This window comes from Mesorhizobium sp. U510, assembly GCF_059180695.1.
The window spans coordinates 4136400-4189345 of sequence record NZ_CP180532.1 but is presented as its reverse complement, the minus strand read 5'-3'; the positions used below and the strand labels follow the sequence as shown (position 1 = coordinate 4189345).

General features: G+C 62.9%; 65 protein-coding genes (2 of these 65 cut by a window edge). 34 read left to right on the top strand and 31 right to left on the bottom strand.

Annotation, left to right across the window (positions count from 1 at the left end; translation table 11 throughout):
- Both ACLGL5_RS21860 and ACLGL5_RS21855 read left to right on the top strand, forming a co-directional pair.
- A protein-coding gene (locus ACLGL5_RS21860; protein ID WP_494372765.1) for a DUF1402 family protein crosses the window boundary here: on the top strand, positions 1-341 show its 3' portion. It extends 643 nt beyond the left edge of the window; 341 of the gene's 984 nt are visible here — the last part of the coding sequence; its start codon lies beyond the left edge, outside the window; it ends in the stop codon at positions 339-341.
- Between the two features lie 25 nt (positions 342-366).
- The gene (locus ACLGL5_RS21855; RefSeq protein ID WP_019857828.1) at positions 367-996 is read left to right on the top strand and encodes a DedA family protein; all 630 of its coding nucleotides are present in this window, start codon (positions 367-369) and stop codon (positions 994-996) included.
- Here ACLGL5_RS21855 and ACLGL5_RS21850 read toward each other — a convergent pair.
- From ACLGL5_RS21850 to ACLGL5_RS21840, 3 genes are all read right to left on the bottom strand, one after another.
- Positions 993-1784, bottom strand: coding sequence for a phosphodiester glycosidase family protein (locus tag ACLGL5_RS21850; protein ID WP_069092008.1), 792 nt, complete (start codon positions 1782-1784; stop codon positions 993-995). The two genes, ACLGL5_RS21855 and ACLGL5_RS21850, sit on opposite strands and share 4 nt — an antisense overlap.
- Positions 1785-1905: 121 nt before the next feature.
- A complete protein-coding gene (locus tag ACLGL5_RS21845) occupies positions 1906-2526 on the bottom strand; it encodes a transglutaminase-like cysteine peptidase (protein ID WP_064982787.1) in 621 nt (206 codons plus the stop codon).
- Positions 2527-2661: 135 nt separating this feature from the next.
- The gene (locus tag ACLGL5_RS21840; RefSeq protein WP_019857825.1) at positions 2662-3534 is read right to left on the bottom strand and encodes an undecaprenyl-diphosphate phosphatase; all 873 of its coding nucleotides are present in this window, start codon (positions 3532-3534) and stop codon (positions 2662-2664) included.
- A gap of 165 nt (positions 3535-3699) precedes the next feature.
- On the opposite strand from ACLGL5_RS21840, the gene ACLGL5_RS21835 reads away from it, so the two are divergent.
- Positions 3700-4605, top strand: coding sequence for a hypothetical protein (locus ACLGL5_RS21835; RefSeq protein WP_069092007.1), 906 nt, complete (start codon positions 3700-3702; stop codon positions 4603-4605).
- A gap of 6 nt (positions 4606-4611) precedes the next feature.
- On the opposite strand, the gene ACLGL5_RS21830 is transcribed toward ACLGL5_RS21835, so the two are convergent.
- Positions 4612-4824, bottom strand: coding sequence for a hypothetical protein (locus ACLGL5_RS21830; protein ID WP_027046779.1), 213 nt, complete (start codon positions 4822-4824; stop codon positions 4612-4614).
- Between the two features lie 149 nt (positions 4825-4973).
- A complete protein-coding gene (locus ACLGL5_RS21825) occupies positions 4974-5372 on the bottom strand; it encodes a GFA family protein (RefSeq protein ID WP_069092006.1) in 399 nt (132 codons plus the stop codon).
- Positions 5373-5481: 109 nt separating this feature from the next.
- Here ACLGL5_RS21825 and ACLGL5_RS21820 point away from each other — a divergent pair, with 109 nt between their 5' ends.
- Complete coding sequence (locus ACLGL5_RS21820; protein WP_069092005.1) at positions 5482-6510, top strand: isopenicillin N synthase family dioxygenase; 1029 nt, start codon at positions 5482-5484, stop codon at positions 6508-6510.
- Between the two features lie 50 nt (positions 6511-6560).
- Here the strand turns inward: ACLGL5_RS21820 and ACLGL5_RS21815 are convergent, their stop codons facing one another.
- The 3 genes from ACLGL5_RS21815 to ACLGL5_RS21805 form a co-directional block, all read right to left on the bottom strand.
- Entirely contained in the window at positions 6561-7514 is a 954-nt protein-coding gene (locus ACLGL5_RS21815; RefSeq protein ID WP_069092004.1) for an alpha/beta fold hydrolase, read from the bottom strand.
- Positions 7515-7538: 24 nt separating this feature from the next.
- Positions 7539-8024, bottom strand: a complete 486-nt coding sequence (locus tag ACLGL5_RS21810; protein ID WP_038646475.1) for an SRPBCC family protein — start codon at positions 8022-8024, stop codon at positions 7539-7541.
- Between the two features lie 118 nt (positions 8025-8142).
- On the bottom strand, positions 8143-8391 hold the full coding sequence (locus tag ACLGL5_RS21805; protein WP_008875526.1) for a ParB N-terminal domain-containing protein: 249 nt from the start codon (positions 8389-8391) through the stop codon (positions 8143-8145).
- Between the two features lie 155 nt (positions 8392-8546).
- Between ACLGL5_RS21805 and ACLGL5_RS21800 the strand changes: the two genes are divergently transcribed.
- The 5 genes from ACLGL5_RS21800 (at position 8547) to ACLGL5_RS21780 (ending at position 14248) form a co-directional block, all read left to right on the top strand.
- Complete coding sequence (locus ACLGL5_RS21800; protein ID WP_038646470.1) at positions 8547-10187, top strand: N,N-dimethylformamidase beta subunit family domain-containing protein; 1641 nt, start codon at positions 8547-8549, stop codon at positions 10185-10187.
- Between the two features lies 1 nt (position 10188).
- The gene (locus ACLGL5_RS21795; RefSeq protein WP_038646468.1) at positions 10189-11574 is read left to right on the top strand and encodes an aminotransferase family protein; all 1386 of its coding nucleotides are present in this window, start codon (positions 10189-10191) and stop codon (positions 11572-11574) included.
- Positions 11575-11578: 4 nt separating this feature from the next.
- Positions 11579-12508, top strand: a complete 930-nt coding sequence (gene kce, locus ACLGL5_RS21790; RefSeq protein WP_064982779.1) for a 3,5-dioxohexanoate:acetyl-CoA acetone transferase — start codon at positions 11579-11581, stop codon at positions 12506-12508.
- 211 nt (positions 12509-12719) lie between these two features.
- Positions 12720-13223, top strand: a complete 504-nt coding sequence (locus ACLGL5_RS21785) for a GNAT family N-acetyltransferase (protein WP_019857815.1) — start codon at positions 12720-12722, stop codon at positions 13221-13223.
- Complete coding sequence (locus ACLGL5_RS21780) at positions 13220-14248, top strand: histone deacetylase family protein (protein ID WP_069092003.1); 1029 nt, start codon at positions 13220-13222, stop codon at positions 14246-14248. The genes ACLGL5_RS21785 and ACLGL5_RS21780 overlap by 4 nt, the downstream gene beginning before the upstream one ends.
- Positions 14249-14263: 15 nt before the next feature.
- Here the strand turns inward: ACLGL5_RS21780 and ACLGL5_RS21775 are convergent, their stop codons facing one another.
- The 3 genes from ACLGL5_RS21775 to ACLGL5_RS21765 all read right to left on the bottom strand — a co-directional run bounded on the left by ACLGL5_RS21775 (position 14264) and on the right by ACLGL5_RS21765 (position 17220).
- A complete protein-coding gene (locus ACLGL5_RS21775; RefSeq protein WP_069092002.1) occupies positions 14264-15532 on the bottom strand; it encodes a cysteine desulfurase-like protein in 1269 nt (422 codons plus the stop codon).
- 44 nt (positions 15533-15576) lie between these two features.
- Positions 15577-16644, bottom strand: a complete 1068-nt coding sequence (locus ACLGL5_RS21770; protein ID WP_019857812.1) for an aldo/keto reductase — start codon at positions 16642-16644, stop codon at positions 15577-15579.
- Between the two features lie 114 nt (positions 16645-16758).
- Positions 16759-17220, bottom strand: coding sequence for a hypothetical protein (locus ACLGL5_RS21765; protein WP_081296003.1), 462 nt, complete (start codon positions 17218-17220; stop codon positions 16759-16761).
- Between the two features lie 385 nt (positions 17221-17605).
- On the opposite strand from ACLGL5_RS21765, the gene ACLGL5_RS21760 reads away from it, so the two are divergent.
- The gene (locus ACLGL5_RS21760; RefSeq protein WP_019857809.1) at positions 17606-17770 is read left to right on the top strand and encodes a hypothetical protein; all 165 of its coding nucleotides are present in this window, start codon (positions 17606-17608) and stop codon (positions 17768-17770) included.
- Between the two features lie 55 nt (positions 17771-17825).
- Here the strand turns inward: ACLGL5_RS21760 and ACLGL5_RS21755 are convergent, their stop codons facing one another.
- Positions 17826-18332 carry a DUF1993 domain-containing protein gene (locus ACLGL5_RS21755; protein WP_027046775.1) on the bottom strand — a complete coding sequence of 169 codons (507 nt, stop codon included), beginning with the start codon at positions 18330-18332 and terminating at the stop codon, positions 17826-17828.
- 140 nt (positions 18333-18472) lie between these two features.
- On the opposite strand from ACLGL5_RS21755, the gene ACLGL5_RS21750 reads away from it, so the two are divergent.
- The gene (locus tag ACLGL5_RS21750) at positions 18473-19525 is read left to right on the top strand and encodes a DUF1176 domain-containing protein (protein ID WP_069092001.1); all 1053 of its coding nucleotides are present in this window, start codon (positions 18473-18475) and stop codon (positions 19523-19525) included.
- A 26-nt stretch (positions 19526-19551) separates the two neighbouring features.
- Here the strand turns inward: ACLGL5_RS21750 and ACLGL5_RS21745 are convergent, their stop codons facing one another.
- From ACLGL5_RS21745 to ACLGL5_RS21715, 7 genes are read right to left on the bottom strand one after another with little or no spacing between them, the layout of a single operon-like run.
- A complete protein-coding gene (locus ACLGL5_RS21745) occupies positions 19552-20451 on the bottom strand; it encodes an alpha/beta hydrolase family protein (protein WP_069092000.1) in 900 nt (299 codons plus the stop codon).
- Between the two features lie 32 nt (positions 20452-20483).
- Positions 20484-22094: an NTP transferase domain-containing protein gene (locus ACLGL5_RS21740; RefSeq protein ID WP_069091999.1), complete on the bottom strand. Its 1611-nt coding sequence runs from the start codon at positions 22092-22094 to the stop codon at positions 20484-20486.
- Positions 22091-22795: an XdhC family protein gene (locus ACLGL5_RS21735; protein ID WP_069091998.1), complete on the bottom strand. Its 705-nt coding sequence runs from the start codon at positions 22793-22795 to the stop codon at positions 22091-22093. The genes ACLGL5_RS21740 and ACLGL5_RS21735 overlap by 4 nt, the downstream gene beginning before the upstream one ends.
- 6 nt (positions 22796-22801) lie before the next feature.
- Positions 22802-23140: an XdhC family protein gene (locus ACLGL5_RS21730; RefSeq protein ID WP_027046774.1), complete on the bottom strand. Its 339-nt coding sequence runs from the start codon at positions 23138-23140 to the stop codon at positions 22802-22804.
- A 50-nt stretch (positions 23141-23190) separates the two neighbouring features.
- A complete protein-coding gene (locus tag ACLGL5_RS21725) occupies positions 23191-24441 on the bottom strand; it encodes a vWA domain-containing protein (protein WP_064982767.1) in 1251 nt (416 codons plus the stop codon).
- Positions 24442-24445: 4 nt separating this feature from the next.
- A complete protein-coding gene (locus ACLGL5_RS21720; RefSeq protein WP_069091997.1) occupies positions 24446-25375 on the bottom strand; it encodes an AAA family ATPase in 930 nt (309 codons plus the stop codon).
- The gene (locus ACLGL5_RS21715) at positions 25372-25899 is read right to left on the bottom strand and encodes a flavin reductase (protein ID WP_019857800.1); all 528 of its coding nucleotides are present in this window, start codon (positions 25897-25899) and stop codon (positions 25372-25374) included. Before ACLGL5_RS21715 ends, ACLGL5_RS21720 begins: the two co-directional genes overlap by 4 nt.
- Before the next feature lie 180 nt (positions 25900-26079).
- Here ACLGL5_RS21715 and ACLGL5_RS21710 point away from each other — a divergent pair, with 180 nt between their 5' ends.
- Positions 26080-27147, top strand: coding sequence for a branched-chain amino acid ABC transporter substrate-binding protein (locus ACLGL5_RS21710; RefSeq protein WP_069091996.1), 1068 nt, complete (start codon positions 26080-26082; stop codon positions 27145-27147).
- Entirely contained in the window at positions 27147-28172 is a 1026-nt protein-coding gene (locus tag ACLGL5_RS21705; RefSeq protein WP_069091995.1) for a P1 family peptidase, read from the top strand. The genes ACLGL5_RS21710 and ACLGL5_RS21705 overlap by 1 nt, the downstream gene beginning before the upstream one ends.
- Before the next feature lie 9 nt (positions 28173-28181).
- Here ACLGL5_RS21705 and ACLGL5_RS21700 read toward each other — a convergent pair whose 3' ends face one another.
- The gene (locus ACLGL5_RS21700; protein ID WP_010909112.1) at positions 28182-28436 is read right to left on the bottom strand and encodes a DUF2171 domain-containing protein; all 255 of its coding nucleotides are present in this window, start codon (positions 28434-28436) and stop codon (positions 28182-28184) included.
- Between the two features lie 131 nt (positions 28437-28567).
- Here ACLGL5_RS21700 and ACLGL5_RS21695 point away from each other — a divergent pair, with 131 nt between their 5' ends.
- The 3 genes from ACLGL5_RS21695 to purB all read left to right on the top strand — a co-directional run bounded on the left by ACLGL5_RS21695 (position 28568) and on the right by purB (position 31268).
- The gene (locus ACLGL5_RS21695; protein WP_069091994.1) at positions 28568-29293 is read left to right on the top strand and encodes a DUF2259 domain-containing protein; all 726 of its coding nucleotides are present in this window, start codon (positions 28568-28570) and stop codon (positions 29291-29293) included.
- Positions 29290-29802, top strand: coding sequence for a hypothetical protein (locus tag ACLGL5_RS21690; RefSeq protein ID WP_038646439.1), 513 nt, complete (start codon positions 29290-29292; stop codon positions 29800-29802). The genes ACLGL5_RS21695 and ACLGL5_RS21690 overlap by 4 nt, the downstream gene beginning before the upstream one ends.
- A gap of 158 nt (positions 29803-29960) precedes the next feature.
- On the top strand, positions 29961-31268 hold the full coding sequence (gene purB / locus ACLGL5_RS21685; protein WP_019857795.1) for an adenylosuccinate lyase: 1308 nt from the start codon (positions 29961-29963) through the stop codon (positions 31266-31268).
- Positions 31269-31347: 79 nt separating this feature from the next.
- On the opposite strand, the gene ACLGL5_RS21680 is transcribed toward purB, so the two are convergent.
- Positions 31348-32160: a VOC family protein gene (locus ACLGL5_RS21680; RefSeq protein ID WP_027046773.1), complete on the bottom strand. Its 813-nt coding sequence runs from the start codon at positions 32158-32160 to the stop codon at positions 31348-31350.
- A 245-nt stretch (positions 32161-32405) separates the two neighbouring features.
- Here ACLGL5_RS21680 and ACLGL5_RS21675 point away from each other — a divergent pair, with 245 nt between their 5' ends.
- Together ACLGL5_RS21675 and ACLGL5_RS21670 are read left to right on the top strand one after the other, a co-directional pair.
- Positions 32406-32954 (top strand): RBBP9/YdeN family alpha/beta hydrolase, encoded by a 549-nt coding sequence (locus tag ACLGL5_RS21675; RefSeq protein ID WP_494372764.1) that lies wholly within the window; start codon positions 32406-32408, stop codon positions 32952-32954.
- Positions 32955-33120: 166 nt separating this feature from the next.
- The gene (locus tag ACLGL5_RS21670; RefSeq protein WP_069091993.1) at positions 33121-34299 is read left to right on the top strand and encodes an acyltransferase family protein; all 1179 of its coding nucleotides are present in this window, start codon (positions 33121-33123) and stop codon (positions 34297-34299) included.
- A gap of 38 nt (positions 34300-34337) precedes the next feature.
- On the opposite strand, the gene ACLGL5_RS21665 is transcribed toward ACLGL5_RS21670, so the two are convergent.
- Both ACLGL5_RS21665 and ACLGL5_RS21660 read right to left on the bottom strand, forming a co-directional pair.
- Positions 34338-35111 (bottom strand): HpcH/HpaI aldolase family protein, encoded by a 774-nt coding sequence (locus ACLGL5_RS21665; protein WP_019857791.1) that lies wholly within the window; start codon positions 35109-35111, stop codon positions 34338-34340.
- A 164-nt stretch (positions 35112-35275) separates the two neighbouring features.
- Positions 35276-35596: a DUF1476 domain-containing protein gene (locus ACLGL5_RS21660; RefSeq protein ID WP_010909104.1), complete on the bottom strand. Its 321-nt coding sequence runs from the start codon at positions 35594-35596 to the stop codon at positions 35276-35278.
- A gap of 275 nt (positions 35597-35871) precedes the next feature.
- Between ACLGL5_RS21660 and purC the strand changes: the two genes are divergently transcribed.
- The 7 genes from purC to ACLGL5_RS21625 all read left to right on the top strand — a co-directional run bounded on the left by purC (position 35872) and on the right by ACLGL5_RS21625 (position 39674).
- Complete coding sequence (gene purC / locus ACLGL5_RS21655; protein ID WP_494372763.1) at positions 35872-36666, top strand: phosphoribosylaminoimidazolesuccinocarboxamide synthase; 795 nt, start codon at positions 35872-35874, stop codon at positions 36664-36666.
- Between the two features lie 43 nt (positions 36667-36709).
- Positions 36710-36952 carry a phosphoribosylformylglycinamidine synthase subunit PurS gene (purS, locus tag ACLGL5_RS21650; RefSeq protein WP_023759521.1) on the top strand — a complete coding sequence of 81 codons (243 nt, stop codon included), beginning with the start codon at positions 36710-36712 and terminating at the stop codon, positions 36950-36952.
- Between the two features lie 18 nt (positions 36953-36970).
- Positions 36971-37225 (top strand): hypothetical protein, encoded by a 255-nt coding sequence (locus ACLGL5_RS21645; RefSeq protein ID WP_038646196.1) that lies wholly within the window; start codon positions 36971-36973, stop codon positions 37223-37225.
- Positions 37222-37890 carry a phosphoribosylformylglycinamidine synthase subunit PurQ gene (gene purQ, locus ACLGL5_RS21640; RefSeq protein ID WP_019857788.1) on the top strand — a complete coding sequence of 223 codons (669 nt, stop codon included), beginning with the start codon at positions 37222-37224 and terminating at the stop codon, positions 37888-37890. Before ACLGL5_RS21645 ends, purQ begins: the two co-directional genes overlap by 4 nt.
- A gap of 70 nt (positions 37891-37960) precedes the next feature.
- Positions 37961-38626: a glutathione S-transferase family protein gene (locus tag ACLGL5_RS21635; RefSeq protein WP_027046772.1), complete on the top strand. Its 666-nt coding sequence runs from the start codon at positions 37961-37963 to the stop codon at positions 38624-38626.
- Positions 38623-39030: a hypothetical protein gene (locus ACLGL5_RS21630; protein WP_019857786.1), complete on the top strand. Its 408-nt coding sequence runs from the start codon at positions 38623-38625 to the stop codon at positions 39028-39030. The genes ACLGL5_RS21635 and ACLGL5_RS21630 overlap by 4 nt, the downstream gene beginning before the upstream one ends.
- A gap of 2 nt (positions 39031-39032) precedes the next feature.
- The gene (locus ACLGL5_RS21625) at positions 39033-39674 is read left to right on the top strand and encodes a Pr6Pr family membrane protein (RefSeq protein ID WP_069091992.1); all 642 of its coding nucleotides are present in this window, start codon (positions 39033-39035) and stop codon (positions 39672-39674) included.
- A 9-nt stretch (positions 39675-39683) separates the two neighbouring features.
- Here the strand turns inward: ACLGL5_RS21625 and ACLGL5_RS21620 are convergent, their stop codons facing one another.
- Positions 39684-39935: a DUF1127 domain-containing protein gene (locus ACLGL5_RS21620; RefSeq protein ID WP_038646199.1), complete on the bottom strand. Its 252-nt coding sequence runs from the start codon at positions 39933-39935 to the stop codon at positions 39684-39686.
- Positions 39936-40030: 95 nt separating this feature from the next.
- On the opposite strand from ACLGL5_RS21620, the gene ACLGL5_RS21615 reads away from it, so the two are divergent.
- Positions 40031-41443, top strand: a complete 1413-nt coding sequence (locus ACLGL5_RS21615) for an aminotransferase-like domain-containing protein (RefSeq protein ID WP_069091991.1) — start codon at positions 40031-40033, stop codon at positions 41441-41443.
- Between the two features lie 15 nt (positions 41444-41458).
- Here the strand turns inward: ACLGL5_RS21615 and ACLGL5_RS21610 are convergent, their stop codons facing one another.
- Positions 41459-41623, bottom strand: a complete 165-nt coding sequence (locus ACLGL5_RS21610; RefSeq protein ID WP_164987053.1) for a hypothetical protein — start codon at positions 41621-41623, stop codon at positions 41459-41461.
- Positions 41624-41878: 255 nt separating this feature from the next.
- On the opposite strand from ACLGL5_RS21610, the gene purL reads away from it, so the two are divergent.
- From purL to ACLGL5_RS21585, 5 genes are all read left to right on the top strand, one after another.
- On the top strand, positions 41879-44110 hold the full coding sequence (purL, locus tag ACLGL5_RS21605) for a phosphoribosylformylglycinamidine synthase subunit PurL (protein WP_069091990.1): 2232 nt from the start codon (positions 41879-41881) through the stop codon (positions 44108-44110).
- Positions 44107-44631, top strand: a complete 525-nt coding sequence (locus tag ACLGL5_RS21600) for a hypothetical protein (RefSeq protein WP_069091989.1) — start codon at positions 44107-44109, stop codon at positions 44629-44631. Before purL ends, ACLGL5_RS21600 begins: the two co-directional genes overlap by 4 nt.
- A 122-nt stretch (positions 44632-44753) precedes the next feature.
- Entirely contained in the window at positions 44754-44987 is a 234-nt protein-coding gene (locus ACLGL5_RS21595; protein WP_010909092.1) for a BolA/IbaG family iron-sulfur metabolism protein, read from the top strand.
- A 153-nt stretch (positions 44988-45140) separates the two neighbouring features.
- Entirely contained in the window at positions 45141-45476 is a 336-nt protein-coding gene (gene grxD / locus ACLGL5_RS21590) for a Grx4 family monothiol glutaredoxin (RefSeq protein WP_019857779.1), read from the top strand.
- Positions 45477-45613: 137 nt separating this feature from the next.
- On the top strand, positions 45614-46882 hold the full coding sequence (locus tag ACLGL5_RS21585; protein WP_494372762.1) for a multidrug effflux MFS transporter: 1269 nt from the start codon (positions 45614-45616) through the stop codon (positions 46880-46882).
- Between the two features lie 10 nt (positions 46883-46892).
- Here ACLGL5_RS21585 and ACLGL5_RS21580 read toward each other — a convergent pair whose 3' ends face one another.
- The 4 genes from ACLGL5_RS21580 to rpsD all read right to left on the bottom strand — a co-directional run bounded on the left by ACLGL5_RS21580 (position 46893) and on the right by rpsD (position 49826).
- Entirely contained in the window at positions 46893-47300 is a 408-nt protein-coding gene (locus tag ACLGL5_RS21580; RefSeq protein WP_069091987.1) for a UCP034077 family protein, read from the bottom strand.
- Between the two features lie 69 nt (positions 47301-47369).
- On the bottom strand, positions 47370-48197 hold the full coding sequence (locus tag ACLGL5_RS21575) for an inositol monophosphatase family protein (protein WP_069091986.1): 828 nt from the start codon (positions 48195-48197) through the stop codon (positions 47370-47372).
- Complete coding sequence (gene ttcA / locus ACLGL5_RS21570; protein ID WP_038652570.1) at positions 48187-49074, bottom strand: tRNA 2-thiocytidine(32) synthetase TtcA; 888 nt, start codon at positions 49072-49074, stop codon at positions 48187-48189. The genes ACLGL5_RS21575 and ttcA overlap by 11 nt, the downstream gene beginning before the upstream one ends.
- 134 nt (positions 49075-49208) lie before the next feature.
- Positions 49209-49826, bottom strand: a complete 618-nt coding sequence (gene rpsD, locus ACLGL5_RS21565; RefSeq protein WP_013895883.1) for a 30S ribosomal protein S4 — start codon at positions 49824-49826, stop codon at positions 49209-49211.
- Positions 49827-50196: 370 nt separating this feature from the next.
- On the opposite strand from rpsD, the gene ACLGL5_RS21560 reads away from it, so the two are divergent.
- The gene (locus tag ACLGL5_RS21560) at positions 50197-50394 is read left to right on the top strand and encodes a hypothetical protein (RefSeq protein WP_027042433.1); all 198 of its coding nucleotides are present in this window, start codon (positions 50197-50199) and stop codon (positions 50392-50394) included.
- 95 nt (positions 50395-50489) lie between these two features.
- Here ACLGL5_RS21560 and ACLGL5_RS21555 read toward each other — a convergent pair whose 3' ends face one another.
- Positions 50490-50678, bottom strand: a complete 189-nt coding sequence (locus ACLGL5_RS21555) for a DUF3008 family protein (RefSeq protein WP_010909084.1) — start codon at positions 50676-50678, stop codon at positions 50490-50492.
- Here ACLGL5_RS21555 and ACLGL5_RS21550 point away from each other — a divergent pair.
- On the top strand, positions 50677-50832 hold the full coding sequence (locus tag ACLGL5_RS21550; RefSeq protein ID WP_171903283.1) for a hypothetical protein: 156 nt from the start codon (positions 50677-50679) through the stop codon (positions 50830-50832). The two genes, ACLGL5_RS21555 and ACLGL5_RS21550, sit on opposite strands and share 2 nt — an antisense overlap.
- Before the next feature lie 9 nt (positions 50833-50841).
- Positions 50842-52224: an RNB domain-containing ribonuclease gene (locus tag ACLGL5_RS21545; protein ID WP_069091985.1), complete on the top strand. Its 1383-nt coding sequence runs from the start codon at positions 50842-50844 to the stop codon at positions 52222-52224.
- A gap of 81 nt (positions 52225-52305) precedes the next feature.
- Here ACLGL5_RS21545 and murI read toward each other — a convergent pair whose 3' ends face one another.
- A protein-coding gene (murI, locus tag ACLGL5_RS21540; protein ID WP_038652567.1) for a glutamate racemase crosses the window boundary here: on the bottom strand, positions 52306-52946 show its 3' portion. 148 nt of this gene lie beyond the right edge of the window; the window shows 641 of its 789 coding nt (coding positions 149-789); its start codon lies off the right edge, out of view; the stop codon is at positions 52306-52308.

Here is a 52946-nt window from a genome sequence, read left to right as displayed (position 1 = left end):
CCGATCTGGTCAACAAGGTGAGCGGCTATGACAGGCTGACGCCGGATCATCCGCAGGCGATCTATCGCGATGTCATGGATCCCGATCGCAGCATCGTCTACATCGCCGCGATCGTGCGCGACGCCATCGACGCCTACAAGGAACAGGGCTTCGACATCTCGGGCAATCCAGGCATCACCGCCACGCTCTACAATGTCGGCCAGCCCCGGCAGCGGGCGGCCGACCTGCACGCGGCGCTTGCCGGCGGCAAGGGCCGCAAATTGCCGGTCGAGAACTATTACGGCTGGCTCGTCAATGACAAGCTCGACGAACTCAGAAGCCTGCTCGACAGTGGCAGCTGAGAAACGCTTTTAAACAGGAGCTTGCGTGCAGGCGTTCATCGACCAGAGCGTTTGTTTCATCGAGAACCATCAGGCATGGGCCGGCCTCGTGGTCGGGCTGCTGGCCTTCGGCGAGTCGCTCGTGCTGGTCGGCATCCTCCTGCCCGGCACTACGGTGCTCATCATCGTCGGCGGCCTGGTCGGGGCCGGCATCGTCCAGCCTTTGCCGGTCCTTCTTGCCGCGATGATCGGGGCGGCGCTGGGCGATACCATTTCCTACTTTCTCGGCAGATGGCTGGGGCGCGGCGTCGTCCACAAATGGCCGCTCAACCGTTACCGCCGCGAGGTCGCCAGGGCGCGGCTGTTCTTCCATCGTTATGGCTTTGCAGCGGTTTTCGTCGGCCGTTTCTTCGGCCCGGTCCGCGCCACCGTACCGCTGGTCGCCGGCATGATGGGCATGCACCGGCGTCGCTTCCAGATCGCCAACATCCTGTCGGCGATCATCTGGGCGCCGATCGTGCTGTCGCCGGGTTGGCTCGTTGCCAAGGGCGCCGGCAGCATCCCCGAACTCGACGTGACGAGCCTGTTCGGGCTGGCGGCGATCGGCGTGGTCGCCCTGATCATCATAGCAGTGATCGCGCTTAAGCTCCGGAGCAGACGAACCGCCCGCGCCTAGCCGCGCTTCCTGAACACACCAATCATCGGCCCCAGATTCCAGTAGTCGTCGTTGCGGCCGATGGCAGGCGCGAACAGGCTCGATATCGTGCCGTCGAGAAACAGCGCATTGTCGCAGTCGAGCGCATCGCGGAACAGCCGGGCGAATGCATGGAAATTCACACTGCCGTTCGAAATTGCAAAGACCGCGACGCCGTCCTTGCGCACCCCGACGCCGTCGCGGGTCTTGCGCGAGGTGCCGTCGGACTGGAATTTCGGATGGAGTTGGCCGTCGACCACCAGCATCGGTCCCGATTGCGTGGCATAGTCGGTGGACGGCCGGTTCCTGACGAAGTCCCTGGTCGCCCGGACCGCTGCCTTGCCGCCGCTGACGTAGAAGATGCCATTCGGCTGCAGCGAAAAATTGCCGCTTCCCGATCCCGTCTTCACGCCGGCCATTTCCTGGCCACGCTCGACATAGAGGCCAACCGGCCTGAGGTCCGGATGATACATGCCGGCGTTGACGGCGAACAGCATGATGCGGCCGGCCGCGCGCTGGGCAGCGTCGAGATTGTGCAGCGACTGAAATGGCTTGCCGGCCGGATCCTTCCAGAACAGCTCGATCGAATACAGCTTCGGATCGACCTCGCAGACGAGATAGCTGGTCGCCTCGAAGGCGAAGTCGCGGCACGGCGGCAGCGACACGAACCATTGGCTGAATGCCATCGTGCCGGCGACGGCCTGCGGCAGCACGGCTTTGACCAGGCCTGCAAGCAGGGGCGCCGAGTTCAGAAGTGTCAGAAAATCCATGCGCCTGCGGATGCCAGCTTCAATCAGCTGTCGTGGTTATCACCACTTGCCGGCACGATGGAAGACCGGCACCAAAGGATCGGATCGAGGTTCAAGCTCGGACGCGGCGGAGCCGGCGAGACTATTTGACGGCGCTGACCAGTTGTTCGTCGCCACCCAGAATGGAGACCCAGTGCCCGGTGTTGTCGCTCGCCTGCCGCTTCAGGTAGCGATAGCTCGTCTGGTTCCAAAGGCGGACCTTGTCGGTCAGATTGTCGAGGATGAAGTCGCCCTTGTCGGTACGCACCGTCAGCACGGCGTGACCCTCGCCATCAGGCTTGCGAACCACCGTCATCAAAAGATTGGCTATGGCAATGCCCAGGCTGTTGAGCTCACGCCGCTTTTCCAGCGCGTAATCCTCGCAGTCGCCAAAACCGTTGTCCGGATAGGCCCACCACTCGTCCTTGCCGTAATTGTCCATGTCGCTCATCGGCTTGACGCGCGTGTTGACCGAGAGGTTCACCGCCGAGATATCGTGCAGCAGTTTGCTGGTCAGGCGTTCCGGCACGCTGTCTGGCGAGCGGATCGAGCATTCGGTGACATGGATCTTGCAAAAATCATAGTGGCCGATCGGCTGGGAGGTCGAGCCGCCGACAACCATGGAGGCAGGCGCGGCATAGGCCGAACCCGCCACCGAACAAAAAACGGCCGCGGCAACCGCCAGCCCCTTCGCCTTGCGGCGCCAACCCTTCGAGGATGCCATCCGGCCCCACCCATCTGTTTTGTTAACAGAATGTTAAGGGCGGTTACATTCCGAAGTCAATCAACCCTAGCGATCACATCTGCGAGGGATCGACTCATGCGCTAAAGTGGTTGCCGGCACGCAACACTAGGCCCGCTAAGCCAGCCATCCCATCGCAAGGCCGAGCAACAGGACGACGCCGAGCAGGCCGCGATAGATGACGAAAGGCCAGGCGGAGAAGCGTTCCAGCACCCGCATCAGGCCCCAGATGGCAAAGAAGGCGGAGATCGAGGCGACGACCAACCCGGTGGCAAGAACCGACCAGCCATGGGCGTCGAGATGAACCTTGTGCAGCTCCCACAGTTCCTTGAGACCCGCAAGCGCGATCGCCGGCAGCCCGAGCAGGAACGAGAAGCGCGCCGCCTCGGCCCGCTTGAAGCCGAGCCCCAGCGCCGCCGTCAGGGTCGAGCCCGAGCGCGAGACGCCGGGGATCAGCGCGCCGATCTGGGCGACGCCGACAAGCAGCGCATCGGCGAGCGACGCTTCTGCGATAGTGCGCTTGTGGCGGGCGAAAATCTCGGCCAGAGCCAGCAGGATCGCCATGGCGATGCACGACCAGCCGATCACGCCCAGGCTGCGCAGCGGCGAATTGCAAGCATTGAGAACACCCGATAGCGCGACGCCGGCAATGACGATCGGGATCGTCGCCAGCACGATCCAGGACGCCAGCCGGAAATGCCGGTCGGAAAAATCGCGCCGCGTGAGCGCGTCGAGCGAGCCGAACAGGAGATCCCTGACATCGCCCCAGAAATAACTGATCACGGCGGCAAGGGCGGCAAGCTGCATGGCGGCGGAGAAGGCGGAGCCCGGGTCCTGCCAGCCAAGTACCGCCGGGACTATGCGCATATGGGCGGTCGAGGAAATCGGCAGCAATTCGGTGATGCCTTGCACCAGGCCGAGAAAGGCGACCTTGGCATATCCCAGGCCGACAAAGCCCGTATCCAGGCCCTGGGTGCAGATGTCAGCCATGTCGAGCCTTTCCGTCGGAGAATCTTGAAGAGCGATCCGCGCGAGCAATAAACTCGCGATGCGCGGAATCCTATTTACGGATTTGTAAGGCGCCGCTTGACAAGCCGCCCGTTCATATTATTCTCCGCTAATCTTACACTGTAAGTTAAATGACGGAGGAGAGCCATGCTGACCGCCCTGTCAGAATTACAGCCCTTGCCCGAACCGCACTCGCCAGCCATCGCGATCGAGGATGTCTCGCGCGACCTCAGCCGTATTATCGAGCGCGCCGAGGTGAACGCCTGGCTCGACCTCTATGCCGCCGCGCCGGCCGATTTCGCCGCAAGGCAGAGCCTTTCGATAGCGGGAGAAGGCGACCTCGCCTGGACCACCTGCACGACGATCCCGTTCGTCCATTTCAACTGCGTGAAGAATTTCGGCGTCGACAGCCCGGCCTCCGAAAGCCAGCTCGACGCGCTGCTGGCGCACTACCGCGCCGCCGGCATTTCGCGGCCCTGGTTCTATGTCAATCCACACAGCGAACCCTCACGCCTCAGATGCTGGCTCGAGGCACGCGGCCTGCAGCGCCAGGGCGGCTGGGAGCGGATCTACCGCGAGGCCGAACCGCTGTCGTCCGAGCCGCTCTTCACGGTTGATCGGGTTTCGGTCGAACGCGTGACGAAGGCATCGGCAAGCGAATGGGCCGGCTTCATCGACAAAAGCTACCGGCTGCCCACCTCACCCTGGCTGCTGGCTCTGGTCGGCCGACAGGGCTGGCATCACTACATGGCCAAAAGGGATGGCGCAGTGGCGGCGGTGCGCTCGCTGTTCATCGGCGCCGACGGCGCGGCCTGGAGCGGCATCGAAGCGCCGGTGCCGGGCATCATGGCGCCGAGCTTCGATCTCGACGCGGTGCTTGGAGAAGCGCTGGTGCGCGACGGCATTGCGGCCGGCGCGAAACTGTTCGTCGCCGACATCGAGGCACCGCACGAGGAACGCGACGGTCCGGCCTATCGCAACTACGCACGCCTGGGCTTCAGGATTGCCTATTTCCGCAGCCATTACAGCTATTTGCCGCCTAGCTCCAACTGACCGCGCCTAACTGCGCAGCCATTGCTGGAAGCAACTTCTGGCCACTATATGGGCTGGCGGAACGACCGGCTGATCGGAGCGTGCGTCATCGGGCGCCCGGCTGCGAACCCGTTCAAGCAGCATGCGCACTTGTTCCGGGCGCACACGGTCGCGCTCCATGACAAGCAGGACCATCGGATCGCTCAAAAGCTCGTCCAGGGTGCTGATGCTGTCGTTCATCCGTCGTCTCCTCGATGCCGGCCCGCGCAGCATAGATAAGAAGACAATGATGGCCCGCCAATGACGTTTTGCCGGCTATCGCGTGATGATTTGGATCAATTTTTGGTCATGGTCTCACCTTCCCTTTCACCTTGCGGGAGAAGGAAGACCTAGCCTGGCGGCGGAGCGCCTTCATATTGCAGCAGGCCGTCGTCGAGCACCACCCAGGGCTGTTTCGAGGCGGTGAAAATATGCATCTGCGGCCTGAAGAAAGTGGGGTCGTCGAGCGAGCCGGTGGTGATGCCGATGATGCCGGCGGAATCGCGGCGCGAAAACATCGTCGTGCCGCAGCTCGGGCAAAAACCGCGCTTGAGATCGGGCGAGGTGTTCACTGTCGCCAGCGGCCCCTCGATGGTCACATCATCGATGCGAAACAGAACGCGGGCGTTGAAGGCGGCGCCGATCGCCTTCTGGCAAAGCCGGCAATGGCAGATGCGTTCGTTGATAGGCGCCGCGTCGGTACTGTAGCGCACCGCTCCGCACAGGCACCCGCCCTGATGTTTAGCCATCACCGTGATCCATGACGAGAGTGTACGGCCGAGGTAAATGGCGGGACGGATTGGGTCAATTGAAAAGCTTTGATACAATTTCATCGATTACCGTGATGCGGGTGGAGCCGTGACGCAAGACATCGAAACCATCGGCATTGCGGATCTGTTCGGGCCGCCCTCGCCCGGCCGCGACCGCGCCGACATCAGCATCATGGCCGCCGCGTCCGGAATAGGCTTCATGGCGGTTCGGGATTTTCCCGGAGACGCCTGGCTGATGCCCGAACGCCGGGCGCAATTGCTGCGCATCTTCGCTCTTCCCGACACCGAGAAGCAGAAATTGCTGCGCTGGAATTTCGACCGCACCAGCAAGAATGTCTATCGCGGCTGGTTTCCGCTGCAGCCGACAGCCGTCTCCTACAAGGAAGGCATCGACATGGGGCCGGATATCGCCGATGCAGCCGGCGTTTCGGCCTCCGACGATCCGCTGTGCGAGCCGACGCCGGTGCCAGCTGAAGATATCTTGCCTGGTTGGCGCGCGGCAGCGGCGGACTATTACCGCGCGATGGGGACGGTCGGCAACGCGCTGATGCGGTCGATCGCGCGCGGGCTTGGCCTGCCGGAAACGATCTTCGATCCGTATTTCGAGCATGGCATCTCGACGCTGCGCCTGATCCGCTACCCGCTGCGTGATGGCAATGCCGGCATCGATATCAGCGGGCCTGACTTCTCGGTGATCCACAAAGGGGAGACCCGCACCATCATCGGCCGCGAGCATGCCGATTCCGGTTTCGTCACCTTGCTGGCGCAGGACGGCGTCGAGGGCTTGCAGGCCAAAAACCTCGCCGGCGAATGGATCGACGTGCCGCCCGCCAACGGCACGCTGGCGGTCAATTTCGGCCAGTTGCTGGAGTGCTGGACCGGCGGGCGTGTGCGGGCGACGCGGCACCGGGTGATCGCACCGAAGACGGCGCGGTTCTCGATCCCGTTTTTCTATGAACCGCGTGTCGACGCCGAGATCGCGCCGCTGCCGCTGAGCGGCGCCGCGCCCTTCGAGCCGTTTCTCTACGGCGACTATCTCTGGGAGGCGGCCACGAATTTCGTCGAGATGAGCGGCATCAAGCATCTCAGGCAGCCGCGTCGGGCAAAAGCTTCTTAGACAATCCGCCGGCCATCCCTCTCGAGACAGCCGGCGGGAATGGCATGCTGTCATTCCGTTTCGCTAACCACCTCGTCCCAGCTCTTCACCTTGGTCTCGCCGTTGAGGAACGGCAAAGCGGCGGCTGTCAGTTCGGGAGCAAAGAAGACGTCGTAGTGCGTGCGGTTGGGCAGGATTGCCAGGCGATTCTGCGACAGGTTCTCGCGCATCCAGCCGGCGTCCTTCAGCCCGCCGCCGAGCATCTGGTAGAACTTGATCTCGTGCTCGGGCTTGTACATGTCGCTGTCGCCATAGGCCAGCATGACCGGCATCTTCAGCTTGGGAACATCGGCCGAGAAATCGTAGTTCTGGCGCATGAAATTGCCGAGCGCATCGAGCAGTTTCGGAAAATCCTCCGGGTGCGGCGCTTCCGCGACGTAGGATTTATACATCGGCGTGTCCTTCATGAATTCGGCCGCCGCCGCGCTCACCTGCGCCTGTTGCGGGCGCATCTCGTCATAGAAGCCGTCGGCGGCATAGCCGGTCGAAACCAACACAAGCCGGCGCACGGTCTCGGGATGCTGGACCGCCATGCGGAAGGCGACACCGCCGCCCAGCGAATAGCCCATCACGTCCACCTGGCGATAACCGAGCGCCTTGACGATATCGGCCATGTCGTCGCCGATCGCCTCCAGGCTGAACGGCCGGTCGCCGAGCGCGGTGCGGCCATGTCCCTGCAGGTCGATGCCGATCACGGTGCGGTTTTCGGCGAGCTTGGGCAGGATCGGGGCGAACATGTCGATGGAGCCGAGACCGCCATGCAGGAGAAGCAGCGGTTCGCCCTTGCCGTAAACGGCGTAGTAGTAATTCAGGCCGTTGACCGGCAGCAGGCCGGATTTTTCGGGTTTCGGCAATTTCGTTTCGGTGGTCATGGCAGGTTTTGCCTCCTCGGCATTTGTGGTGCTCGGACAGCTGAGAAGCGCTGCGACCGAAGCGAGAATAGCGAAAAGCAAGGTCTTGGGCATATCGATCTCCTCCGTGCGTCGGCGTCAAAGCGTCTTGGCGAGCTCTTCGAGCTGGTCGGTGCACTGGCCCCAGCCCGCGTGAAAACCCATCTGCTCGTGCTGTTCGCGGCCGGCGACACTCCAGTGGCGGACGCGCGCGATGTAGCGGGTCCGGCCCTCGCCTTCGTCCTCAAAGGTCAGCACGACGGTCATGAACGGCTTTTCCGAAGGCTCCCATGCCTGAGTGTAGGCATCGGTGAAGATGATCTTCTTGCCCGGAATGACTTCCAGGAACACCCCGGGGTTCGGAAATTCATTGCCGTCGGGGCCGGCCATGACGACAAGGCTCGAACCGCCCGTGCGCACATCCATTTCGGCGCGCGGCGTCGTCCAAGGCTTCGGGGCGAACCATTGCGTCAAAAGCCTGGTGTCGGTCCAGCAGCGATAGACGTTCTCGCGCGGCGCATCGATGATGCGGGCGAGAACCAGTTCGCGGTCATTGGCGGGGGCGATGTCGAGCTTGGTGGTCAAGGCGGTCTCCTGCGTTTGATCTGGCTTCCGTCCCAAGGACGAGCCGACAGAACGCAACCCGACAAAGACCAGTGAAAATTACCGGCAGGCTTTCAATGCTGAGAGGACGAAGGAGGAGTCAATGGCGCTTGGCTTGCACCAGGTAGGCGTCGATCTCGGTCTCGCCGAGCCACTTGGCCGCTTCCAGCCGGTGCAGGCCTTCGACAAGGATATGGCGCTTGCCATCGTGGCGGACCTGGATCGGCGTCTTCATGCCGTTCTCCAATATGTCCTCGGCCAGATGGCGGACGGTCTCGGGGTGCAATGTCTTCTTGCGCGCGGTCGGCACGTAGATGTCGTCGACCTTGACCTTTTGCACTCTGAGCATGCTGGCTCCCCGGGCGGAACATACCGCCTCGCCTGAAATAGTCGCTTTGCCTTGTGCGGCCAAGAGCGGCTAAGCAATTGCTGGCCCGATCGTTTCCATTTGACGCTTGGCCGGCAGATGGCCGAAATGGCGACCTTCGATCCTTTCCGGTGTTCATGACCCATCTGCCGACCGAATTCCCCGATTTCGGGCTGACGCCCGAGCAGCGTCGCCACGCGGTGCGCGGCCATTACTATGAATGGCCCGGCATGGATGGCGCGCGCGGCGAAATCTGGTGCTACTCGGACCGCTTTTCCTATCGCGCCGGCGAGACGGTGGCGCTGCATGTCAGTTCGACGGCGCCGTCGTTCAGCATGACGATTACCCGCGACGGCGGCAGCGAGACAAAACTGTTCGAGAAATCGGGCATTGCATCGCGCTGGCAGGAAAGCCCGGACCAGTGCTCGGCCGAGGGCTGCGGCTGGGAAGCGTCCTTCGAATTCCGTGTCGGGAGCGACTGGCCGTCCGGTGCCTATCGGATAACGCTGATTGCCGATGGTCGGGACGGCAAGCCAATTCACAGCCACCATCTCTTCATCGTCTCTCCCCAACCCGGCAGGAAGCCAGGCCGTGTGCTGCAGGTGGCGGCGACGGGCACCTGGCTTGCCTACAACACCTGGGGCGGCTCCAACCATTATCAGGGCATCACCGGGCCGGACCGCAACCAGTATTCGCCCATCGTGTCGACGCAGCGCCCCTGGTGCCGCGGCTTCGTCGCGCTGCCCAAAGATGCGCCGCGCGTGCCGCTGGAGGTCGCCGTGCCGCCGAAGACCGTGCCGCGGTATCCGCATATGGAATGGGCGCTGGCCACCGGCCATTCGAAGAAATACGCCTCGTCAGGCTGGGCGAGCTACGACAGCCACTTCTTCCGCTTCGCCGAGCGGGCCGGCTATCATGTCGATCTCGCCAGCCAGCACGATCTGCATTTTTCGCCCGACATTCTCGACGGCTACGACTGCGCCGTCTTCGTCGGCCATGACGAGTACTGGACATGGGAAATGCGCGATGCGGTCGACAATTATGTTGAGCGCGGCGGGCATGCGGCTCGTTTCGCCGGCAATTTCATGTGGCAGACGCGGCTCGAGGACGAAGGCGGGCGGCAGGTCTGCTACAAATATCGTGCCCGGACCGAGGACCCCGCCTACCGCGGCGGCGACGTCACTCGTGCCACCAATTCCTGGGAAGCGCCGGAAATCGGCCGGCCGGGTTCAGCAACCTTCGGGCTCAACGCGACGCGCGGCGTCTATGCCGGCTGGGGCGGCTGCGCGCCGCGCGGCGTGCGTGGTTTTCCGGTGTACCGGCCGGAACACTGGGCGTTCGCCGGCACCGGCATCTACTATGGCGACCTGCTCGGCGCCGACAGCCATGTCTATGGCTATGAGGTCGACGGGCTCGACTTCGAAATCCGCGGCGGCCTGCCCTACCCCACCGCGACCAGCGGAGCGCCGGATGGCTTACAGGTTCTTGCAGTCGGCATGGCCAGCCAGGTCGAGGAAAGCGCCGATATTCCGATCGAGGACCAGTTCCTCACCGACGAGGATGGCCGCTTCACCGCCGAGACTTTGTTCGGCGAGGCGAGCGACGCCAATCTCGAAAAAGTCAAACGCGGCAACGGCATGATCGTCAATTTTCCGCGCGGCAAGGGCGAGGTGTTCCACGCCGGAAGCTGCGAATGGGTCGCCGGCCTGCTAAGACAAGACCCGATGGTCGAACGCGTCACCCAAAATGTCCTTGATCGCTACCTTGGAAAGTCCTGACATGTCGAAGACCCAGACCGCTGCTCGAGATACCGAGGCCCGGCGCCAATCGCATCTGTTCTATCTGTCCAGCCTGCGCCGGCCGCTGATCGATCGCGCCGAGGGCATCTATATGTGGACGCAGGACGGCCGCCGCTTCATCGACGGATCGAGCGGGCCGATGGTCGCCAATATCGGCCATTCCAACCGCAATGTGCTGGACGCCATGAAGCGGCAGATGGACCGCGCCACCTTCGCCTACCGGCTGCATTTCGAGAACGAGCCGGCGGAAGAGCTTGCGCGTGAGCTTGCGGCCAAGCTGCCGGAGGGCATGGACCGCATCTTCTTCGTCTCGGGCGGCTCGGAGGCGACGGAATCCTGCATCAAATTGGCGCGGCAATGGGCCGTTGCCACCGGCCAGGCCAGCCGATGGAAGGTGATCACGCGCTTCCCCTCCTATCATGGCGGCACGCTGGGTTCGCTCTCGATCACCGGCGACGACGCCCTGGCTGAGAACTTTACGCCGATGATGCGGGTGATGCCGACCGTGCCGGCGCCTACCGCCTGGCGCGACCGCGACAACCTTTCGATGGAGCAGCGCGGCATCCGCTATGCCGACATGCTGGAAGAGAAGATCCTGGCCGAAGGCCCGGAGAGCGTCGTCGCCTTCATCATGGAACCTATCGGCGGTGCGGCGACCGCGGCGCTGGTAGCGCCGGACAGCTACTATGCGCGCATTCGCGAAATCTGCGACCGCTACGGCATTCTGCTCATCCATGACGAAGTGATGTGCGGCGCCGGCCGCACCGGGAAATTCCTCGGCGGCGACCACTGGAACTGCAAGCCTGACATCGTCGCGCTGTCGAAGGGGCTGGGCTCGGGCTATGCGCCGCTCGGCGCTTTGGCCGCGCCCATGCGGCTGGTGCAGCCGCTGCTGGCTTCCGGCGGCTTCCAGCATGGCCATACCTATGCCGGCAATCCGCTGGCCTGCGCCGCCGGCCTTGCCGTGTTGGGCGAGATGGATCGGCTTGACCTGATCGCCAATGCCGCCGCCATGGGAGGCGTGCTGATGGACGGTCTGAAGGGACTGGCGAAGCGCTTTCCCTTCATCGCCGACGTGCGCGGCAAGGGCCTACTGACCGGCGCCGAGATGGTTGCCGATCCAGAAACGCTGCGGCCGATCGACCAGAGCAGGAAAGCCACGCAGCGTCTGCTCGACCTCGCCTATGAGCGCGGGCTGATCATCTATGGCCGCCGGGTCAAGGGCGGCGTCGACGGCGACAATTTCATGGTCGCGCCACCGATGATCGTCACCAGCGAGCAGGTCGGCGAGATCATCTCCATCATCGGCGACTCGCTGGAGGTTCTGGCATCAGAGCTCGACCTGCCGGTCGAAGGCCGGGGGTAAAGGAATGGCGCCGCGAAAGGTCATCATCACCTGCGCCGTCACCGGCTCGGTCCACACGCCGTCCATGTCGCCCTATCTGCCGGTGACGCCGGACCAGATCGCGGCGGATGCCATTGCTGCAGCGGAAGCCGGCGCGTCGATCCTGCATCTGCACGCCCGCGACCCCAGGGATGGCCGGCCGACCGCCGATCCTGATGTCTTCATGCAGTTCCTGCCGCGCATCAAGCAGGCGACCGATGCGGTGATCAACATCACCACCGGCGGCTCTTCCCTGATGACCCTGGACCAGCGATTGGCGGCCCCATTGCGAGCGGAGCCCGAAATGTGCTCGCTCAATATGGGATCGATGAATTTCGCGCTGTTCCCGATGCTCGACAAGCCACGGGAATGGCAGCACGACTGGGAGCCGAAGCTGCTGGAGGCGACGCGCGACACCATTTTCAAGAACACCTTCGCCGACATGGAAGGCGTGCTTGAGCGGCTCGGCAAGGGTTGCGGCACGCGCTTCGAATTCGAATGCTACGATGTCGGCCATCTCTATTCGCTGGCGCATTTCCGGGACCGAGGGCTGGTGTCGGGACCGCTGTTCATCCAGTTCGTGCTAGGCATTCTTGGCGGCATCGGCGCCGATCCGGACAATCTCATCCACATGAAGCGCATCGCCGACAAATTGTTCGGCGATAGCTACCAATTCTCGGTGCTGGCTGCCGGCCGCCAGCAGATCCCGCTGATCTCGATCGCGGCTGCGATGGGCGGCAATGTCCGTGTCGGGCTTGAAGACAGTCTCTACGATGGCCGCCAGTTGGCGAAATCCAACGCCGACCAGGTGCGCCGCATCCGGGGCATCCTCGACGGCCTGTCGCTGGAGGTCGCCACGCCGACCGAGGCGCGTGAGATGCTGGCGCTGAAGGGCGGCGACCGGGTGGCGTTTTGAGATGATGACAATCTGAAATGATTGCGTTTCGTCACACCCCCCTCTGGCCTGTCGGCCATCTCCCCCGCAAGGGGGGAGATCGGCAGCTTCAGTCTCGCCGCTCCTGCTCGAACGTTTGTGATTGGCGAAAGCCTGGCGGCCGTCCAATCTCCCCCCTTGCGGGGGAGATGTCCGGCAGGACAGAGGGGGGTGCCTTGGCGCCATACCTGTCGTGAGTGCGATTACGCTCCGTCCCGGCACCATCGATGACGTCGACACCATCCACGCCGCGCTTCTTAAACTCGGCACCCATATCGGCGCGCATCAGGAGATCACGTCCACTTCAGATGATCTCCGCCGCTACGGCTTCGGCGAAAAGCCGGCCTTCTTCACCCTGATCGCCGAGGTGAGCGGCGAATTCGCCGGTCTTTGCCTGTATTTCCCGATCTTTTCGACCTGGATGGGGCGGCCCGGCGTCTATGTGCAGGACCTCTATGTCGAGGACAGGTTCCGTGGCCGCAAGATCGGCGAGCGGCTTTTGCGGTGCGTGGCCGCGGAATGCCGGAAGGACGGCGGCGTCTATCTCAGGCTGTCGGTCGACACCGACAATGAAGGCGCCAAGGCCTTCTATGAAAGGCTGGGCATCGCCTGGTCGAGTTACGAACAGACGCAGAAAATCATCGGCGAGGCCTTTTTTGCCTTCGCCGACGCGCCGGTCAATGGGGAGCAGGAATGAAGGCCTTTTACGCCGAAGAGCAGAAGCGCCACGACCCGAAGGCGTTTCTTTCCAGTGGTGCGGCGCAGCCCAACCCGGAAAAACCGGAGCGCGTCGAGAGATTGTTAGTCGGCGCAAAATCCGCCGGCTGCACGATCGAGCGGCCCCGCGATCACGGTCTCGGCCCGGTCTCGGCGGTGCATACGCCCGAATATCTCGACTTCCTCGAACATATTTTCGAGCGCTGGCAGCGCATCGAAGGCGCCTCGGCGGAAGTGATCCCCAACATCCATCCGATCGCGCGCAATGGTTCCTACCCTGCCTCGGCGGTCGGCCAGGCCGGCTACCATATGGCCGACACCGCTTGCCCGATCTCAGGCGAAACCTGGCAAAGCGCGCTGTGGAGCGCCTGGAGTGCGGTCGAGGCAGCGGAAACGGTGATGGCTGGCGCGCCGGCCGCCTATGCGCTGTGTCGTCCGCCCGGCCACCATGCCTTTGCCGATGTCGCCGGCGGCTTCTGCTTCATCAACAATTCGGCCGTTGCGGCGCAGGTGCTGCGCAAGCGGGCGGCACGCGTGGCGATCCTCGATGTCGATCTGCACCACGGCAACGGCACGCAAGGCATCTTCTATGCGCGCCCCGACGTGCTTACCGTTTCGCTGCACGCCGATCCGGTGCGCTTCTATCCGTTCTTCTGGGGTCATGCCGACGAGCGCGGCGAAGGACCCGGCCTCGGCTATAATTTTAACCTGCCCTTGCCGCGCAAATCCGCCGACGCGGCGTTTCTGGAAACGCTTGAGGTGGCGTTCCAGCGCATTCGCGCCTTTTCACCGGATGCACTGGTGGTCGCGCTCGGCCTCGACGCCTTCGAGGGCGATCCGTTCGGCGGGCTCTCGGTGACGACGCCCGGCTTCTCCCGCATTGGCGAGGCGATTGGCAAACTCGGCCTGCCGAGCGTCATCGTCCAGGAAGGCGGCTATCTCTGCGACGAACTCGGCGACAATCTCACCGCCTTCCTCACCGGCTTCGGTGGCAGGATGCGGTGACGGTTTCTCCTGGCGTCAGGAGCGCTGCTGCCTGAGCATGGCGATGACCCGGTGCACGCTCTCCAGCGTCTCATCAATCTCAGCCGCCGTGTTGTAGTGGGCGATGCCGATGCGCACGACGCCCTGCTCGGCTGGAATGCCGAGCTGGTGGACGATCTCCCAGGCGTAGTTGTGGCCGGACCAAAGGAAGATGTTTTCGGCGTTCATCTGCCGCACGATCGTCTCCGGTACGATGCCGTCGACGGTGAAGGACACCGTTGGCACGCGATCGGCGAGCCGCTTGCGATCGGTGATGCCATGGATAGTCAGGCCCGGAATGTCGGACAGGCCGTCGATCAGCCTTTGCGCCAGCGGATTCTCGTAGGCGATGGAAACCTCGAACGCCCTGGCGATCTTCTGCCTGCGCGAGCCGCCCTCGCCCGCTGCCGCACCCAGCCCGGCAAAATAGTCGACGGCCGCCGCAAGACCGGCCATCAGCTCGATCTGCGGCGTGCCAAGTTCGAACCGCTCCGGCAGGCCATTGGACGAACAACGGCATTTGTAGGGTTTCAGGCCATCGATGATTTCGCGCCGCCCCCACAAAATGCCCATATGCGGACCGAAGAATTTGTAGGCCGAACAGATTAGGAAATCGCAGCCGAGCTCTTGCACGTCTATCAGGCCATGCGGCGCGAACTGGACGGCGTCGACATAGACCAGGGCGCCAGCCCGTTTTGCGATGGCAGTCAGCGACTTAACCCGGTTGATCGAGCCGGTCAGGTTCGAGGCATAATTCAACGCGACCAGCCGTGTCTTGTCGGACAACAGCCCGGTCAGCGTCGCCTCCTCGACCTGCCAGCTCTTTTCATCGAATGGCAGCCAGCGCACGACGAGGCCCAAATCCTCGGCCAGTTGCAGCCAGGGCGAGACATTGCCCTCATGGTCCATGCGAGTGAGGATGATCTCGTCACCGGGCTTCAGCGCGCGGCCGAGCGTGCGCGACATGTGATAGGTCAGCGTCGTCATATTGGCGCCGATGATGATTTCCTCGAGGCTCGCCGCACCGAGGAAATCGGCCATCGCCTGATGCGCCTCGTCGACGACGGATTGAGCCGCGATCGTCGTTTCGAAATAGCCGCCGAGATTGGCGTTGGTGGTGAGCAGGCAGCGCGACACCGCATCGGCGACGGCCTGCGGCACCTGTGTGCCGGCGGGATTGTCGAGATAGATGCGACGGCGGCCCTTGTCGGTCAGGGAAAGCGCTGGAAATTGTCCCCGCACGGCCTCGATCGAAAAACCCACCATTCTCTCCACCCCTTTGTTATTTCATGATAATCTATCCCCGCCGGTCAGGGGCAGGGATTGCCGACCCGCTGATGGATCGCGTCCACCGCGTTTTGCATCTCTTCGGTCCAGACGACATCCACCGAAGACAACGCCATTTCGAGCTGCGGAATGGTCGTCGCGCCGATAATGTTGGAGGTAACGAAGGGCCGGCTCGAGACATAGGCGTTGGCGAACAGCGCCGGTTCTAGGCCAAAGGAGCGCGCCAGTTCATTGTATTCGAGCAGTGCTTCAGCGGCATTCGGCGTTTCGTAACGCTGGCCGCGATTGAACAATTGCGAGCGCGAGCCCTGCGGTCGGGCGCCATGGTCGTATTTGCCGGTCAAGTAGCCCTGCGCCAGCGGCGAATAAGGCAGAAACGACACCTGTTCGCGCTCGCAGACCTCGGCAAGATTCACCTCGAAGGTGCGGTTGACGAGATTGTAGGCGTTCTGGATCGACGCAACGCGCGGACCAACGCCTTTGTCGGCCTCGGCAAGAAACCGCATGACGCCCCAGGAACTTTCGTTCGACAGGCCGAAATGGCGGATCTTTCCCGCCTTCACCAGCTCGTCGAAGACGGCAAGCGTCTCGGCGATCGGCGTTTCGTCGGCCGGTGCGCCGACTGCATCAGCACGGGGCGCCACCGCCCCGACGCGCGTCGGGTTGGCACCCCAGGGGATATCCCGCTCCGGCCAGTGGATCTGATAGAGGTCGAGATAGTCCGTGCCGAGCTTGGTCAGGGATTTGTCGACGGCGTCAAAAATATCGGCGCGTACCAGTTGCGACGGCCTGTCGCCGCGAAACCAGCTGTTGGCGGTGCGGCCGACGACCTTGGAGGCAAGGATAACCTTGTCGCGGTTGCCCTTGGCCTTCATCCAGCTGCCGATGATCTTCTCCGTCCGCCCCTGCGTCTCCGCTTTGGGCGGGATCGGGTAGAGCTCGGCGGTGTCGATGAAATTGACGCCGCGCGAAAAAGCCAGATCCATCTGCGCGTGGCCGTCGGCCTCGGTGTTCTGCTGGCCCCAGGTCATCGAACCAAGGCAGATCTGGGTAACAAGGAGATCGGTCCGACCGAGACGGCGTTTGTGCATGGAATTTTGCTCCGGAGGGAAAGTCTGCGCGGGAAGGAGGCTGCATGTATAGGGAAAGCCATGCCGCTCTCCAAGCCTCACCAAGCCGACTTTTGCGTGAGCCAGCGGGCCTGGCTAGCGGCGGACACCAGCAACGGCGCGGCGCTTGGCCTCGTCGATCAGCATGTTGGCCACCTGCATGCGGATCATGGCGCGCTGGCGCAGATGCGGGGCGACGCGATCGGGATGGTTGGTGAAAGCAAAGCTGCGGCGCATGCGGCCGAAATCGACGGCGCTCTTGGGCTGGTTCAGGCCCAGTTCGGCCGCGATCGACTCCGGATCGATCGGCGGGAGTTTTTCCTCGGGCTTCGGGTCCTCGGCAGCCAGCGCCAGCTTAGCGTGTTCGAGCAAGGCGGCGAATTCGCTCGCCAGGTCGGCACCGGCCTCGCGATACTCGGCGGCGGATACCTTGATGCGGCCGGAATGGAGTTCATCGGCGACCGACAGATAATCGAACGGAATTGACGGACGCGCGCCAGCCTCGTCGCCCTCGATACCGTCGCCCTTGTCGGAGGCAACGAAGAGGTCGTCGAGCAGCGAAGCGAAATCACGCTTGGCGCTGGTAGCGATGTCAGCCTCCCCCTTGCCTGACTGTCAAAGTTTCCAGACCATAGAACCGGCTCGTTAAAAATACATACCACCGATCTTAATGAATTTAGCCATTCGAGGATCGCGACCGGTCCCTCAAAACAAAAAGCCGGACTGCATTTTCATGCAGTCCGGAAATTCGCCAGGAGTGGCGAGGAAAAACTGGCCATGAGCCAGCGTCGAAGCCTACGGTTGGTGCGACGCGGAAGTTTCAGTGGCCGCAAAAAAATTAGGAAACTTATCCGGACATAGCAGGCATGCAAATGCTGCACTGCACAATTGTCACGATTTACCTATATTGGCTGGCGTGGAGGACCAACCAGGAGCCTGATTCATGGGTTTCTTCACGGAAATGTTCGCCCGGCCGCGCCCGCAGGAACATCTGCGATACCGCGCGGCGCTTGCGCTGCTTCATGCGATGAGCAATGCCGATCGCGCCGATATCGGCATCAAGCCCGCCGATTTTCCGCGCGTCGCCCGCGAAATGTCCATTCGCTAGATGCGTCTCGCGAGATGTCCCGGACGGATCCGGGACATCTCGGAATGCCTGCCCCTTAACGCGATCCCAGGAATGTCGCCTTGCCCAGCGGCACGCCATTGTGGCGAAGGATGTCGTAAGCGGTGGTGAGGTGGAAGTAGAAATTGGGCATGGCCACGTGCAGCAGATACTGCATGCCACCCAACGTCGTTTCGCGTCCGCCGAGTTTCAGTTCGATCACCTTGTCGTCGGAGCCGTCGATATCGGCGGCGGAGAACGTCGCCAGAAGCGCGAGCGTCTTGGCGATCCGCGCCTCGAGATCGGCAAAGCTTGCTTCATTGTCCTCGTATTTTGGTACCTCGCGGCCAGCCAGCCGCGACGGCGCGCCCTTGGCGTGGTCGGTGGCGATCTGCACCTGCCGGGTCAAGGCGAACATGTCGGGTGCGAGCCGCGCCGTCAAAAACACCTGCGGGTCGATCTTGCGGTCAAGCGCATTCTGTTCGGCAGCCGCCAGCACATTGGAAAGTGCTTTCAGCCTGGCTGAAAACACGGGCACGGATGCCTCATACATCGATATCGTCACGTCAGATCTCCTGTCCGGTCGGAACGCCGGCGCAGCGACGTAGCGCCTGCGCGCGCGATTCTTCAAGCGCCGTGGGCTCCGCGTCACCACGCCGCCGCAATCGCCATGGTAGAATTTCCGTTATCGACCGGAGATTCCCGATGAGACGCGTCCTTCTTGCAGCGACTGCCTTTCTCTCCCTTGCCATATCAGGCCAAGCGTCGCTGGCCGCCGACGACGCGCCCGAAGCACCCTATGTCGACGACCGATCGAGCGCCGAGGCGGTCATTCGCTCGCTCTACAGCGCAATCAACCGGCACGAATTCGCCCGCGCCTGGGGTTACTACGGAGACGCAAAGCCGGCTAAGGATTTTGACAGTTTCGTCAAGGGTTATGACGGGACCGACAAGGTGGAAGTCACGACCGGAGCTATTTCCGACGACGGGGCCGCCGGCAGCATCTTCTACAACGTCCCGGTCGCCATCCGTGCCACCGACAAGAGCGGCGGCGAAAAGGTCTTTGCCGGCTGCTACACGCTGCGCCAGGTCAATGCGCAGATCCAGGCCGCGCCGCCCTTCGATCCGATCCACATCGAAAAAGGCGCGCTGAAACCCTCAACGGCGGATTTCGAGGGGGCGCTGCCGCCAAGCTGCGGCGACGGCCCGCCGCCGCCGAAGAAGGATACGGCACTCGAGAAGGCCAAGAAAGCCTTCCTGGCGACCTATAGCGACCAGTGCGACAAGCAGTTCCTGGGCAATGAGCCGGAGGTATTTTCGATCAAGTACAAGGACAAGGATGCGCAGCCCGGCGATCCCGACAAGGAAACGCGGCTGTTCCATTTCTCCTGTTCGGCGGCGGCCTACAATGAAAGTTCGGTCTACTACATGACCGACGAATTGTCTGAAGTGCGGCAATTGCAGTTCGCCGAACCCAAGATGGACATCCGCTACGAGAACAATAACAGCGACGGCAAATTGCTGGGCATGAGCATCGTCGGCTTCGAGACGACCGGTTGGGCGGTCAATTCCAACTATGACGCGGACACCCACACAATCACCACCTTCGACAAGTGGCGTGGCGTCGGCGATGCCTCCGATTCGGGAACCTATCTGTTCCGCAACGGCGATTTCTCGCTGGTCCAGTATGACGTCGATGCATCCTATGACGGCGAGGAGAACCCACAGACGGTCGTCGACTACAACACCGCGCCCTGAGCGCCGGGGCTGCCAGACAGCGCCGGTCAAGGCGCCTTCGACAGCATCCAGTTCAGCGTGCCGCGCCAGTCGACCATGCGGATCGGCGTGCCGTGCGTGCCGGTCTCGAAGCGCACGAACCGGGTCGGATAGGGATAGGCCTTCGACCTGGCGATGATGGAGCGGAAGAAGGCTTCCTGGTTCGCCACGGGAAACACCACGTCATGGCTGCCCTGGCCGAAGAAGACCGGGACATGGCGCCTGAAGGCGGGACTTGCGAGAAAACTCTCGTCCCATAGCGACCCGAGCAGCAGCAGCCCGTTGATGCGCCGGCCGGTATCGTTGCGCGCGGCAAGCTTCCAGCACAGCGCGCCACCCATCGAGCCGCAGGCGACGAAGATTTTCGCGCCCGGCGACTGTTCGGCATAATGATCGATCAAGGCCGCGACCTGTGCGGCCCCCTTGTCGCCGAAATCAGGGAAATCCGGCGAGAGATAAAGCCCGCCATTGCCGGCCATCAGGTTCTTCAGTCGGTTGAAATTGCCGCCGAACGTGAAGTCGTCGACGCCCTGCTTGCGGCTGCCGCCCTGGCCGTGCAGATAGAGCACGATGAGGCCGGCGTCTTGCGTCTTGCCGACGGCGACGTGCCTGACATCGCCGGCGTCCGTCTTCAGCATCAAATCCTGCTGCACCTTGCGCACGCCGGTGTCGGTGTACTGCGGATGCACGCGCTTTTCCGGCACTTCGTCGCGCTGGTTGATATCGCGCATCTCGCGGTAGTCGATGACGGTGTAAGCGCCGCCGTCGCCGGTCGACAATGTCGCCGGATAGGCGAAGAGATCGTCCTTGAAGGGTTTTAGTTCGAGCGCATCGGTCTGGCCGGCAAGGCAAAGAACAAAAACCGCAGCCAGAAACCCGTGGAGGGGAGAAAGAAAACGAAAAGCCATACCGCAGGCTTGCGTAATTCAGCCTGGGTTTGTCAATCCTGCAGCACGCCGCCGGCGCCTTCGAGCGCCTCGCGGGTGTCGACATCGACAGAGGCGCCCTCGCCAATCTCGACATCGACGACATCGAGCCCCTCGGCCTCAACCAGATGGCGTGCGCCGGTATCGCCTTCGAGATGAGCGATGGCCGGGAACAGCGCGCGCGGCAGGAGCACCGGGTTGCCGCGCTTGCCCTGATGCGAGGCGCGGACCACGGAATTGCCTCCGGCCTCGCGGAAGGCATCGATCAGCCGGTCAAGATCGTCAGATTCGATGCCAGGCATGTCTCCGAGGACGATCATCGCGCCGGCGGTGTCTTCGGGGAGATAGGCAATGCCAGCCTTCAGTGAGGTCGACAGGCCATCGGCGAAGTCGGGATTGTCGGCGAAAGTGACGTCGAGGCCAGGCAAAGCCGCGCGTACGCGCTCGCGCTGATGGCCGGTGACGACGATCGTGCCCGACGCCTTCGAGGCGAGCGCGCGCTCTGCGGTGCGACGCACCAGCGGTTTGCCGTCGAACAGCGCCATGAGCTTGTTCGGGCCGCCCATGCGGCTCGACCGGCCAGCCGCCAGAAGCACGATGGCGACCTTGAGCCGGCTCTTGGCCGGCAGCGGTTCGCGCGGCTGCGGCCGCGTCGGGATCTCCATCAGCAGCCCGCCGACCCCCATGCCGGCAATATCCTTCGCGGTGACGTCGAGGCCGGCAACCAGCCGGTCGAGCACCCAGTCGAAGCCGTTTTCCTTGGGACTGCGGGCGCAACCGGGCGCGCCGATGACGCGCTTGCCGCCGAGTGTACCGAGCACCAGCAGATTGCCGGGATCGACCGGCATGCCCGCGCGGACAACTGTTCCGCCGGCCCTCTCGATCGCTGCCGGCACCACATCGGCGAAGTCGCTCATCGCCGAGGCGCCGAAGATCACCACCAGGTCATTGTCGCGCGCCAGCGAGGCAGCAGCCTCCGCCACGGGCGCGATCTCGTGCGGCGTGCGGCGCTCCGCCGTCAACCTGCCGCCCGAACGCGCCAGCCGCGCTTCGGTGACGCGCAGCGTCTTGTCGAGCACACTGGGCTTGATGCCCGGCAGAACCGTCTGGATGACGCCGACGCGCACCGGCTGATAGGCGTTGACGGCAAATATCGCGCCGCCGGCGCAGATCTTCATCACGGTGTCGACCAATGCGGAGGCGACCGCAAAGGGGATGATCTTCACCGTCGCCACCATCTGACCTTTTTCGACCGGAGCATGCTGCGCGAGCGTGGCAATGGTGATGGCGGGATCGACCGCGTTGATGGCGTCGATCATCCCAGCATCGACCGTGAAGATGCCTGATGCCTTGGCGTGGAGATTGACCCGGCCGGTGGCCGCCGGCCTCACCTCGATGCCGCTGAACCTCATGCTCTCGGCAATTCTCTGCGCCGCGGCGTCCTCGCCGAGATCATCCGAGCCCAGCACCGCCGCAACGACCTGCGAGACGCCAGCCCGCTTGAGTATGGAAACGTCTTCGGCGCTCAGCCTGTGCGCCTTGCGAAAGCGCTTTTCACCAGCGGTAGTGGCATGCGCCAGCACCGCGCCTTCGGCCTCTTCAATCCCAATCGGACCGAATTTCACGCCACTGCGCCTTTGGCATCGAGCCCGCGCGAGCGGAAGGCGTGGATGGTCTGAGCGAGAACCGCAACGGCGATCTCGGCGGGGCTGGCGGCACCGATATCGAGCCCGATCGGCGCGTGGATGCGGGCGATCTGGTCGGCACTCGCACCCAGCGCCAGCAGCCTTTCGACGCGCTTGGCGTGCGTCTTGCGGCTGCCAAGCGCGCCGACGTAGAAGCAATTGGCGTCGAGTGCCGCCTTCAACGCGAAATCGTCGATCTTCGGGTCATGGGTCACGGCGGCAAGTGCGGTGTAGCTGTCGAGCGGCTGGCGCTTCAACACATCTTCCGGCCACTCGGCATGCAGAGCGACATCGGGAAACCGGTCCGGCGTGGCAAAAGCCGTGCGCGGATCGATGATCTCGACGGGATAGCCGGCGATTTTCGCCATCGGCGCCAGCGCCTGGCTGATATGGACCGCCCCGATCACCACGAGGCGCGGCTGCGGCAGATGCGCGTTGAGAAAGAAGGTCCGCCCTTCGGCCTCGACCGAACTGGAATTGCCCGACCGAAAAGCTCTGGCGATCGCGGCTCCAAGATCGCCGGCGACCTGGTCGCCCTCACGCACGATGCGGTCGCGGCCATCACCGAGATCGGTGACGAGGATCGCCGCGCGGCGGGCGCGGCGTTCGGCATTCAAAGTTCTCAGGGCGTATGGATCCATCTGAGATCAGCCCAACCGCTCGACATACACCTTGATACGGCCGCCGCAGGACAGGCCGACCTGCCAGGCGGTTTCGTCGGCGACGCCGAATTCCAGCATCTTGGCTTTGCCGGAGTCGATGACGTCAATCGCCTCGCTCACCACGGCGCCCTCGACGCAGCCGCCCGAGACCGAGCCGTGGAAATTGCCTTCGGCGTCAATGACCAGATGGCTGCCGACAGGCCTCGGCGCCGAACCCCAGGTCTCGACCACGGTGGCAATGGCGACATCCTTGCCATCCTTCATCCAACCTTCCGCGATGATCAGCGGATCGCGGGCCTCATCGAGATAAAGACTGTCGTTCATGGTTGCTTCTCTCAGGGTCTGTTTTTCCAGGGAGCCGGGAAAACATATGGCTATGCGGCGTGCCTCGCGCCAGCTTCCATCCATCGTCGCGGATCAACGGACTGTGCCGACTTCTTGTCCAGCGACGCGCAGAGGTCGGTGAGCGCCTCGAGATTGTGTACCGAGCGGAATTCATCGACATGCGGCAGCATCGCCTTGACGCCGCGGGCGCGTGCCTGAAAACCGTCGAAGCGCAGCAACGGGTTCAACCAGATCAGCCGCCGGCAGGATTTGTGCAGCCGCTCCATCTCTTCGGAAAGGCCGGCGACATCGTCGCGCTCCAGCCCGTCGGTGATCAGAAGCACGACCGCACCCTGTCCCAGCACGCGCCGCGACCATATCAGGTTGAACTCGGCCAGTGTGTCGCCGATACGCGTGCCGCCGGACCAGTCCTTCACCGCCACCGAACAATCGGCAAGGGCGGCATCGGGGTCGCGGTGGCGCATCTGCCGGGTCAGATTGGTCAGCCGCGTGCCGAAGACGAAGGTGTGGACGCGGCGGCGTTTTTCCGTCAGCGCGTGCAGGAAATGCAGGAAGATGCGCGTGTACTGGCTCATCGAACCGGAAATGTCGGCCAGCACCACCAGCGGCGGGTGGACTTCGCGGGCCGAGCGGAATTTCGGCAGGATCAATTCACCGCCGGTGCGCGCGGCCGAGCGCATCATGGCACGCGGATCGATGCGGCGGCCATGCGCATCGGCTTTGAAGCGCCTGGTCCGCACCATGTCGAAAGGCAGCCGCAGCTCGGCGATCGCCTTCTTCGCGTCCGCCATTTCGGCTGCATTCATCTGGGCAAAATCCTTGCCGCGCAACACCTCGTTGCCGGAAAAGGTGAAGCGGGCATCGACCTCGATCTCAGGGACTTCCTGAGGTGGCTGGTTTTTCTGATGGCCTTCGAACATGGCTTGGCTGACGCGGTTTTCGGCCGCGCGTGGCTTCTGCTTCTCTTTGATGTCGGGCGCCACCGGCGAAAACATCGCCAGCAGTTTCTCGATCAGTTCGCGCGATTTCCAGAACAGCCGGAAAGCCTCGTCGAAGACCGGGTGATCCTCGTGCCTGGACACCAGCACTGCATGCAGCGTCCAGTAGAAATCGTCACGCGAGCCGATGCCTGCGGCCAGCACCGCCTCGATGGCATCCTTGACCGAGGCCGGCCCGACCCGCATGCCTGCCTTGCGCAAGGTGCGGGCGAAATAGACGATGTTGTCGGCGATGCGCCCGTCCGCCGTCGCCTCTTTGGGGTAAGCACCCGGCGCCTTCATCGCGTTACTCCGCCGCCGCGAGCTCGGCCTTGACCTCGTCGAGGATGCGCCGGCCCTCGCCCGTGCCGATGCGGGCAATGTCGTCCTGGTATTTCAACAGCACGCCGATCGTGTCGGAAACGGTCTCCGGATCGAGCGCCACCTTGTCGAGTTCGGTCAGCGCGCCGGCCCAATCTATGGTCTCGGCAACGCCCGGCACCTTGAACAATTCGATCTGGCGCAGTTTCTGGATGAAGGAGACCACCTCCGCCGAAAGCCGCTGATTGGCTCGCGGCACCTTGCGGCGCACGATCTCCAATTCGCGCTCGGCATTGGGATAATCGACCCAGTGATACAGGCAGCGCCGCTTCAACGCGTCATGGATCTCGCGGGTGCGGTTGGTGGTGATGACGACGATCGGCGGCTCTTCCGCCTTGATGGTGCCGAGTTCGGGCACCGTCACCTGGTAGTCGGAGAGGATTTCGAGCAGGAAGGCTTCGAAGGCTTCGTCGGTGCGGTCGAGTTCGTCGATCAGGAAGACCGGAGCCGCCCCTGTCTTGCCGGTCAGCGCATCGAGCACCGGGCGGCGGATCAGGTATTTTTCCGAGAAGACGTTGCGCTCCATCGCGGTGCGGTCGACCTTGCCGGCAGCCTCCTCCATGCGGATCTCGATCATCTGCGCGGCATAATTCCACTCGTAGACAGCAGACGAAACGTCGAGCCCTTCATAGCACTGCAGGCGGATCAGCCGGCGGCCAAGCGCCTGCGCCAACACCTTGGCGATCTCGGTCTTGCCGACACCGGCCTCTCCCTCGAGGAACAATGGCCGGTTCATACGCAGCGACAGGAAAAGCACGGTCGCCAGCGATCGGTCCGCCACATAATCCGCGCCGGTCAGGAGATCGAGCGTCTCGTCGATCGTCCGCGGTACGGGGCGCGGTTTCAGTTCGGTCATTCTTTCTCCGTGAACGCCGCCGCTCCGCTGTCCAGGACATGGTAGCCGCGGGCGTGATAGATCAGCGGCCGCAAATTATCGCCCATGCGCAGGCCTGTCACCTTGCCAAAAAGCACACGATGCGTGGCCAGATCCTTGGTGTCGAACAGTTCGCAGTCGAATACGGCCAGCGCCCCCTTCAGCGTCGGTGCGCCGGTGGAGATCACGTCCCATTCGCCGAGCGCGAAACGCTCCTCGACCGGCAGGCCGGTCATGCCGGAAAAGCCAACCGACAGCGGCTCCTGGTGCGAGGCCAGCGTGTTCAGGGCAAACCGCCCGTTTTTCACGAACAGCTCATTCTTGGCATTTTCGCGGTTGAGACACACCAAGATGGTCGGCGGCGTGTCCGACACCGAGCAGGCAGCGATCACCGTCGTGCCGCGCTTGCCGGCCGGCCCGTCGGTCGTGACCACATGGACGTGGCCGGCAAAATGGCTCATCGCGTCGCGATAGGCCTGTGGCCCAATGTCATTCTTCTTCAGCACCGGAAATTGTCCATAGCCAGAACCCTACCGCTATATATGGCCAGACATGACATGCCACAAGCGAAGTGCTTGGCCCATATCCCCGAATTCGCGTGTTGCACCAAGGCCGGGCAGCCTTTAGGTCTTGGCGGAATTGGCGCTCGCGCTGTTATCGCGGGCTTAGGAGGAACTCTTCTCAGAATGCGACCCGGGGCAACGATATCGGCCGCGCTGGCCTGGCTATTCCTGGCCGGCGCCGCCAGCGCTCAGACGCTGACGCTCGGCGTTGCTGCTCCGTTGTCGGGACCGTCGGCCATCCTCGGCAAGCAGATCGAGGCCGGTGCTGGGCTCGCGGCGCAAGCAAACGGCGTCGAACTCAAGACCGAGGATGATGCCTGCACCGCCGATGGCGGCGCTGCCGCGGCCAGGGCTTTTGCCGCGGCCAAGGTCAGTGTCGTGGTCGGCTTCCTTTGCACCGAAGCCATCGAGGCGGCGATGCCGATCCTCAAGGACGCCAATATCCCGGTCATCACCGTCGGCGTGCGCACCGAAAGCCTCACCGACCGCCGCGCCAAGACCGGCTGGCCGGTCTATCGCCTGGGGCCGCGCGGCGACGATGAGCGCAACGCCGTCGCCTCCACCCTCACCCGCCTGTGGCAGAAGGAGCTGTTCGCCATCATCGATGACGGCACCATCTATGGGCGCGAGATGGCGGAAACATTTCGCGCGGCGGCCGAGCAAGCGGCGCTGAAGCCGGTGTTCGTCGACACGTTCCGGCCGCAGCTCGACAACCAGATAGGGATGATCGGGCGGCTGAAGAAGGCCGGCGCCACGCACGTCTTTGCCGGCGGCGACGGTGACGACATCGCCATTATGGGCCGCGACGCCGCGCAGCTGCAGGCCGGCATCGTCTTTGCCGGCGGCGAAAATCTGCGCACGCCGCCCGGAGACGTGCCCTATGCGACGGGTACGCTGATGATCGCGCCGCCCGAATGGGCCGATGTCGCCGACGCAAAGGTGCTGGAAAGTTTCTCCGCGCGAAAGATCGTGCCGGACGGCTACACGCTGCCGGCCTATGCGGCGGTGGAGATAGCCAAGGCGGCATCGGCCTTGTCCCCAGGCAAGCCGCTGACCGAGGCGCTGAGCGGGCATGATTTCACCACGGCGATCGGGCCGGTCCGCTTCGATGCCAAGGGCGACCTCAGCCAGAGCCCCTACCGCGTCTTCCGCTTCGACGGCACGCGCTTCGTGCCTTTGGAAAGCAATTGATGTTCCGCACCGGTCCGCGCAATCTGATCACCGACGTTGCTGGCCTGCGCGTCGGCAATTCTTCCGACGCCCGGCTGAAATCCGGCGTGACGACTATCCTTTGCGACGAACCAGCGGTGGCCGGTGTCCAGATCCTGGGCGGCGCGCCAGGCACGCGCGAGACGGACCTGCTCGAACCGCACAATTCGATCGAGGCGATCCACGCCGTGGTGCTGTCCGGCGGTTCGGCCTTCGGCCTTGATGCCGCATCTGGCGTGCAGGCGGCACTGCGCGAGCGCGGCATCGGCTTCGAGGTGGGCGGATTTCGCGTGCCGATCGTGCCGGCGGCGATCCTGTTCGACCTGCGCAACGGTGGGAACAAGGAGTGGGGTCGTTATCCCCCATATCGCGACCTCGGTTATGAGGCAGCGCAATCCGCCGCCACCGATTTCCAGTTGGGCACGGTCGGCGCCGGCACCGGTGCGCTGACCGCCGGGCTGAAGGGCGGCCTGGGCTCCGCTTCGACGCTGCTGGACACTGGCGTCACCATCGGTGCGCTGGCCGCCGTCAATCCGACCGGATCGGTGACCGTCGGGCGCACCCGTCATTTCTGGGCGGCGCCCTTCGAAATCGGCGACGAATACGGCGGGCTCGGCTATCCCGCGCCCATGCCGGACGATGCGAAGGCGATCTTGCTGAAATACCGCGACAGGCAGGCAGACAGGCAGATGGAATCCGGCGGCAACACCACGATCGCCGTCATCGCAACGGATGCGGTTCTCAGCAAGGCCGCTGCGAAACGCCTGGCAATGTCGGCGCATGACGGCTTCGTGCGCGCCATCTGGCCGACGCACACGCCGGCCGACGGCGATCTTGTGTTCGCACTGGCGACGGGAACAAGCGGCATCCGGCTCGAGGCCGATGCGGCAATCGACCTTTATGCCGCAGCCGGCGCCACCATGGCGCGCGCCATCAGCCGCGGCGTGTTTGCCGCGACGCCGGCGGACAACGACCTGTTTCCCGTCTGGTCGTCGCGTTTGGGCTGAATCGATCGATCAGACCGGATCGGATTTTTCTTCCTCGAACGTCACCGCCACGTCGGAATTCGCTGACAGCCACACCTTCTTGCCATCGACTTCTGCAACCAGGGCCAGAGGAATGTAGTGGTGATGACCTTTGTGAGCGCCCTCGCCGCTGTCGGCCTTGGTCAGCTTGATGCGCTGGCCGTCGACCTTGTCGACAGTGCCAAGATGCACGCCATCGGCGCCCACGACTTCCATATGCTCACGAATTTTGCTGGTGTCGGTCATGGTGGTTCTCCATTGGGACTGCCGACAATAACAAATGACGAGCCGATTGGATGCATCGGCTTCGTCCTGCACGACGTTTTGATTTCGTCGTGCTAGGGATTGCAACGATCACGGCTGCGGGAGTGAAAAAGATGCGAATGCTTTTCCTGTTTGCCATCTCCCTGGCAGTACAGCTTTCAGCGTCTATCGCCGCTCGGGCCAGCGATGTAGCCGAGCTTGAAATCCTTGGCTTCAGCAAGGATGGCGGCGTGTTCGCCTTCGAGGAATACGGCGTCCAGGACGGGTCGGGCTTCCCCTATTCCAACCGCTATTACATCGACACGAGCACCGACAGCTTTCTCAAGGGCACGCCGATCAGGGTCCGGCTCGACGACGAGAACGCCAAGCTCGACGCGGCGCGCCTCCAGGCCCGGCAAAAGGGCGAGGCCATTGTCAGCCAGGCCGAGCTGAGCGCCAACCGCGGCATCACCGCCGGCTTCAACCCGGTGACCGAGCTTTCGGCCGATCCGCACCGCATGGCGGTCAATCCGCGCCCTATCTTCTCTCCGGTCGACCAACCGCTCGAGTTCCGGCTGGACGAGATCGGCATGAACAACACCGAAGGCTGCGACAGTCAGGGCGAGATCAATGGCTTCCGGCTGCTGCGCATCGAAGCGCAGGATGGCGGCACCACCAAATTGCTGCATGAGGACAAGTCTATCCCCAAAAGCCGCGGCTGCCCGAACGGCTACCGCATCGGTGCGGTCCAGACATTCTCCATGTATAGCCTCAGCGCCTATGCGGTGCTGATCGCGGTGCGCCAATATGGCTTCGAGGGTCCGGACTTCCGCTGGATCGCCGTGACCGGCCGCCTGTGACACCGTACGCCGCCACACTCAACGTGAACTACGTCCGCCGCGCCTTGCCAGGGTGGCGCGCGACGCTTTTCGGGTCGTTCTTGTGGGCCGCAACCATGGGCACGAGCGCGCTCATCAACCTGTTGCTGGATAATTGGGTGACTCCGGAGAAAATCCGCACCGTGTCGCTGCTGTTTGCGGGCGGCGGCGCGCTGGCCTTTCCGGTCGGCCTGTTCGCGGCACGGCTGGTCTCGCTCGGAAGGGGCCGGGAGGTCGCCTTCGCGGCGGCAATGGTGTGCCTTGTCGCCGCGACGATCGGGCTGACCGCCGGGTTCTATGCCTTGCAATACCGGTCCTACTATGCCGAATGGCATGCACCGGTCTTCACCCTCACCTGGGGGTTTCAGCTCGCCTTCACGATGGCGGTGGCGTCCTACCAGTTCATGGTGCTGGGCATCAGGCTCTATTTTCCGCTTGGGTTCATCGCCTTGTTTGCCGCCAGCCTCTGGTTTGCACAGCAGCGGCGTTGAGCATTTTGTCTGTCTCTGTTAGGAGGCGGGCTAACCTTGAGCGGTTCAGCGCTTGGTAGAACCGCCGACCCGCTCTAACTCCTTCTTTTTCGCAATTCCTGTGGGAAAACCGCTGCACACTTTTCCTGGAATTGCTCTAGACACATCAGGACTGACCGATGATCCCTCGCTATTCCCGGCCGGAAATGGTCGCCATCTGGTCGCCCGAAACCCGGTTTCGCATCTGGTTCGAAATCGAGGCCCATGCCTGCGACGCGCTGGCCGAACTCGGCGTCATCCCGAAGGAAGCGGCAAAGACCATCTGGGAAAAGGGCGGTGCCGCGAAATTCGACGTCGAGAAGATCGACGAGATCGAACGCGTCACCAAGCATGACGTCATCGCCTTCCTCACACATCTTGCCGAATTCGTCGGACCGGATGCGCGTTTCATCCACCAGGGCATGACGTCTTCGGATGTCCTGGACACCTGCTTTGCCGTCCAGCTTACCCGCGCCAGCGACATTCTGCTCGCCGACATTGACGGCCTGCTTGCCGCGCTCAAGCGCCGCGCCTTCGAACACAAGGACACCGTTACCATCGGCCGCAGCCACGGCATCCATGCCGAGCCGACAACCTTCGGCGTCAAGCTGGCGCAGGCCTATGCCGAATTCTCGCGCTGCCGCGAGCGGCTGGTGCACGCACGCGAAGACATCGCCACCTGCGCCATATCAGGGGCAGTCGGCACCTTCGCCAACATCGAACCCTATGTCGAGGAGCATGTCGCGGCAAAGCTAGGGCTGAAGCCGGAGCCGGTGTCGACGCAAGTGATCCCGCGCGACCGCCACGCCATGTTCTTTGCCACGCTCGGCGTCATCGCCTCGTCGATGGAGCGGCTGGCGACCGAGATCCGGCACCTGCAGCGCACCGAGGTGCTGGAAGCGGAAGAGTATTTTTCGCCGGGCCAGAAAGGCTCGTCGGCAATGCCGCACAAGCGCAATCCGGTGCTGACGGAAAACCTCACCGGCCTTGCCCGCATGGTGCGCTCCATGGCGCTGCCGGCGATGGAGGATGTGGCGCTCTGGCACGAGCGCGACATCTCGCACTCCTCTGTCGAGCGCATGATCGGGCCGGACGCCACGGTGACGCTGGATTTCGCGCTGTCACGCCTGACCGGCGTCGTCGACAAGCTGGTCGTCTATCCCGAGAACATGCTGAAGAACATGAACAAGTTCCGCGGCCTGGTGCATTCGCAGCGCGTCATGCTGGCGCTGACGCAGGCCGGCCTGTCGCGCGAGGACTCCTACCGGCTGGTGCAGCGCAACGCCATGAAGGTGTGGGAGCAAGGCGCTGATTTTCTTGAGGAACTTTTGGCCGACAAGGAAGTCACCGCCGCGCTCCCCGAGGCGGAAATTCGCGAAAAATTCGACCTGGGCTACCACACCAAGCACGTCGACACGATCTTCAGGCGGGTGTTTGGGGAGGCTTGAGAACCTAAACGCGCCAAAGAAAAAGGCCCGCCTTTCCGGCGGGCCTTTTCGTATCCGAACCTGCGAGGGACAAAGCCGATCACGCCTTTCCAGGAACGGTCCTGATCACCGTGCCCCAGGGATCCTCACGGGTCGTTTCGCCGGTCACATTGTCCGAACGCATCTCGACCCAGGCGAGGCCCGAGCGCGACGGGTCGCGACGGCCGGCGCCGGCGCTCTGCCAGGCATTGGCGCCGATGTGATGATGGTAATGGCCTGACGACAGGAACACTGCCTGACCGCCATATCTGGCCACCGTGTCGAAGCCGAATTCCTGGTTCCACCAGGCTTCCGCCTCTTCCGGCCTGCCGACACGCAGATGGACATGGCCGACAATGCTGTTTTCGGGCGCGCCTTGCCAGCCTGCATCGCCGGCCGGCACTTCGCCGACGACAGCCGGAATGTTGAGCCGTTCGGTCGCCATGGCGATCTTGTCGCCGTTCCATTTCCAGTCCTGCGGTCGACGGTCGGCATAGATCTCGATGCCGTTGCCTTCGGGGTCGGTCAGGTAGAGCGCTTCGCTGACCAGATGGTCGGACGCACCCTCGATGGCGATCTTGTCTGATATGGCGTGGTTGATCCAGCGGCCGAGATCGGCACGGCTGGGCAGCAGGAAGGCCGTGTGGAACAGGCCGGCGCTGCGCGGATCGTCCGGTTTGGCGGAAGCATCCGGCTCAAGGACCAGCAACGGACGGCTGCCGGCGCCGAGCGTGATCGCGCCATCGGCACGGCTCAATTCCTGCAGGCCGACAACCCTGCGGTAATAGGCGGCGAGGCTTTCGGCATCGCGCGCCTTCAGCCCGACGCGGGCAACGCTCACCGGCGTGGTGGCGGCAAATGGCAGTTCGCTCATCGTAATCTCCATTGCGGCAACGCTTGATGAAGCTCCCAATGCCAGGAGCCCGGCGCCGCCGATCATTGTACGTCGTGTCAGCGCCAAAATCCCGGTCCTCCACGGCTGTTTCTCTCCCAACGGCAGATCGTCGATCGCGATCGTTCACACAAGACGGCGAAAAGCGAACATGGTGTTCACCATTACGAGCAGGAACGCGTCCATCAACGGTTGCATGAGGCAATCGCGCTCGCTATCTCAGCGCCATGAAAGTCAAAGATGCAGATATCCTGATCGTTCCGGGCTACACCAATTCCGGACCCGAGCATTGGCAAACCCGCTGGCAATCGAAACTGTCGACGGCGCGTCGCGTCGAGCAGGCAGAGTGGTCGAAGCCGGTGCGCGAGGACTGGACGGCGAGCGTGGCCAAAGCGGTCAACGAGGCTGAGAAGCCGGTGGTCATCGTCGCACATTCGTTAGGGGTGGCTGCGGCCGTGCAGGCCATCCCGCAATTCGTCAAACCGGTCGCCGGCGCCTTCTTCGTGGCGCCGCCCGATGTCGCCAACCCAGGGATCAAGCCGAAGCACCTGATGACCTTCGGCCCCTACCCGCGCGAGCCGCTGCCTTTTCCGTCGATCGTGATCGCCAGCCGCAACGACCCGTTCTGTGCCTTCGATGTCGCCGAGGACATAGCCGGCGCCTGGGGTTCGCTGTTCATCGATGCCGGCGAGACCGGCCATCTCAACCAGGATTTCGGCTTCGGCCCTTGGCCCGAAGGCTCGATGACCTTCGCCAAGTTCCTGACGGATCTGTGATTCAGACCCAAAGTCGACGCACAGAGTCCCCGAAGAAACCCCCGAGCTCCAATAAACAATAATTTAAGGTGGCTCGCGATACTTCTTATACGCGGCGAACTCTGTTCACCGCGTATATGCGATATTGCTCAATAACAATTCTTCACGCTCAAAAGAAGGTAAGCGCTTGCGCAAGGACGCTTCACTCGAATTTTTGAGGGGTGCTGCAGCGCTGGTCGTTTTGAATGGGCATATTTTGCGTGCTTTCGCCCCGTCGGCGGCGGGCGGAGACGGAGACAACGCCGCGCAATCCCTCAAGACAAGTCTGGCTTTCATCGCCTTCAATGGCGGCTCTGCCGTCTACTTGTTTTTCGTCCTCTCTTCCTATGTGCTTGTGAAGCGCTATTTCCAGTCCCGCGAAGCGCAAGATCTGCTGCTGGGTGCGATTAAGCGTTTGCCTCGTCTGGCGGCACCAGTGCTTGTCACGGTTCTGGCATCCTGTTTCATCTTCAAGCTCGATCTGTATTTCTTCAAGAATGCCGCTGCGGTCACCCAATCCGAGTGGCTGAGCAGATTCGGCAATGCTTCAAGGGTGCTCTCGCCGGAGACAGCGAGTTTCGCCGATGCGTTCCAGCAAGGAGCCTGGCGGACGTTTATCTACGGCGACAAATATTATGACAGCAGCCTGTGGACCATGACGGTCGAGTTCTGGGGGAGCATGTTGACTTTCGCCCTCGCCCCCATCGTCTTTTTCCTCCTGGGCCGCTGGACGCTGCTTTCCTGGTTCTGCATAGCAACAGGCGTGTTCCTGGCACTGCAAGTCAGCTTCTTCTTTTGTGCCTTTCCGGCCACCCTCATGCTCTATCCGCTTCTCGCCATGGGTTTGCGCCCGAATCGCTGGGTAAGAGGCGCCATGGTGATCGTTTCCCTTGCGCTGCTGGGCTATGCGGGGAGTGCTGTCGGCATATACCGGCCCTTTGCGCTGCTTGAGACCGCGGTTTCTGATGATGTCGGCCTGAGGCAAGCCTGCGTGGCCATCCCGGCAAGCATCATGTTGGTCTACGCTATGCTAAGTGTGGACGAGCCTCCAGCATGGCTCTCGAGCAAGGCGGCACGTTTCCTGGGCGACCTGTCTTTCCCGCTCTACCTCGTGCATCTCCCCGTTATCTGCTCACTGGCATCATGGGTTCTGTTGGTCAGCGGTTCCACCGCACTTGGTGCCGCCGCCGCCATGCTGGGTTCGATCCTCGCGGCGTTGCCGCTCGTGATCTTCAACAACTGGTGGGTCCAGGTGCTCGGCGCCCTGTTCAACAGGTTCAGGCGCGGCGGCCCTATCGCCGCGGCGCCTGCTGCAGCGAGCGCCTGACCGCCCGGCGCCGCGACGGCAGCTCGTCCGGTTCGGGTTCAGGCTCCGATCGAATCCTTGATATCTTTCAACAGTGTCTTTGCCCCCAATGAAATCAACGCATGCTCGGACCCGGTGGCGAGCAGGCGATAGCCCATCGAGACGACACGGCCGGCAATTGCTGGTTCGACGACATAGATCGCGGCATGTTTTCCGGCCTTGCGGGTGCGCTCGGCCACCGCCGCCACCGTCTCCATCATGCTCTCCAGCGTCGAACTGACTGTGGCGCCATTGGTCCAGGCAATCGAGAAATCCGACGGCCCGAGGAAGATGCCGTCAATGCCGGGCGTGTCGAGAATGCCGTCGAGCGCGTCGAGCGCGGCGCGCGTCTCGACCATGGCAAAGGCCATGGTGCGCTGATTGGTGTCGCGCAGCCATTCGGCATAGTCGCCCTTGCCGTGGCGCGGAAAGGCGTAGGTGGGTCCCCACGAGCGCTCGCCGAGCGGTGGATATTTCATTGCCGCGGCGAACAGTCTTGCATCGGCCACCGAATTCACCATCGGCGCGATCACCGCCTCGGCGCCGAAATCGAGCGCCCGGCTTGCCATGTCGAAACGGCCGACGGGGATGCGCACCAGCGCCGGCTTGTTTGCGGCAAGCACGGGCATAAGACCGCGCAGCACGCTGTCCTCGTGATGACCGCCATGCTGCATGTCGAGCGTGATGGCATCGAAGCCCTGTTTGGCGAGGATCTCGACGGTCAGGGCGTCCGGCACTCCGGACCAGGCGGTGACCAGCGTTTCATCGGCAGCAAGGCGGGACTTCAGGGACATCTAATCTCTTTCCTCGTTAATGTCGGCAGTTTCAGCCGGAAACCACGGCGAAGGCAAAGAAAAACCGCCCGGCTTGGCCGGGCGGTCGATTGGTCCAGTCAGTCCTTTGCCGCAGGTTCCGTCGCAAAACCGGGACATTTTTGCGAAACCTGCGTCTTCCCGGATCAGGTGTTCTTGATCTGCTCGATCGCCTGCGCCATCAGTTCGTCCATGGTGCGGCGGATCTGATGGTCAGACTGCTCGACACCGGCGGCATCGAAATCCTTGCGGATCTTGCGGAACACGTCGTGATCGCCGGCTTCCTCGATGTCGGAAACAACGACTTCCTTGGCATAAGCATCGGCGTCGGCACCCGACTTTCCGAGCTTTTCGGCGGCCCACAGGCCGAGCGCCTTGTTGCGGCGCGCCGACGCCTTGAAACGAAGCTCTTCGTCGAATGCAAATTTGCGCTCGAAGCCTTCTTCGCGATCTTTCATGCTGCTCATGGCGTCCCTCCGGGTCAAATCCGATTCGTTGGCAAGAGATATGTGTGTTGCCAAAGCACAAACCAAAAGGTCGCGAGCCGGTCAATACGCTTCGTCATATGCTGCGCTGCGGCATTTCAGTCCCGAAAGCGGTTGATTGGACGGATTTGCCGATTGAGCAAACGTTGTGATTGGGATAGACCCGGCATTGAACCCAACCGTCGCCGCACTAATATAGGCAGACGGACAGGAACTGGTCGCTTGCCGCCTGCCCGCAAATCCAGAGAAAAAATCAGATGAAAAATCGCCGCCGCATTTATGAAGGCAAGGCCAAGATCCTCTATGAGGGCCCGGAGCCGGGTACGCTCATCCAGTTCTTCAAGGATGATGCGACCGCTTTCAACAAGAAGAAACACGAGGTCGTCGACGGCAAGGGCGTGCTCAACAACCGCATTTCCGAGCACATCTTCAACCACTTGAACCGCATGGGCATCCCGACCCACTTCATCCGCAGGCTCAACATGCGCGAGCAGCTGATCAAGGAAGTCGAGATCATTCCGCTCGAAGTGGTGGTGCGCAACGTCGCCGCCGGCTCGCTGTCCAAGCGCCTCGGCATCGAGGAAGGCACCGTCCTGCCGCGCTCGATCATCGAATTCTACTACAAGGCCGACGCGCTCGACGATCCGATGGTGTCGGAAGAGCACATCACCGCCTTCGGCTGGGCAAGTCCGCAGGAAATCGACGACGTGATGGCGCTCGCCATCCGCGTCAACGATTTCCTCTCCGGCCTGTTCATGGGCGTCGGCATCCAGCTCGTCGACTTCAAGATCGAATGCGGCCGCCTGTTCGAGGGCGACATGATGCGCATCGTCGTCGCCGACGAGATTTCGCCGGAACTCTGCCGCCTGTGGGACGTGGCGACGCAAGACAAGCTCGACAAGGACCGTTTCCGCCGCGACATGGGGGGCCTCGTCGAGGCCTACCAGGAAGTCGCCCGCCGCCTCGGCATCATGAACGAGAACGAGCCGCCGCGCCCGACCGGCCCGGTGCTTGTCGCTTCGACCGACGTCGTCAAAGGCAAGCCGCACTGATAGCGGCTTGCGATCCGATACTTAGAACAGGAGCATGTCCAGCGTGATCAAGGCCCGCATTACCGTCACCCTCAAGAACGGCGTCCTCGACCCGCAAGGCAAGGCGATCGAACACGCACTGTCCGGTCTGGGCTTCGGCGGCGTCGGCGCGGTGCGGCAGGGCAAGGTGTTCGACGTCGAACTGGCGGAAAGCGACAAGGCCAAGGCCGAGGCCGATCTGAAAGCCATGTGCGACAAGCTGCTGGCGAATACGGTGATCGAGAACTATAGTGTGGCCATAACCTGAGGTTGTGCCGGAGCCACTATGCCGGAAGTTACGAATGAGCTGATGTTCGAGCTTCTGAAGTGCGTTCATCACGAGATTGCTGAGCTTCGTCAGGATGTTTCTGAAACGAAACGGGAATTGAATGTGATGCGGGGTCACATGGTGGCGACGCAAAGCGATATCCACAACATCTACGGAATTCTCGCCCGTCAGGATGATCGACTCGAACGTATTGACCGCCGTCTCGACCTGCGCGAACTTGCCGAAGCTCAAAGGCCTTTTGAACCAAAATGAAATCAGCCGTCGTCCTCCTGCCTGGCCTCAATCGCGACCGCGACATGATCGCGGCACTGACCAAGATTTCAGGAAAACCGCCGGTTACCGTCTGGCAGACCGACACTGAAATCCCTGACGTCGACCTGATCGCCATCCCAGGCGGCTTCTCCTTCGGCGACTATCTGCGCTGCGGCGCGATCGCAGCGCGCATGCCGGTCATGCGGGCCGTCGCCGAAAAGGCGGCCAAGGGCGTCGCAGTCGTCGGCGTCTGCAACGGCTTTCAGATCCTGGTCGAGGCCGGCCTGCTGCCGGGGGCGCTCATGCGCAACACCTCGCTGAAATTCGTCTGCCGGCAGGTCAAGCTCGAGGTCACCAACGCCAACACCATGTTCACCCGCCGTTACCAGCCGGGCCAGATCATCCGCTCGCCGGTGGCGCATCATGACGGCAATTACTTCGCCGATGCCGAAACCCTTGCCCGCCTCGAAGGCGAAGGCCAGGTGGTGTTCCGCTATGCCGAGGGCACCAATCCCAATGGCTCGATCAACGACATTGCCGGCATCATCAGCGAACAAGGCAATGTGCTCGGCCTGATGCCGCATCCGGAAAACCTGATCGAGGCCGCCCATGGCGGCAGCGACGGCCGGGCGCTGTTCGAAGGCGCGCTCGGTATCGCCGCTTGACGATCTCAGCCGCGAATGCGGCAAGCTTTACACGGACATCGAGTCCATTGCTCTGGGGAGAGAGACGGTCATGAAACTCTATTCGCGGCCGTTGTCGCCCTATTCGTCGATCGTGCGGGCTCTGGCCTATATCAAGGACGTGCCCCTCAAGATCATCGCGCCGCCGCCGGGTTTTCCAATCCCCGAAGCGTTTCGCGCCATTTCGCCGATGAACCGGATTCCGGTGCTGATCACCGGCTCGGGTGAAACCATCGTCGAATCGGTTGTCATCGCCGAATATCTCGAGGAACGGTTTCCGGAACCGGCGCTGCTGCCGCCCGATTCCAAGGACCGCGCGCTGGTACGCATGTTCGCCCGCATCACAGATCTCGACGTACTGACGCCGATGATGAAGCTATTCGAGCTGCATTTCGTGCCGAAGCGCAACAATGCCGAGATCGACGCCCAATTCGCCCGCCTGCATCACGGGCTGGCGGCGATCGAGGCACGCATGGCGCAGGGCCCCTTCGCGCTGGGCAACGACATCAGCTTTGCCGACGCCTGGCTGACGCCGACCCGTTTCATCTTCAACAATTTCCGCGCCATGACCGGTCGCCACGACCTGCTCGACGCCTATCCCAAATTCGATGCCTATCAGCAGATCGCCTCGCAGCATCCGGCCTTGTCGCGGGTCTGGGGCGAGATGACCGACGGCCTGAAGATCTCTCTGACCGAACTCGAGATGGGTGCCGCTTGATCAAGAGCAAGACGATCGTTCTCGTCGCAGCCGCAGGCTTTGCCCTGGCGTCATGCCAATCGACCCCGAAGAGCACGCCGGCGCCCTCAGGCAAAAGTGCGGCACTGCTGGCCATGGAACAAGTGGCGATCGCGGCCCACAAATGCTGGATCGCCAGCAAGGACCCGGCCTTCAAGCAATATCAGATGGCCAATGAACTGAACTCGTTCAGCGGCACGCCGCGTTTCCTTTTGGTGCCGGCCAAGCATTATGGCGGCAAGCCGTTGCTGGTTGTGCAAGCGCAAGGCAATTCGAGCCGCGTCGACGTGTTCGGACCGCTGATGAACGACCCGCTCGGCGCACGCATCGGCTCGGACATTGCCCGCTGGCAGACGGGCAATCCGGCCTGCGCCGCCACCGCCTGAGCATGGGCCGCTTCCTGCAGGTGACGGGTCTGGCCATTGGTCTGGTCGGCCTCGTCCTGCAGTTCTGCATCAGCATCCCAGCGTCGATGGAAGCCGGCCGCAGCCTGCTCGGCTCGATCGTCTTCCTGTTCAGCTTCTTCACCATCCTGACCAACATTGGCGCTGTGCTGGTGTACACATCCCTGCTGTCATCCACCGGCTATGCCTGGCTGCCGGCTTTCGCCGGGCCGCGGATGCGTGCGGGTGTTGCGGTTTCGATCACCGTCGTCTTCATCGTCTATGCCACGGTTCTGGCACGGCTCTGGCAGCCGCAAGGCCTGTTCCTGCTCTGTGATGTGCTGCTGCACTATGTGACGCCATTCCTGTTCGTGCTGTGGTGGCTGGTAGCAGGGGCCGACGGCAGAACGAGATGGAGCGACATTTCCTGGTGGATGCTCTACCCCATCGCCTATCTTGCCTATGCGCTGGTACGGGCACCGATCGCGGGTGAAGTGCCCTACCCTTTCCTCGATGTCGCCAAGAACGGCGCCGCCAGCGTAGCCATTGCGGCATTGGCCATCACCGCGCTGTTCCTGGTGATCTCTATCATTGCCGCTTTTATCGATCGCGGCATCGGCCATCGCGAGGCCAAAAGGGTCCGTTGAGATTGGCCTCTATTCCCAAAAGCGCCTGATGCCCTCACGATGGGCATCACAGCGAGAGATGCCGATATCCTTGAGCTGATCGTCGGTCATCTCCAGCAAAGCCAGCCGGCCGCGCCGGCGCTCCAGCAAATGGCCGATCCATCGTGCCAGCGAGCTGACCAGACGCACCAGACGGCCGACAAAGCCTCGCTGGCCGGCCGGACGCAGCGCCTCGCCTGGAACCGCGGCTCTGGAATGGCGGATTGTCGCGATTGTATCCATTTTCTTTCTGCCAAAAAACTCTCAATTGCACCCCTTTTGGTGCGTGATTGATATGTATTGACTCACAATTCGGTGCAATATAGAAAATTGTCACCATGACAAATTGGCTCCCAGATCTGACCGGCGGCGCCGGACCGCTCTACCAACGCCTTGCAGACTCCGTTGAAGCGGGCATCGACCAGGGCGTGATCGGCGCTGGGACAAAACTGCCACCGCAGCGCGACCTCGCCTATGACATCGGCACCACGGTTGGCACGGTCGGCCGAGCCTACCAATTGCTGCGTGAGCGCGGGCTGGTGAGCGGCGAAGTCGGGCGTGGAACCTATGTGCTTGGCCGGCGCGCCGACGGCGTGAAACCGGAGACACCCGACGTCAGCGTGGAAGGCACGCGCTATGTCGATGCGCCCCAGGACAAGCTGCGTTTCGACAGCACGGCGGCACCCGATGTCGGCCAGGGCGCCGTTGTTGCCGATGTGCTGTCGCGCACCGCGCAGGATCATCCCCATGAAATCTCGAGCTATACGCGCGATTTTCCTGCCCGCTGGTACGAAGCCGGCGCCCGCTGGCTGTCGAGAAACACCTTCCGCCCGGCCGCCGACAGCATCGTTCCGACGCTTGGTACCCATGCCGCGGTGATGGCGGCGATCGCCGCACTCACCACGCCGGGCGACTATGTCGCCTTCGAACACCTCACCTATTCGCAGATCTCGCGTAGCGCCGGACTGATCGGCCGGCGCACGGCGTTGGTGGCGTCGGATGACGAAGGCCTCGACCCGGCCGATTTCGAGCGCGTCTGCGCGCAAAAGCACCCGAGGATGATCTTCCTGATGCCGACGGCGCAGAATCCGACCCTGACGACACTGTCCGCCGGGCGACGCGAGGCGATCGCGCGTGTTGCGCGCGAATACAACGTCATTCTGATCGAGGATGATCTTTACGGCCACCTGACCGACGATCCGACACCGTTGCTTGCCGAATATGCCCCGGAGAGGACCATCGTCGCCGGCGGCCTGTCGAAATCGGTGGCGGCCGGTATCCGCGGCGGCTGGCTCTCCTGCCCTCCCGCCTATCGCCACCGGATCCGTGTCGCCCACAAGATGATGACCGGCGGCATGCCCTTCCTGCTGGCGGAGGTGAATACAAGGCTGGTGCTTTCCGGCCAGGCCAGCGATATCCGCAAGCGCTGCATCGCCGAGATCAGCGCCCGCATCGCGATCGTGCGCGAGACCCTGGCTGGCTTCGCATTCAAGTCACATGACAAGGTGCCCTTTGTCTGGCTGACTTTGCCCGACCCATGGCTTTCCGGCACCTTCAAGAATGCCTGTCTGGAACACGGCGTGCTGATCGACGACGAGGACGAGTTCAAGGCCGGCCGCTCCGAACAGGTCTTTCACGGCGTCCGCTTCGGCACCTCGCAGCCGAGACAGCGCGGCGATGTCGCCAACGGCGTTGCCGTCATCCGGCGCCTCCTCGACGAGGGCCGCGCCGGCTATGACAGCTTCTCCTGAGGGACCTGAATCGGATCAGCCCTCGGCCTTGAAGTTTTTGGCTTCCTCCTTGGCCTTGTCCTTGCCGTGCTTCTTGGCCAGTTCCTTGGCCTGCCCGGGCGAAACGTCGGTGGTTTCCGCGATATGGAGAGCCTCCTTGTCCGAGAGGCGATTGTCTTTCTTGCCTTGCTTGGTCGCCATGTCCTGATCTCCTGAAGGGTTGGAACCCAACGGCCGGGATGCCATAGCGTTCCCATTCGCCTTTGCATTCCTCACGATGGCCCCGCGGATCACCGCTGGCCCCACGGGCGCCTGAAAGCTCCAGGTGCGGACCCACCCCGGTCATCACCTTGTTGCTTTCTGTCTTTTTTCGCTCATCGACGGGTGTATCGGCCGCAAAGCTTGCGATAAGAGGGGACTCAAAATCCCCGCTCCCATGGACATAAATCGCCGCCCATGACCATTTCCAATTCCGTGCCGATCACCCCCGAGCTCATTGCCGCGCATGGGCTGAAGCCAGACGAGTATCAGCGCATCCTCGATCTCGTTGGGCGCGAACCGAGTTTTACCGAGCTCGGCATTTTCTCGGCGATGTGGAACGAGCACTGCTCCTACAAATCCTCGAAGAAGTGGCTGCGCACACTGCCCACGACGGGGCCACAAGTTATCCAGGGGCCGGGCGAGAATGCCGGCGTGGTCGACATCGGCGACGGCGATTGCGTCGTCTTCAAGATGGAAAGCCACAACCACCCCTCTTTCATCGAGCCCTACCAGGGCGCGGCGACCGGCGTCGGCGGCATTTTGCGCGACGTCTTCACCATGGGCGCACGGCCGATCGCGGCGATGAATGCGCTGCGCTTCGGCGCGCCTGACCACCCCAAGACCAGGCATCTCGTCGCCGGTGTGGTTTCAGGCGTCGGCGGCTACGGCAATTCCTTCGGCGTGCCGACGGTAGGCGGTGAGGTCAACTTCGACGCCCGCTACAACGGCAACATCCTGGTCAACGCCTTCGCCGCCGGCCTCGCCAAGACCAATGCCATCTTCCTGTCGGAAGCCAAGGGCGTCGGCCTGCCGGTCGTCTATCTCGGCGCCAAGACTGGCCGCGACGGCGTCGGCGGCGCCACCATGGCGTCGGCCGAGTTCGACGACAAGATCGACGAGAAGCGCCCGACCGTGCAGGTCGGCGACCCTTTCACCGAAAAGTGCCTGCTCGAGGCCTGCCTCGAGCTGATGGCATCGGGCGCCGTCATCGCCATCCAGGACATGGGTGCGGCCGGCCTCACCTGCTCGGCGGTCGAGATGGGCGCCAAGGGTGATCTCGGCATCGAGCTCGACCTCGACAAGGTGCCGGTGCGCGAGGAGCGCATGAGCGCCTACGAGATGATGCTGTCGGAAAGCCAGGAGCGCATGCTGATGGTGCTGCGTCCCGAGAAGGAAAAGGAAGCCGAGGCGATCTTCCACAAATGGGGCCTCGACTTTGCCATTGTCGGCAAGACCACCGACGATCTGCGCTTCCGCGTGCTGCATCAGGGTGACCAGGTCGCCGATCTGCCGATCAAGGATCTCGGCGACAAGGCGCCGGAATATGACCGCCCCTGGATCGAGCCGAAGAAGCCGGCGCCGCTCGCCGCCAACGACATTCCGCAAGCCGATGTTGCCGATGCGCTGCTGAAACTGCTCGGCGGGCCGGACCTGTCGTCGCGCCGCTGGGTCTGGGAGCAGTACGACACGCTGATCCAGGGCAATTCACTGCAGCTTCCCGGCGGCGATGCCGGCGTGGTGCGGGTGGAAGGCCATGCGACCAAGGCGCTTGCCTTCTCGTCTGATGTGACGCCGCGCTATTGCGAAGCCGATCCCTATGAAGGCGGCAAGCAGGCCGTGGCCGAGTGCTGGCGCAACCTGACAGCCACCGGCGCACTGCCGCTGGCGGCCACCGACAACCTCAATTTCGGCAATCCGGAACGGCCCGAGATCATGGGCCAGCTGGTCGGCGCGGTGAAGGGCATCGGCGACGCCTGCCGCGCGCTCGGCTTCCCGATCGTGTCTGGCAATGTCTCGCTCTACAACGAGACCAACGGCCAGGGCATCCTGCCGACACCGACCATCGGCGGCGTCGGCCTCATCGCCGACTGGTCGAAGATGGTGCGCACCGGCTTTGCGGCGCAAGGCCAGATGATCCTGCTGGTCGGCGCGCCCGCCTCCTGGGGCACGCATCTTGGCCAGTCCGTCTATTTCAGGGACATCCATGGCCGCACCGACGGTCCGCCGCCGTCGGTCGACCTCTCGCATGAGAAGCGCGTCGGCGACCATGTGCGCTCGCTGATCGCCTCCGGCATCGTTACGGCCGCGCATGATGTTTCAGACGGAGGCATCGCGGTGGCGCTGGCCGAAATGGCGATGGCGTCGGGCATCGGCGCGACCGTTCCCGGCCTTGTCGGCACCGATCCCATCCCGGTCTGGTTCGGCGAGGATCAGGGCCGCTATCTGCTGACACTGTCGATCGACCCGCATGGCGATGAATGGGACGCCATCCGCAAGCAGCAGGGCGAACTCGGCATCTTCGCGCCGTGGATCGGCTCGACCGGAGGCGATGCGCTGAAGCTCGGCGATGCCAGGGCAATCCCGGTCAGCGACCTGAAGGCCGCCCATGAAGGCTGGTTCCCCCGCTTCATGGACCAGGCCAGTTGAGCACACTGGCGGCCCGGGCGCTGCTTGCAGTCGTTTTCTGGCCGTCGCTGTTCTTCTTCTGGTTCCTCGGGCCGTTCGTCTTTTTCCTGTTGTCGACGACCTCGAGCGAGGTTTGCCCGCGGCTGGAAACGCGCGCCGAGTTCCTTGACGCGGCCAACGGCACGCTGCCGATGCTGGTGCTGCAGAACCTCATCTATGCGGTTCCGATCGTCTGTCTGGTGTTCTGGAACCGGCTTCTGCCGGACCCGGCACGGGCAAACCGGATCGTCACCTGCATCAAGCTCTTCGCCGTCGCGGCCGTTCTGGGCGCCTTGTGGGAATATGGCTCGTCGCTTGTCTGCGACGGCTATGGCCAACCGTTCTTCTCGCCCGTCTGGCAGATCACCAGCTACCTGCCGATCGCCGATCTTGCGGTCAACATCCCCCTCTATATCCTGGTTTTCAGCCTTGGCCGCACCTTCTCGATGCGCGAAGACGACCCAGCGTCCGATGCGGTCGATCCGGAGGAGAATGCGTCCTAGGCGACAATCGCGCCGGCAGCGGATGGAACGGCTTCAATCGCGGCCGGAAAGGCTTTAGGTTTACCCCGACTCTCATCGCAAGGGCGGCCACATTGCCGCCCGCCCGAAATAGGAATTCTGCAATGGCAATGGATGCCCACGACATCGAAAAACTGATCAAGGACGGCATTCCGGACGCCAAGGTGACGATCCGGGACCTCGCCGGCGACGGCGACCACTATGCGGCTGAAGTCGTCGCCGAGAGCTTTCGGGGAAAAAGCCGCGTCCAGCAGCACCAGATGGTCTATGATGCGCTGAAGGGCAATATGGGCGGCGTGCTGCACGCACTTGCGCTGCAGACCAGCGTTCCCGACTGAGGCCGTTCCGGCCAACACCCGCTTGGCCCAAACCCGCCCATCCTTTGCGCCATTTCGGCCATGGCGCGGCTAATGTCTTGTTTCGGGCAACCTATGGGTTTATTTGAAAGACATGCTTCGAGCCTGACTCCCACAGGCGTGAAAGGATATTCCATGAGCGGTATCAACGACTACATCGACAATGAAGTGAAGGGCAACGACGTCGTGCTTTTCATGAAGGGCACGCCCGGTTTTCCGCAGTGCGGTTTTTCCGGACAGGTCGTCCAGATCCTGGACTATATCGGCGCCGACTACAAAGGCGTGAATGTCCTGGATTCGGCTGAACTGCGCCAGGGCATCAAGGACTATTCCAACTGGCCGACGATCCCGCAGCTCTACGTCAAGGGCGAATTCGTCGGCGGCTGCGATATTGTCCGCGAGATGTTCCAGGCCGGCGAGTTGCAGACCTTCCTGGTCGAAAAGGGCGTCGGCGTCAAAGGCGCCGCCTGATTTTGGGCATGTCGTAACGACTGCATTGAACACCGGGGCAGCCCCACCTCGGCAATCTTTATATCCCGGTATCGGGACCAAGACGAGCCAATGCGCCGGCCCGCCGGCGCGTTTTCGTTTGAGAGATCGGACTTGCCGTGGACCAGCAATCAACAGCGCCGCAATCGGCAAGCAAACTGCCTATTCCGCGCTGGGAGTTCATTGCGCTGTGCGCGGCGCTGATGGCGCTGAATTCGCTGGCCATCGACATCATGCTGCCGGCGCTGCAGCAGATCGGCGCCTCGCTCGGCGTCGAGAATGAAAACCACCGGCAATATGTGGTCACCGCCTACATTCTGGGTTTTGGTGGCGGCCAGCTGTTCTTCGGGCCGATCTCCGACCGGTTCGGCCGCCGCTCGCCGCTCGTCGCAGGGCTGATCATCTATGTGGCGGCAGCCGCCGCCGCCGCCATCGCGCCAAGCTTTGAAACGCTGTTGATGTGCCGCGCCGTGCAAGGCATCGGCGCGGCGGCCACGCGCGTCATCGCGGTCTCGATCGTGCGCGATACGTTCGAAGGCCGGCGCATGGCGGAGGTGATGTCGCTGATCTTCATGGTGTTCATGGCCATACCGGTCATTGCGCCGGGCATCGGCCAGTTCATCATGCTGTTCGCGACCTGGCACTATATCTTCGTTACCATGGCCGTCGGCGCGCTGATCGTGTCGGCATGGTCGCTGCTGCGCCTGCCTGAAACGCTGCGGCCCGAATATCGCCGGCAACTGACGGTTTCCTCCGTCCTCGGCGGAATCCGCATCGTGCTCACCAACCGCATCGCGCTCTGCTACGCCTTTGCCAGCACTTTCATCTTCGCCGCCATGTTCGGCTTCATCGCCTCGGCGCAGCAGATCTATGTCGGCATCTTCAACGTCGGCGAGATGTTCCCGGTCATCTTCGCCGGAGTCGCCGGCGTGCTCGCCTTCTCCAATTTCCTGAACTCGCGGCTTGTCGGCCGCATCGGCATGCGCCGGCTGTCGCAGAGCGCGCTGCTTTTGTTTCTGGTCATCAGCCTGGCCTGGCTGGTGGTTTCGCTGGAAATCAAGATGCCGCTCTGGCTGTTCATCACCTTCTTTGCCAGCGCCATGCTTCCCTTCGGTGCGCTTGGCGCCAATTTCAACGCACTGGCGATGGAGCCGCTCGGCCAACTGGCCGGCACGGCATCGTCCATACTGGGTTTCATGCAGACGTTTCTCGGCGGCATTCTCGGCACGCTGATCGGCCAGGCTTTCAACGGCACGGTGACGCCGCTTGCCGCCGGATTCTGCAGCGTCTCGGTCGCGGCGCTGCTGATGATCCTCATCGCTGAGCGCGGCAAGATGTTCCAGCCGCACAATCCACCCATTTCAGGGCATGTCACCGACCTGCATTAGACCACGTGCGTCAGGATGCACCTACAAGTGCCGCCGTGAATCGAGGCGCAAGCATGCGCCCGGCGATTGCACCGCCCATACTGTCCGAAAAGGGCAATGGCAGCGCATCGTCGAGCGCCTTGAGTATGGATGCCACGAAGGCCCGGCTGAGTTGCGGATTGGTCCCCAGATCCGAATAGGTGGCGCGAGGCTTGCCGATCAGCGTGCCGTTGCGGCGCAGCGAGAACTGCAGCGTCAGCGACATGCCCGCGGTTCCCGCTGGCGGCATCCAGCAGGCATAGATAGCGTCCGACATCTCCTTGAGGGTGTCGACCGGATCGGTGCTGTGGCAGGGGCGCTCTTGCGCGATCGCCGTGTTGGCGCTTGCAAACAAGACGGCAGCGAGAGCCGCCGCGAAAATTGCGAACCGAGGTTTCATCCGAGGGCCTGCGCGAAAGCACCAACTCTTCGGCCGCGCACGGTCAAGCGCCGGCCTCTGGAAGTGATCCTACCCAGCCCACAGCTCTCGGCGCAACTCCTGCCAGCTTTCAGGATCGGGGGCGACCAGCAGGCCGCCGCCGACATGCGACGGCAGATAGGCTGTGCCGTCGAAGCGCGCGGCATGGCCGCCGGCCTCCGTATGGATCAGCACGCCGGCCAGATGATCCCATGGCATCAGCTTGTTGTAGACGACGAAATGGCCATGGCCGCTCGCCAGCAAGCGGTATTCGTGGGCGGCGCAGCGGTAGTTGAACTGCGACAGCGTCTTGGTCTGGTTGCAGGCCAGCCGCGTGCGGTCGGGCTCGGCCATGTACTGCCAGGAAACCGCGCCGGTCATCTGCGAGATCGGCGCGCTCGCCGCAACCCGCACTGTCTCCAGCGTACCATGCGCATGGCGGATATGACTGCCCGCACCCTTGGCGCCGATCAGCCAGTCCTTGCCGACCGGATCATGGATGATGCCGGCGACCGTCTCGCCCTTGACCACGACGCCGAGCATGACGCCGAACAGCGGCACGCCGGAGGCGAAATTGAAGGTGCCGTCGACCGGGTCGATGACGAAGGCCAGATCGGCGTCGCCCAGGCCATCGAGCAGCGTCGGGTCGTCGGAACAGGCTTCCTCGCCGACAACCATGGCCGAGGGATAACGCTGGCGCAGCCTGGCGGTGATCAGCCGCTCGGCGTTGACGTCCGCTTCCGTCACCAGATCGGCGGCTGAGGTCTTCTGCCTGACGTCGCCATCGCCCAGCCGGCGGAAGCGGGGCATGATTTCGGTGTCGGCGGCCTCGGCCAGCAGGTTGGCCAGCCAGTCGATCGCGTTGTCGTCAAATGTCATCGGATGCGTCTTGTCCTGTGATGAGGGTCTGGTTCAGGGCGGCGAAATCGAACAGTTTCCTGTCGAGCAGATGCGACGGCCTGGTGTTGGACAGGGCGCGGATCATGGTGTCCTTGCGGCCGGGCATGCGCTTTTCGATGTCCTCCAGCATCGCCTTCATGGCGTTGCGCTGGAGACCTTCCTGGCTGCCGCAGAGGTCGCAAGGAATGATCGGGAACCGCATCGCCGCGGCGAATTTTTCGAGGTCGATCTCGGCGCAATAGCTCAGCGGCCGCAGCACCATGACGTCGCCTTCGTCGTTGAGCAGCTTTGGCGGCATGGCGGCGAGACGGCCACCATGGAACAAGTTCATGAAAAAGGTTTCGAGAATGTCCTCGCGATGATGGCCGAGCACCAGTGCCGAGCACCCCTCCTCGCGCGCGATGCGGTAGAGATGGCCGCGCCGCAGCCGTGAACAGAGCGAGCAATAGGTGCTGCCTTGCGGCAGCTTGTCGGTGACCACCGAATAGGTGTCCTGGTACTCGATGCGGTGGGCAATTCCGTTGGCGTTGAGATAGTCGGGCAGGATGTGCTTGGGGAAATTCGGCTGGCCCTGATCGAGATTGCAAGCCAGCAATTCGACCGGCAGCAGCCCGCGCCATTTGAGGTCGAGCAGCAAGGCAAGCAGGCCGTAGGAATCCTTGCCGCCCGACAGCGCGACCAGCCAGCGCTGTCCCGGCTCCACCATCGCGAAATCCTCGATCGCCTGGCGGGTCAGCCGCAGCAGCCGCTTGCGCAATTTGTTGAACTCGACCGAGGATGGCACATCGGCGAACAGCGGGTGGGAGCCGCCTTCGGCGGTCGGCTCAAGCGTCTCGATGTCTGGCAGCATGTTCATGGCGCGGCGGCCCCGGAATGTGATGTCCGCCCGGATTAGCGCATTGGTCGGAAAATCGAAACGGCAAAGCGGATGCGCCAAACAAAAAGGCCGCCTCGAGGGCGGCCTTTTCGGTATCGCTAAAAAGCGTTCGCTTAGCGCGAATAGAATTCGACGACCAGGTTCGGCTCCATCTGGACCGCGAACGGAACGTCCGCCAGGCCAGGGATGCGCGAGAAGGTCGCGACCATCTTGTTGTGGTCGGCTTCGATGTAGTCCGGCACGTCGCGCTCGGCGAGGCCGACCGATTCCAGGACGATGACCAACTGCTTCGACTTTTCGCGCACTTCGACGACGTCGCCCGGCTTGCAGCGGTACGAGCCGATGTTGACGCGCTTGCCGTTGACGTTGACGTGGCCGTGGTTGACGAACTGACGGGCCGCGAAAATGGTCGGCACGAACTTGGCGCGGTAGACGACCGCGTCGAGACGCGATTCGAGCAGGCCGATCAGGTTCTCCGAGGTGTCGCCCTTGCGGCGGTCGGCCTCTTCATAGACCTTGCGGAACTGCTTTTCCGAAACGTCGCCATAGTGACCCTTCAACTTCTGCTTGGCGCGCAGCTGCAGGCCGAAGTCGGAAAGCTTGCCCTTGCGGCGCTGGCCGTGCTGGCCGGGGCCGTATTCACGCTTGTTGACCGGGGACTTCGGGCGGCCCCAGATATTTTCGCCGAGACGGCGGTCGATCTTGTATTTCGCGGATTCGCGCTTGCTCATCGCATTCCCTTTTCAAAACAACACACCCGGCACCTCATGGTCCGGGTGAAGGAAACGCGCCCTCCTCTGGCCTCCGTTTTCGAGACCTGACAGGGTTTTCCCACGCAACGCGGCGGAAAACCCACGGGACACGTCAGTTCAAACAAAACCAGAAACCAAGGCACCGGTCTTGCGCATACAAAACAAACACCGGACATCGCTGCCCGGCGTTGGCGGCTGGTTAAACCGAGATTTAACCGGTGTCAAGCTTGTGAGTGGCGCGGCGCAACGCAACCCTATAGCGTTCACGACGTTATGCGATGCCGGATGTGGCGGGAGGTTTGCGCCAACGGCACCAGGAAGGGATCTGGAGCTAGAGGAGTCCATCAGCATGAAGAAGTTCTTCCTTACCTTGGCCGGTGCCGCGGTATTGGCCGGATCGATGGCGGTGGCGCCGGAACCGGCCATGGCGCGCCATTGGCACGGCCATAAACAGGTCTGCCGCATCATCGTGAAGAAAAGGGTGGTGTGGCGGCATGGCCACCGCAGGGTGATCGTCGAGCGGATACGGCGCTGCCATCGCTGGTAAGGCAAAACATCCGCCTACGGACTTTGCACTAGAAACAAGGCCCGCGGTTCCGCTGCGGGCCTTGTTTGCTTGGGTCGGCGTTTCACGAACGACACTCAGTCTTTCGACTTCTTTTCAGGCAGCCCTTTACGCTTGGTCTCGGCGAATTCCTCAAGCTGCTTTTCGCTCATGGATTCGTACATTCCTTTGGAAGCGCCTTTGAGCTCGCTCTTTTTCGTCTCGCCGCGCTTGGCGGAGAGTGCGGCGCCGGCGGCTTTCTGCTGGGCTTTCGAGGTGGCTGGCATGGCGGTTCTCCTTTGCTATCAGGCAGGGAGAACGCCGCTCTTCGAGGGCGGTTCCAGTGCCGATGGCCCCGTTTCTCGTCCGATCGCCGCCGGTCAGGCAGCCAGCTTTGGCGAATTCGTCGGCAGCCTTCCCGTGTCCGAAACCCTAGTGTAGGACGGCTGAATGAAGTCTCTGACAGACCCCTCACAAGCGCTCTCCACCGGCCTGGCGAAAATCCGCACCGAATTCCACGTGCCGGATGGATTTCCGGCTGACGTGATGGCCACGGCGGAGGCGGCGGCCAGACGCGTGCCGAACCAGCATGCCGATCGAACGGACATGCCCTTCGTTACGCTCGATCCGGCGGCCTCCACCGATCTTGACCAGGCGTTCTGGATCGAGGCAAGCGGCGGCGATCTTCTCTTGTATTATGCCATTGCCGACGTTGCATGGTTCGTCGAGGACGGCGACGCGCTAGATCGCGAAGCCTGGACGCGAGGCGAGACGCTGTACCTGCCGGACGGCAAGGCCGGACTCTATCCGCCGGCTATTGCCGAGGGCGCGGCGAGCCTGTTGCCGGACGGACCACGTCCAGCCGTGATCTTCACCGTTCGGGTCGCTAAGGATGGCGCGGTAAAGTTGGACGGCGCGGAGCGGGCAATCATCCAAAGCCGCGCGAAGCTCGCCTATGACAGCGTAAAGGCCTCCGACGTTCCGGCCGACTTCGCCGAAATGGCGCGGCGCATGGCAGCAAACGAAGAGCGTCGTGGCGCGTCGCGCGTCGACCCGCCCGAGCAGGAGGTGGAAAGGCTTGCCGATGGCAGCTTCCGGCTTTCGTTCAGACCGATCCTGCAATCCGAACAAGACAACGCCGCGCTTTCACTGGCCGCCAATATGGCGATCGCCGACGCCATGTTCGCGCACAAGACCGGCTTGTTCCGTGTAATGTCTGGGCCGGATGCTTCCAAGGTGCAGAGACTGCGCAACGCGGCACGGGCGCTCGGTCTGTCCTGGCCGGCCTCAACCAGCCTGCGCGACTACCAGCACACACTCGATCCGGCTGATCCGAAACAGGCGGCGTTGATGCTGGAAATCCGCCGCGCGGGCAATGGCGCGTCCTACCAGCCCTACCAGGACGGTGTCGTTCCCTGGCATGAGGCGATGGCTGCGACCTATGCCCATGCAACCGCGCCACTCAGGCGATTGGCCGATCGCTATGTCGTGCGCTGCGCGCTGGCTATCGCCAACGGCCAGCCCGTGCCGCAGGCTGTCACCGATGCGTTCGCCGGACTGCCGAAGGTGATGGGACGTGGGGATGCCCGCGCTTCGCAAATCAACCATGCGGCCATCGACCTTGCCGAGGCGGTGATGCTCAGGGGACGCGAAGGGGAAACGTTCAAGGCCGTCGTCACCGACTTCGTCGACCATGGCGTGCGCGTTCAGCTTGCCGACATGCCTGTCGTTACCACCGTAAAGGCCTCCGGTCTCAGGCAGGGCGACGGCGTGACGCTAAAGCTGGCCTCGGCCGATCCGGATCAACGCAGCATCGTCTTCGAACCTGTTTGAGCAGCTGGCGTTCCGCCGCTTGGGTCTTGATTTTATGCATGTCGTTTTCCCAAAACCGAGGTCACTTTTGGGCGACATGCATTACCTCACGGACAGTCCAAAGCCTTGCATCAGCCGGCCGACGGCGAAATCCGCCTTGCCTGACGTAAAGACGGCGATGTCGGGCTCGCCTTGCGGCAGCGCCCCGTCGACGGGCGGCAAGAGCGAAAGGGCACGCCTTGCGATCGCTTCGGCCGGATCGATCCAGTCGACCGGCCATGGCGCGGTCTTGCGCATGCGGTTGACCAGGAACGGATAGTGCGTGCAGGCCAGCACGACAATGTCGGTCCTGAGCCCCTCATGTTCCATGAAACAGGGCGCGATCTCGGCGCGCACGGCTTCCTCGTCGACAAAGCCCTCGCGCATATAGACTTCGGCAAGGCCCGCCAGCCTGTCGCTGCCAACCAGGCGGACATGGCATTTCTGCGCCCATTTGCTGATCAGGTCGCGCGTGTATTGCCGCTTCACCGTACCCGGCGTCGCCAGCACGGAGACCAGACCGGAGCGGGTGCGCTCCGCCGCCGGCTTGACCGCCGGCACGGTGCCGACGAAGGGATGGCCGGGAAACCTCTCGCGCAGCGCATCGATCACCAGCGTCGAGGCGGTGTTGCAGGCGATGACGGAAATCGCAGGCGCAAACTGGTCGAGCAATTTGGCGAAGAGTTCGAGTATGTGGGTGCGCA

Bases quoted from the DNA above. Each gene is read 5' to 3' on its own strand.
- ACLGL5_RS21850 (WP_069092008.1), bottom strand. From the start codon at position 1,784: ATGGATTTTCTGACACTTCTGAACTCGGCGCCCCTGCTTGCAGGCCTG.
- ACLGL5_RS21845 (WP_064982787.1), bottom strand. From the start codon at position 2,526: ATGGCATCCTCGAAGGGTTGGCGCCGCAAGGCGAAGGGGCTGGCGGTT.
- ACLGL5_RS21840 (WP_019857825.1), bottom strand. From the start codon at position 3,534: ATGGCTGACATCTGCACCCAGGGCCTGGATACGGGCTTTGTCGGCCTG.
- ACLGL5_RS21835 (WP_069092007.1), top strand. From the start codon at position 3,700: ATGCTGACCGCCCTGTCAGAATTACAGCCCTTGCCCGAACCGCACTCG.
- ACLGL5_RS21830 (WP_027046779.1), bottom strand. From the start codon at position 4,824: ATGAACGACAGCATCAGCACCCTGGACGAGCTTTTGAGCGATCCGATG.
- ACLGL5_RS21825 (WP_069092006.1), bottom strand. From the start codon at position 5,372: ATGGCTAAACATCAGGGCGGGTGCCTGTGCGGAGCGGTGCGCTACAGT.
- ACLGL5_RS21815 (WP_069092004.1), bottom strand. From the start codon at position 7,514: ATGCCCAAGACCTTGCTTTTCGCTATTCTCGCTTCGGTCGCAGCGCTT.
- ACLGL5_RS21805 (WP_008875526.1), bottom strand. From the start codon at position 8,391: ATGCTCAGAGTGCAAAAGGTCAAGGTCGACGACATCTACGTGCCGACC.
- ACLGL5_RS21800 (WP_038646470.1), top strand. From the start codon at position 8,547: ATGACCCATCTGCCGACCGAATTCCCCGATTTCGGGCTGACGCCCGAG.
- ACLGL5_RS21795 (WP_038646468.1), top strand. From the start codon at position 10,189: ATGTCGAAGACCCAGACCGCTGCTCGAGATACCGAGGCCCGGCGCCAA.
- kce (WP_064982779.1), top strand. From the start codon at position 11,579: ATGGCGCCGCGAAAGGTCATCATCACCTGCGCCGTCACCGGCTCGGTC.
- ACLGL5_RS21780 (WP_069092003.1), top strand. From the start codon at position 13,220: ATGAAGGCCTTTTACGCCGAAGAGCAGAAGCGCCACGACCCGAAGGCG.
- ACLGL5_RS21775 (WP_069092002.1), bottom strand. From the start codon at position 15,532: ATGGTGGGTTTTTCGATCGAGGCCGTGCGGGGACAATTTCCAGCGCTT.
- ACLGL5_RS21770 (WP_019857812.1), bottom strand. From the start codon at position 16,644: ATGCACAAACGCCGTCTCGGTCGGACCGATCTCCTTGTTACCCAGATC.
- ACLGL5_RS21760 (WP_019857809.1), top strand. From the start codon at position 17,606: ATGGGTTTCTTCACGGAAATGTTCGCCCGGCCGCGCCCGCAGGAACAT.
- ACLGL5_RS21750 (WP_069092001.1), top strand. From the start codon at position 18,473: ATGAGACGCGTCCTTCTTGCAGCGACTGCCTTTCTCTCCCTTGCCATA.
- ACLGL5_RS21745 (WP_069092000.1), bottom strand. From the start codon at position 20,451: ATGGCTTTTCGTTTTCTTTCTCCCCTCCACGGGTTTCTGGCTGCGGTT.
- ACLGL5_RS21735 (WP_069091998.1), bottom strand. From the start codon at position 22,795: ATGGATCCATACGCCCTGAGAACTTTGAATGCCGAACGCCGCGCCCGC.
- ACLGL5_RS21730 (WP_027046774.1), bottom strand. From the start codon at position 23,140: ATGAACGACAGTCTTTATCTCGATGAGGCCCGCGATCCGCTGATCATC.
- ACLGL5_RS21725 (WP_064982767.1), bottom strand. From the start codon at position 24,441: ATGAAGGCGCCGGGTGCTTACCCCAAAGAGGCGACGGCGGACGGGCGC.
- ACLGL5_RS21720 (WP_069091997.1), bottom strand. From the start codon at position 25,375: ATGACCGAACTGAAACCGCGCCCCGTACCGCGGACGATCGACGAGACG.
- ACLGL5_RS21710 (WP_069091996.1), top strand. From the start codon at position 26,080: ATGCGACCCGGGGCAACGATATCGGCCGCGCTGGCCTGGCTATTCCTG.
- ACLGL5_RS21705 (WP_069091995.1), top strand. From the start codon at position 27,147: ATGTTCCGCACCGGTCCGCGCAATCTGATCACCGACGTTGCTGGCCTG.
- ACLGL5_RS21700 (WP_010909112.1), bottom strand. From the start codon at position 28,436: ATGACCGACACCAGCAAAATTCGTGAGCATATGGAAGTCGTGGGCGCC.
- ACLGL5_RS21695 (WP_069091994.1), top strand. From the start codon at position 28,568: ATGCGAATGCTTTTCCTGTTTGCCATCTCCCTGGCAGTACAGCTTTCA.
- purB (WP_019857795.1), top strand. From the start codon at position 29,961: ATGATCCCTCGCTATTCCCGGCCGGAAATGGTCGCCATCTGGTCGCCC.
- ACLGL5_RS21680 (WP_027046773.1), bottom strand. From the start codon at position 32,160: ATGAGCGAACTGCCATTTGCCGCCACCACGCCGGTGAGCGTTGCCCGC.
- ACLGL5_RS21675 (WP_494372764.1), top strand. From the start codon at position 32,406: ATGAAAGTCAAAGATGCAGATATCCTGATCGTTCCGGGCTACACCAAT.
- ACLGL5_RS21665 (WP_019857791.1), bottom strand. From the start codon at position 35,111: ATGTCCCTGAAGTCCCGCCTTGCTGCCGATGAAACGCTGGTCACCGCC.
- ACLGL5_RS21660 (WP_010909104.1), bottom strand. From the start codon at position 35,596: ATGAGCAGCATGAAAGATCGCGAAGAAGGCTTCGAGCGCAAATTTGCA.
- purC (WP_494372763.1), top strand. From the start codon at position 35,872: ATGAAAAATCGCCGCCGCATTTATGAAGGCAAGGCCAAGATCCTCTAT.
- ACLGL5_RS21645 (WP_038646196.1), top strand. From the start codon at position 36,971: ATGCCGGAAGTTACGAATGAGCTGATGTTCGAGCTTCTGAAGTGCGTT.
- purQ (WP_019857788.1), top strand. From the start codon at position 37,222: ATGAAATCAGCCGTCGTCCTCCTGCCTGGCCTCAATCGCGACCGCGAC.
- ACLGL5_RS21635 (WP_027046772.1), top strand. From the start codon at position 37,961: ATGAAACTCTATTCGCGGCCGTTGTCGCCCTATTCGTCGATCGTGCGG.
- ACLGL5_RS21625 (WP_069091992.1), top strand. From the start codon at position 39,033: ATGGGCCGCTTCCTGCAGGTGACGGGTCTGGCCATTGGTCTGGTCGGC.
- ACLGL5_RS21620 (WP_038646199.1), bottom strand. From the start codon at position 39,935: ATGGATACAATCGCGACAATCCGCCATTCCAGAGCCGCGGTTCCAGGC.
- ACLGL5_RS21615 (WP_069091991.1), top strand. From the start codon at position 40,031: ATGACAAATTGGCTCCCAGATCTGACCGGCGGCGCCGGACCGCTCTAC.
- ACLGL5_RS21610 (WP_164987053.1), bottom strand. From the start codon at position 41,623: ATGGCGACCAAGCAAGGCAAGAAAGACAATCGCCTCTCGGACAAGGAG.
- purL (WP_069091990.1), top strand. From the start codon at position 41,879: ATGACCATTTCCAATTCCGTGCCGATCACCCCCGAGCTCATTGCCGCG.
- ACLGL5_RS21595 (WP_010909092.1), top strand. From the start codon at position 44,754: ATGGCAATGGATGCCCACGACATCGAAAAACTGATCAAGGACGGCATT.
- grxD (WP_019857779.1), top strand. From the start codon at position 45,141: ATGAGCGGTATCAACGACTACATCGACAATGAAGTGAAGGGCAACGAC.
- ACLGL5_RS21580 (WP_069091987.1), bottom strand. From the start codon at position 47,300: ATGAAACCTCGGTTCGCAATTTTCGCGGCGGCTCTCGCTGCCGTCTTG.
- ACLGL5_RS21575 (WP_069091986.1), bottom strand. From the start codon at position 48,197: ATGACATTTGACGACAACGCGATCGACTGGCTGGCCAACCTGCTGGCC.
- ttcA (WP_038652570.1), bottom strand. From the start codon at position 49,074: ATGAACATGCTGCCAGACATCGAGACGCTTGAGCCGACCGCCGAAGGC.
- rpsD (WP_013895883.1), bottom strand. From the start codon at position 49,826: ATGAGCAAGCGCGAATCCGCGAAATACAAGATCGACCGCCGTCTCGGC.
- ACLGL5_RS21560 (WP_027042433.1), top strand. From the start codon at position 50,197: ATGAAGAAGTTCTTCCTTACCTTGGCCGGTGCCGCGGTATTGGCCGGA.
- ACLGL5_RS21550 (WP_171903283.1), top strand. From the start codon at position 50,677: ATGGCGGTTCTCCTTTGCTATCAGGCAGGGAGAACGCCGCTCTTCGAG.
- ACLGL5_RS21555 (WP_010909084.1), bottom strand. From the start codon at position 50,678: ATGCCAGCCACCTCGAAAGCCCAGCAGAAAGCCGCCGGCGCCGCACTC.
- ACLGL5_RS21545 (WP_069091985.1), top strand. From the start codon at position 50,842: ATGAAGTCTCTGACAGACCCCTCACAAGCGCTCTCCACCGGCCTGGCG.